This window comes from Pseudomonas sp. (genome assembly GCF_017744435.1).
Classification (GTDB): Bacteria; Pseudomonadota; Gammaproteobacteria; order Pseudomonadales; family Pseudomonadaceae; genus Aquipseudomonas.
In genome coordinates, this window is the sequence record NZ_JAGIBG010000008.1 from 111,277 (window position 1) to 168,528 (window position 57,252).

The window sequence follows — 57,252 nt, forward strand, 5'->3', positions numbered from 1 at the left end:
GCGTTTGCCTGCCAGGTGCTGTATTGCCGGGATACCCTGGGCATCGATAACGACCGGCTCAATGTCAACGGTGGCGCCATCGCGATTGGCCACCCGTTCGGCATGTCCGGGGCGCGGATGGTCGGGCATGCGCTGATCGAGGGCAAGCGCCGGGGCGTCCGTTACGTCGTGGTGAGCATGTGCATTGGCGGCGGCATGGGTGCTGCTGCGCTGTTCGAGGTGGCCTGACATGGGTTTGCCGACGCCGCAGCAGGTTCAGCAGCTCATGCAGCGCTACGTGGCGCTGGTGGATGCCGGCGATATCGAAGGCATCCTCGGGCTGTATGCCGAGGATGCCAAGGTTGAAGACCCGGTCGGCTCGACGCCATTGCGGGGGATCGAGGCCATTGCCGCGTTCTACCGCCAGGGGTTGGGGACATTGCAGGTATCAGCCGCACTGACCGGGCCAGTGCGGGCTACCTGTGACGGGCAGGGGGCCGTGCCGTTTCGCGTGGTCTTTGGCGAGCGCGCGCTGGATGTGATCGATGTGATGGCATTCGATGCGCGGGGCTTGATCCGCAGCATGAAAGCCTATTGGAGCGAGGTCAACGTCGGGCCGCCATGAGCGGGCTTGGGCAGGCCCCACAGCGATCGAAGGCTGTGGGGCCGATACCGCTCAGGCCTGCAGGTCCTTGTTTTGCGTGCGACCACTCTCATAGTAGGCCTTGAGGTTTTCGCCAATCTCCCGCACTACCTTGTCGAACGCCCGCCCCAGCAGCCACTCGGCCAGGCGCCCTCCGCGCAGGCGGTAATGCAGGCTGGTGCTGATGCGGCAGCTGTCCCCCGAGCCCTCCAGCCAATACCTGAAGCTGGCCTGGCGAAAAGGGAAGGGCGCGCCGGCATTGCCCTTGTGCAGTACCAGCACGAAGCCTGCACCGTCTTCCCAGTGCACCACGCTTTCGTCCAGCCACTGCCCACCCTTGCGCATGACCCGGCGGCTCGCGCCCATGCCTTCGCGGGCGCCAGCGTGAAACCGGCTACCGGTCAAGCCCGGTACATAGTGGGGGGCAAGGCTGAGGTCGCGAAGCTTGCCCCAGGCCTGGTCGCGGGTCAGGTTCAGGGCCACCGTATGGCTGGCGATTCGGTTCATGTCGGTTCCTTGGGTTCAGTGGGCATTCGCCGCGTCGAGAAAGGCCGGCCGTTCGCCGCCACCGTGCACGGCCAGGTCGGCACCGCTGACGTAGCGGGCCAGGGGCGAGGCGAGGTAGAGACAGGTGTCGCCGATGTCCTCCGGTTCGGCCAGGCGCCCCAACGGCACGGTCGCCGCTACCTGGGCGACAGCGTGGTCGTCGCCGTAGTGCAGGCCGGCCTGTTCCGTCAGGATCAGCCCGGCGGTCACGGCATTCACCCGTACTTTCGGCGCCCATTCCACCGCCAGTGAACGGGTCAGGTTGAGCAACCCGGCCTTGGCGGCGCCGTAGGCGGCGGTACCGGGGGACGGGCGGGTGGCGCTGACACTGCAGATGTTGATGATGCTGCCGCCCTCGGGCTGGGCCTGCATGACGCGGTTGGCCAACTGGCAGAGGTTCAGCGGGGCCAGCAGATTGAGGCGGATGATCGATTCGGAGAAGCGCGGCGAGGCACTGGCCGCGTCCGCGTAGGGCGCGCCGCCGGCGTTGTTGATCAGCACGTCGAGGCGGCCGAAGCGCTCCATGATGTGGCGCATCAATTGCTCCAGCTGTTCCACGTCGCGTACGTCGCAAGGGAAGAACAACGCCTCTCGGCCACCTTGGGCAGGCAGCCGTTCCGGTGCCTGGCGGCCGCAGATCACCACGTGGGCGCCACACGCCAGAAAGCGCCGACTGATGCCTCTGCCCACGCCCTTGCCACCACCGGTGACGAGGACGACTTTGTCATGAAAACTCAAGGGGTCGTGCATTGCGATGCCTTGTTGTCCAGGGGTTGGACCGAGTCTAGGAGGGGCTGCCGGGCAGGCCTACGTCCAAAGGGACTATTGCACCCGCTGCACCCGCTGCACCTGTGTAGTCCTCTCGGACGATGTTCTGCCAACAGGCCCTCTGAATAATCCCGGCACAACAATGAGCCGGGAGGATTCCCCATGGGCATATCAGCGCAAGGGCACAAGGTCACGCTGGCCAGTGGCCTGCGGTTGCACTACCACGACACAGGCACCGGCGACCCGGTCGTCTTTATCCACGGCAGCGGCCCTGGTGCCAGCGGGCACAGCAATTTCAAGCACAACTACCCAGCCTTCGCCGCCGCGGGTTACCGCGTCATCGTCCCGGACCTGCCCGGCTATGGGGCGTCCGACAAGCCTCTGACCGACTACACCCTGGACTTCTTTGTCGACGCCCTGTTGGGCCTGCTCGACGCCCTCGACGTACAGCGCTGCACCCTGGTCGGCAACTCCCTGGGTGGCGCCATCGCCATCGCCATCGCCTTGCGCCAACCCGAGCGGGTCGCACGGCTGGTGCTGATGGCCCCTGGCGGCCTGATGGACAAGGCTCAGTACTACCTGCAGATGGAAGGTATCCAGCGCATGGCTGCCGCGTTTGCCAGCGGTGAGTTGCGCGATGCCGCCGGGATGAAACGCCTGCTGGCCCTGCAACTGTTCGACCCCGCGCTGATCGACGACGCTACCGTTGCCGAGCGTGTGGCGGTGGTCGCCGAGCAACCGCCCTGTGTGCTTTCGACCATGGACGTGCCGAACATGGCCGAGCAGGTGGCGCAACTGGCCTGCCCGATCCTCGGCTTCTGGGGCATGAACGACAGGTTCTGCCCGGCCTCCGGTGCACAGACCCTGATGCAGGCCTGCCAGCGTATCCGCTTCGTGCTGCTGAGCGAGTGCGGCCATTGGGTGATGGTCGAGCACCGCGCGCTGTTCAATCGCGAGTGCCTGGCGTTTCTTGCGGAGGGCCGGCCATGACTGCGCAGCTTCACCAGCACTACGGTGATGAACTCTACCAGGCCCTGACCGAAGGCCAGACCCTGGCGCCTTTGACCGAACGCTGGCCGCAGATAACCATCGAGGATGCCTACCACATCTCGCTGCACAGCATGCAGCGTCGCGTGGCCGCCGGCGACCGGGTCATCGGCAAGAAGATCGGCGTCACCTCGGCCGCCGTGCAGCGCATGCTCGATGTGCATCAGCCGGACTTCGGCTTCATCACCCGCAGCATGGCCTTTGCCGACGGTGCCGATATCTCCCTTGGCGAACATCGGCTTATCCAGCCGCGCGCCGAAGGTGAGATCGCCTTCGTGCTCAAGCACGACCTGGTTGGCCCAGGGGTGACCGAGGACGATGTACTGGCGGCGACAGACTACGTCACTGCCTGCTTCGAGATTGTCGATTCACGCATTCATGACTGGCGCATCCGCATTCAGGACACGGTGGCCGACAACGCTTCCTGCGGCGTGTTCGTGCTCGGCAGCCAGTGCGTCGATCCGCGCACCCTCGACCTGCCCAACCTGCATATGCGCGTGTCGAAGAACCACCAGCCCCTGAGCGAGGGCCTGGGTTCGGCGGTGCAGGGCAACCCGTTGACTGCGGTCGCCTGGCTGGCCAATACCCTCGGCGCCTTTGGCATCCCCTTCAAGGCCGGCGAGGTGATTCTCTCGGGTTCGCTGGTGCCGCTGGAGCCGGTGCAGGCGGGCGACCACTTTTTCCTGACCATCGACGGCCTGGGCAGCGCCCAGGTGTCCTTCCGTGCCTGATCAAGGAGCAAGGCCCATGAGCCAGAAACTGAAAGCGGCCATTATCGGCCCGGGAAACATCGGCACCGACCTGCTGATGAAAATGCTTCGCTCCGAATGGATCGAACCGGTCTGGATGGTCGGCGTCGACCCGGGGTCCGAAGGCCTCAAGCGCGCCCGCGAGATGGGCGTGAAGACCACTGCCGAAGGCCTCGACGGCCTGCTGCCGCACGTGCTGGACGACGATATCCGCATCGCCTTCGATGCCACCTCGGCCTACGCCCATGCCCGCAACAGCCAGAAGCTCAACGAACTGGGCGTGGTCATGATCGACCTCACCCCCGCAGCCATCGGCCCGTTCTGCGTGCCGCCGGTCAACCTCAAGGAACATGCCGCCACGCTGGCGATGAACGTCAACATGGTCACCTGTGGCGGCCAGGCGACCATCCCCATGGTCGCTGCCGTGTCGCGCATCCAGCCGGTCGCCTATGGCGAGATCGTCGCCACGGTGTCTTCCAGCTCAGTGGGGCCGGGCACGCGGCAGAACATCGACGAATTCACCCGCACCACGGCAGGCGCCGTGGAGAGCATCGGTGGCGCGCGGCGCGGCAAGGCCATCATCGTCATCAACCCGGCCGAGCCGCCGTTGATGATGCGCGACACCATCCATTGCCTGACCGACGACACCCCCGACCAGGATGCGATACGTGCCTCGGTACTGAGCATGGTCAGCGAAGTGCAGCGCTACGTGCCCGGCTACAAGCTGGTCAACGGCCCGGTGTTCGACGGCAACAAGGTGTCGATCTTCATCGAGGTGGAAGGCCTGGGCGACTTCCTGCCCAAGTCGGCCGGCAACCTCGACATCATGACCGCCGCCGGCCTGCGCACCGCCGAGATGTTCGCCGAAGAAGCCCACAAGGGCGCCCTGCAATTGCCCGCCCGTTGAGGAGAGTGACCATGAACCTTCAAGGCAAGAATGTGCTGCTGCACGACATGAGCCTGCGTGACGGCATGCACGCCAAGCGTCACCAGATCAGCATCAAGCAGATGGTCGACGTGGCCACCGGCCTGGACGCTGCCGGCGTGCCGCTGATCGAGATCACCCACGGCGATGGCCTGGGCGGTGCGTCGCTGAACTATGGCATGCCGGCCCACAGCGACGAGGAGTACTTCACTGCGGTGATCCCACGGCTCAAGCAGGCCAAGGTGTCAGCGTTGCTGTTGCCGGGGATCGGCACCCTGGATCACCTGAAGATGGCCCATGAGCATGGGGTATCGACCATTCGCGTGGCCACCCACTGCACCGAGGCCGACGTGTCCGGCCAGCACATCGGCATGGCGGCGAAGATGGGCCTGGACACCGTGGGCTTCCTGATGATGGCGCACATGGTCAGCGCCGAAAAGCTGCTGGAGCAGGCACGCCTGATGCAGAGCTATGGTGCCAACTGCATCTACTGCACCGACTCGGCGGGTTACATGCTGCCGGACGAAGTCAGCCAGAAGATTGCCGTGCTGCGGGCGGGCCTGGAGCCGGGCGTCGAAGTGGGCTTCCATGGCCATCACAACCTGGGCATGGCCATTGCCAACTCCCTGGCGGCCATCGAGGCGGGGGCGGCGCGTATCGACGGTTCCGTCGCAGGGCTCGGTGCCGGGGCCGGCAATACGCCGCTGGAGGTGTTCGTCGCGGTGCTCGAGCGCATGGGCGTGCACAGTGGTGTGGACCTCTACCGGATCATGGACGTGGCCGAAGACCGCGTGGTACCGATGATGGACCAGCCGATTCGCCTGGACCGCGATGCCCTGACCCTGGGCTACGCAGGGGTGTATAGCTCGTTCTTGCTGTTCGCCAAGCGTGCCGAGCTGATGTACGGCGTGCCGGCCCGCGAGCTGCTGGTGGAGCTGGGCCGGCGCGGTACCGTCGGCGGGCAGGAAGACATGATCGAGGACCTGGCCTTGACCCTGTCGCGCGCGCGCGGCTGCTTGCCGACCTGAAGCGGGTATTCGCTGGCGTCAGCTACGCTGCGCCAGCACCCCCATGGCCATGAATATCGCGGCAATTGCCCGCGCTTCGTGGAGTTCGCCGCTGGCGACCAGGGCTGCCACCTGCGCCATCGGTACGGTCAGGCATTCCAGCGGTTCAGGCTCGTCTGCGCTCAGCCGGCTGCAAGGGCTGAGCTGTTCGGCCAGTACCACCCGGCAGCGGTGGCCCAGGTGGCCAGGCGCCAAGGTCAGGTCGCCCAGTTCGGTCAGCCGCGCACTGTGCAGCCCCACTTCTTCGCCAAGCTCCCGTTGCGCTGCCTGCAGGTAGCTTTCGCCAGCTTCGGCGCCGCCCTTGGGCAGGCCGAGTATGGTGCCTTCCACACCCACCGCATACTCGTGGACCATCAGCAGATGGTGCGGATCCGGCATTGCCACCAGCAACACCGAGCGGTAACCAGTACCGTTCAGGCGTTCGTAGACGCGGCGCTGGCCGTTGCTGAACTGCAGGTGCAGCGCTTCGATCTGGAAATGGCTGCTTTTGGCCAGCAGTTCGGTCTTGAGGATGGTAGGGCTCTGGCGCATGGGACGGGCCTCTGGCGGCAATAGGCGACAGGCCCACTATGGCGTGGCAAGGGGCGCCTGCCATCGTCCGGGCGGACGATGGCATTGCAGGCGGTGGGTGAGGTCAGCCCAGGGTGGCGACGCTGCGCAGGATCAGCCGGACCAGCATGGTCTGGCGGGTGACGCCGGTCTTGGAGAAGGTGGAGCGCAGGTGCGCACGCGACGTGTTGCGGCTGATGCCGAGCTCTTCGGAGGCTTCGTCGAGGGTCAGGCCATTGGCCAGGAGCATGGCCAGCTGGGTTTCCGCCGGCGTGAAGTCGAACAGCGCGCGGACGATCTCCTGGGGCGCGGTGGATTGTTGCTCCGGGTCGCTGATGAAGATCACCACGGCGGGGCATTGCTTGCCCTCGCTCCAGGCTGCCAGGGGCACCGAGCGCACGATGAGCCCTAAGTCAGCGCGACCGGACGGGCGCTTGACGCGCATGGCTTCGACCACCGTCGCCTGGTTGCCCTTCTGCGAAAGCATGGCCTGGCGCACCAGGCGGCGATACTCCTGGGTGTCGCGGGCGCTGCCGACCTGCAGGCCATCATTGACCTGCTTGATGCCGTCTTTCTCTTGCAGCAGCCGATCGGCGACCTGGTTGGTCTGCAGCACCTTGCCGGTTTCGTCGAGGATGATGGTGCCCACGGCCATCTGGTCGACGGCACCGGCATACAGGTTGCGTTCGCTCTCGATACGGTTGAGCTGCATGTGCACCTTGATCGACTGCTCCAGGTGCGGGATGAAACGTGCCAGCAAGGCCTTTTCGGCGTTGACGAAGGGCGGATCGTCGCGCCCCCGGCTGATGCGCAGGCGGCACTGGGCACCGTCGCTGGTATTGATGTCCACCCCCAGGATATGGAAGACGTCCACCGGTTCCAGGAAGTTACGGAAGAACTCCGACTGCCTGAGCTCGGCTTCCGGCAGGTAATCGCTCAAGGCGACGACTTCGTTGCTGGGGAGCCCGATGAAGGGGTCCAGGGCAAAGAAGTGCTTGTTGTAGGAGTTGGTCGCTTCGCTGGAGGTGCCATTGGTACTGACCATCAGGCCGTCGACCTGGGTGCTGGGCGGGCGCAGGATGAAGGTGACGTACTTGCTGTCGAGGAGGCGATTGAGCTGGTTGAGGAAGGTCACCCATGGGATGTTTTCCATCGGGCCCTGATAGAGCTGACCGACCAGCTCGCTGAAGTCTTCGAGGTTGAGACTCTGCATGAATGCGTACCGTTTATTATTATTAGCACTGGCGTCGGCGAGCATAAACGGTGTCCTTGCTTGCGCGCAATGTCCCGCCACAGGCCCGATCAGCGGTCACTGCTGGCCGCTGTCGGGTGCCAGGTATCCCGCTGTCAGGCGCGCTCGGCGCCACACACGTCAAACTGTTTGCGGGTGCGAGTATCGTCGCAGATCAACGCCACATCGGTGTAGAACTGCTCATACCAGCGGCGCAGCTGGTACACCGGGCCATCGCCGTCGCACAGCAGCGGGTTGTCGACACGGGTCTTGCTGTGCCAGATCGCGACATCCTCGTAGAAAGCCTCCTGGGCCTGTTTGACATAGGCCTTGGCGATGGCCTGGTTGTCTTCCTCGCTCAGGCCCGGGATCTTCTTGACCAGCACCCCGTAGCGCAGGGTGAAGCTGTCGAGGTCGATCGGCACGTGGCAGTTCAGCAGCACCGAATGAATCGGCTGATCGCCTATGGCGCCGGTCATTTCGGTGATCTGGTAGGCCGGGCCGTAGTAGGTGGCGACGGTGGTCAGCAGGCTGTCACCGGATAGCCGCGCACTGCGCGCGCGCATGACCTGGGCGGCGGTGTGCCCCTCGAAGACGTTGCTGAAGGCTTCGATCGGGGCGCCATGCACGGTGTCGAAATGTGCCATGTCGGCGACGTTGTCGATCAGCTCGCGGCAATTGGTGTCGATCTTCAGGTCGGCAATTTCCCACGTTGCCCATTGCTCGTCGTAACAGGCATCGATGCGCGGGATGGCCTGCTCGGCGATCGGCGCATTGCCTTCGGGGTCGTTCCACACGAACAGCAGGTGGTTCTGCTCCATGATCGGCCAGCGCTTGACCTTGGCCCGTGGCGGGATGCGCTTGGCGTACGGGATGTCGTCGCAGACACCGTCGGCATTCCAGCGCCAGCCGTGGAACGGGCAGCGGATGGCATTGCCTTCGACACAGCCAGTGCTCAGGTCGGCACCCATGTGCGGGCAGTAACCGTCGAGAATGTTCAGTTGGCCATCTTCGCCCTGGAAGGCCACCAGGCAGGTGCCGAACACGTCCAGGCGGTGGGCCTGGCCATCGCGATACTGGGCCGCCAGGCCAAGGCAGTGCCAACCACGTGCGTAGCGGTCCTCCAGCAGTTTGGCTTCGATACGGTGCAGTGTGCTCATGTTGTTGTTCTCCGGTTCTTGTTAGGGCCGCTGGCGGTTGCACGCCATTGCGATCACGGGCAGCTCGGCCGACGGTACGGGTGCACTCAAGCGATTCTGCCGCGCGTGTCGTGGCGGTCATCGTCTGAACGGACGATGGCCGCTGGCAGCAGGGCGGATTTACTGGCAGCCATCAGCCATGTGCAGGAGAACGTGATGGCAGGACAGGTAGCAGTGATCACCGGCGCAGCCAGCGGCATTGGCCGCGGGCTGGCCGAACATGCGGCGCAGCTTGGCCTGCGCCTGGTGCTGGCGGATGTCGACGAGCCGCGCCTCATGGCACTGGCCGCGCAGTTGCGGGGGCAGGGCGCCGAGGTGCTGGCCAGGGTTACCCAGGTGGGCGACCCCGAGCAGATGGCGCAGCTGCGCGATGCAGCCCTGGCGCGTTTTGCAGGCGTCGACCTGCTGTTCAACAACGCCGGTGTGATGCAGACCGGCTACAGCTGGGAAGTCGACGCCGCTCAATGGCAGCGAATCCTCGACATCAACCTGCGAGGCGTGATCAACGGCATCCACTGCTTCGTGCCGCTGCTGCTCGAGCAGCAGCGCCCGGCCCACGTGATCAATACCGCGTCGCTGGCAGGGCTGGTCTGCAGCCCGTTGATGGCGCCTTACACCGTCACCAAGCAAGCCGTGGTGGCGCTCAGCGAAACCCTGCACTACGAGCTGGCCCAGCTGGGTGCGCAAGTCTCGGTGTCAGTGCTCTGCCCAGGCGCCGTGGCCAGCGCCATCATGGCCTCCGACCCGGTCGGGGAGGGCCCGGCGGCATCCTTCAACGCTGCGCTCGACAGCAGCATTCGCGCCGGCATGAGCCCGCGCGAGCTGGCCGCCCAGGTGTTCCAGGCCGTCGACGAGAAGCGCTTCTGGATTCTCCCGCACAAAGCATTCAAGCCCGCTCTGGAGCGGCGCCTGCGCAGCATGCTCGATGAAACCAACCCGACGTTCGCCATGGCCGACCTGGAGGAAGACGCACATGCCACTCGATGACCAGCTTGCCAGCGTACTGCAGGGTTTCAGCGCCCAGGGTGAGCCCGATTACGCCACCCTTGATGTGCCCCAGTACCGACTGTACGCGGACAACCTGATGCCGCCTTTGGCCGGCGCCGAAATGGCCGAGGTCCGGGATATTGAAGTCGGCGGGGCCCAGGGGATGCTCGCGGCGCGCCTGTACCGGCCCGTGCTGCACGAGCGCTTGCCATTGCTGGTGTTCTTTCACGGCGGTGGCTTTGTGATCGGCAACCTGGACACCCACGACAACCTGTGCCGCACCTTGGCGCAGGAGACCGGCGCGGTCGTGGTGTCGGTGGCCTACCGCCTTGCACCGGAGGCGCCTTTCCCGGCAGCGCCGCACGATTGCCATGCCGCAACCCTGTGGCTGGTCGAGCATGCCCAGGCACTGGGCGTGGACGCTGAGCGCCTGGCACTGGCCGGTGACAGCGCCGGTGCCAACCTGGCGATTGCGGTCAGTCGCCTGGCCCGCGAACGGCGGGGGCCGGCGATTCGGCATCAGTGCCTGTTCTATCCGGTGACCGATGCGGCGTGCGCTACGGCGTCCTATGCACAATTTGCCGAAGGTTACCTGTTGTCGCGAAACATGATGCGCTGGTTCTGGGGGCAGTACCTGGAGCACCCGCAGCAGGGTGAAGACCCGCTGGCATCGCCCCTGCGCGACGAGCACCTGCAGGGTTTGCCAGCCACCACCTTGCTGACTGCCGAATACGACCCGCTTCGCGATGAAGGCGAGGCGTTTGCCGAACGCTTGCAGGCGGCAGGGGTGAGCGTGCGGCTGGAGCGTTGCAACGGCATGGTGCACGGTTTCATCAGCATGGCGCCCTTCGTCGAGGCTGCCGCACGGGCGTTGCAGGGCGCCGCTGCGGACCTGCGCCGAGCGTTGCAGTAATGCCGGCCTGCCTCGTCCATTCGGACGAGGCAGGCGGCAAGCGGCAATTCTAGTCTGGCAGTACACCATCTCCCTGCATCGAGAGCCATGGCCATGAAAACAACAAGAATATGCCTGACCCTGATTACCTGCGCCTTCGTCCTGGCCTATGTGTCGGCGTTGACGCAGCCCTTACCGGTTTCGCACGTGGCCTACTACTGCCAGCCTGGTTATGCGTCCTGCTACATGCCGGCGCTCGGTGCCATGCGCCTGTTGCCTTGAGCAAGCTAATGCGGCCGAGGGGGTAGGGTGGCTACCTAGCGTTGACCTGCGCCTGCTCCGGCCGACCTCAATTCGTCGCAATCGCGGCCGTTGGCCGCACAGGGAGAAGGGCTTCAATGAACAATGACAACACCCAGGCCTTGCGCTGGGATGCCAGCTACGACGTGGTCGTGGTCGGCTCGGGTGCCGGCGCCATGACCGCTGCGCTACGCGCCCATGACCATGGCCTGTCGGTACTGATGGTGGAAAAGGCGGCCGAATATGGCGGCACGACGGCGATCTCCGGCGGCGGCATCTGGATCCCCTGCAACGACCAGATCGAAGGCCTGGGCGGCAGCGACTCGCGCGATGAGGCGCGGGCCTACCTGCGTGCCACCGTTGGCGAAGATTACGAGCCCGCGCGCATCGACGCTTACCTGGAGCATGGCCCCAGGATGCTCGACTACCTGGCTGCCCGGGCGCAAACCCGTTTTCACGCTGTGGCGCGTTACCCCGACTATTACCCTGAGCGCGAAGGCGGCAAGCCGGGCTATCGCACCATGGAGCCGGCAAATTTCGATGCCGCCCGCCTGGGCGATGAATTCCAGCGCTTGCGCGCACCGTCGCCGGCGACCCTGATTGCTGGGCGTATCGCCATGACCCAGGTAGAGGCACACACCATCGTCACCAAGGAACCTGGCTGGCTGTGGCTGACCGCGCGCCTGGGTCTGGGCTACCTCGCCGACCTGCGCTGGCGCCGACGCACAGCGCGGGACCGCCGCTTGACACTGGGCAACGCGCTGGTGGCCAGTTTGCGTGCAGCGATGCAGGCGAGGGGGATCGAACTGTGGTTGCAGGCACCCATGCGCACGCTGTGCAGCCATAACGGCAAGGTCACGGGGCTGGTGGTCGAGCACCAGGGCAAGGTGTGCAATGTACAGGCGGTAGCGGGGGTGATCCTGGGGTGCGGGGGCTTTGAGGCCGACCAACTCATGCGCGAGCAGTACCTGCCCGGCCCGACCAGTGCCAAATGGACGGCAGCACCGCCCATCAACAGTGGCGATGGCATTCGCGCCGGCTTGGCGCTAGGTGCCGATGTGGCGTTGATGAGCCATACCTGGGGGGCGCCGACGGTGCATGTTCCCGGTGAGGAGAAGCAGCGCGCACTGTTCGTCGAACGGGCGTTTCCAGGTTGCATCATGGTCAACGGCCAAGGGCGGCGTTTTGTCAATGAAGCGGCGCCCTATCCGGACATCATCTATGCCATGTACGCCGACCAGCAGCGCAACGGTGGCAACGTGCCGGCCTGGTTCATATTCGATGCCGAGTACCGCAAACGCTACCCGTGCGGCGTGCTGTTGCCAGGTTCGGTGCAGCCGGATAGCAAGATCCCCGATGGCTGGCTGGACAAGGTGATCTACCGGGCGGACAGCCTGGCGGCGCTGGCCGCCAAGATCGGCGTGGATGCCCAGGGCCTGGAGCAGAGCGTGGGGCGCCTCAACCAGCAGGCCGCCAGCGGCGTTGACACCGACTTTTTCAAAGGTACCAGCCTGTTCGACCGCTACTACGGCGACAGCACCTGCCGCCCCAACCCCTGCCTCGGCCCGCTCGCACGGGCGCCGTATTACGCGCTGCGCATCGATGCTGGCGAGTTGGGCACCAAAGGCGGCCTGCGCACCGATGCGCAAGCGCGGGTGTTGCGCCCTGACGGGTCGCTGATCGAAGGCTTGTACGCCATCGGCAATACCAGTGCTGCGCTGATGGGCAAGACTTACCCCGGCCCAGGCTCGACCATCGGTCCGGCCATGACGTTCGGGTTCATCGCGGCCAATCATCTGGCCCGCAAGGTAGGCCAGGTGCCAGCAGAGGTTGCCGCAGAAGTCGGCTTGCACTGATGCTCGTGTGGCCCAATCGCGGGTTTGCCCCGCGATTGGGCCGTTTGCGCATCAGCCGAACGTGCTGCCGGCCAGCATGCCGCCGTCGATGATGAACTCGGAGCCTGTGCAATAGCTGGACTCGTCGCTGGCCAGGAACAGCACCAGGCTGGCCACCTCTTCAGGCTGGCCGATGCGCGGGATCGGCAGGCCGCTGTAGATTTGCGCAGGGTCGAAACCGGCCATTTCCGGGGGGCGCGACATGACGGTATCGATACCACCCGGATGTACCGAGTTGACACGAATCCCCGCGCTACCCAGCTCAAGCGCTGCAGACTTGGTCATGCCACGTACGGCGAACTTGCTCGCCGAGTAGGCCGTGCCATAGGCGACACCCTCCATGCCTGCAGTCGATGACACGTTGATGATCGAGCCACCTCCCGCCTGGCGCATGGCCGCCAACACCGACTTCATGCCCAGCCAGCAACCGACCTGGTTGACGTCGATGACCCGCCGATAGTCCTCCAGCGAGCATTGTTCAAGCGGTGCCATGCGCAGGATGGCGGCGTTGTTGACGAGTACGTCGAGCTTGCCGAAGTGCGCCTGGGTCATCTCCACACAGGCTTGCCATTGTTCGGCGCAGGTCACGTCCAGCGGATGGAAGCAGGCGGCTTCGCCCAACTCGGCGGCCAATGCGCGACCTTCCGTTTCCAGTACATCGGCAATCACCACCTTCGCCCCTTCGGCGACAAAACGCCGTGCTTCGGCTGCGCCCTGGCCGCGTGCGGCCCCGGTGATCAGCGCGACCTTGCCTGTCAATCGACTCATCGTGTAGCTCCTCGTTTGCCCATGCGGGTTGTCGGTATTCGACAGCCTTCATTCTGGTGGCCAGAGGGGCCTGTTTTCATGGTCCGTTCGGGTGAGGTCGTATGTTCCTGGCTGTATTGAATCGGTTCCCACAGGGATCGCGTCAATTCTCAGAAGATGAGCAAGGCCAGTTGCATCAGTACCCTGCATACGGACCCTAGGTGGTATGAGCGAGTGTTTCGGTCAGCCAGTCGCTGAACGCCTTGACGATGGGGCGCTCCGCCTTGGCCGGATGGCAGACCAGAAAATACGCACGGTTTGCCCGTGTGCTGATGTCGAACGGGCTCACCAGCAGGCCTCGCCTCAGTGCGTCGCTGCTGAGCAAGGTGTCGCCCAACGCGACGCCTTGGCCTGCCAGGCAGGCGGCCAATGCACAGGGGGCGTCGGAGAACAGGACGCCGGATGAAGCATCGACGTTGTTGCGGCCAGCTGCCCCCAGCCATACCCGCCAATCCGTGTAGTCGTTCATGTGCAGCAGCGTGTAGTTCGACAGGTCATCGATTTGCCGAAGACCGCCGTTGGCATAGAGCAGTTGCGGGCTCAACACCGGGAAGTAATGCAGGTCCATCAGCGGCATTACCTGCATGTTCGGCCAATCACCCGTGCCGTAGGAAATGAAGATGTCCGCTTCGCTCGAGCTGGTATCGGCCGGCGTGCGTGGCGAGATCAGGTGCAATTGAACCTGAGGATGGAGCGTCATGAACGCGTTGATGTGCTGGCACAACCAGGCGCTGGCAAAACCGGTGTTGCAACTGACGCACAGGCGCCCCGCGATCTGTTGCCCAGGCGGGCCTGCTGCAGCCAGCTGCACGCGCTCAAGGATCTGCTGCACCTCCCGGGCGTACTGCTCCCCTCGAAACGTCAGCCGGACGCCTCGGCCAATGCGTTCAGTCAGGGCGAACCCCAGCTGCTGCTCAAGCGTGCTGATGCGGTGACTGACGGCACTTCGTGTGAGGCTGAGTTCGTCAGCTGCGCTTGAGATGCTGCCGAGTCGTGCCACTGCATCCAGTGCACGAAGCGCCGTCATTGATGGGAAGTGCATAGGGCCCCGCATCGGGTGGAAATAGGCAATGGGTGAAACTAACACTACATCAATGGCGAAATTAATTCGATTGTTGCCAGTTTTCATTCACCGATAATGAGCTCACATCCGTATTGGAGCGAAATACATGACCCCGACCGAACACATGCTGCGCCAGGAGCTAGCCGCCTGCTACCGACTGATCGCGCATTTCCGCATGACCGACTTGATCTTTACCCACATCTCGGTGCGCATACCGGGGCCGGAGCATCATTTTCTGATCAATCCATACGGGCTGATGTTCGAGGAAATCACCGCCTCCAACTTGGTCAAGATCGACCTGGATGGGGCGCCAGTGGGCGATACGCCTTATGCCGTCAACCCGGCCGGTTTTGTCATCCACAGTGCCATTCACCGTGCGCGCCAGGACCTTCAATGCGTGCTGCATACCCACACGCGCGCCGGCTGTGCGGTTGCCGCCCTGGAGTGCGGCCTGCTGCCGGTGAACCAGATATCCATGGAGTTCTACGGCAAGGTCGCCTATCACCACTATGAAGGGATTGCCCTGGACCTCGATGAGCAACAACGCCTGGTTGCAGACCTGCAAGACAAGAACGTGATGATCTTGCGCAACCACGGCCTGCTGACTGGCGGGCGCAGTGTGGCCGAAGCGTTCCTCAGGATGTACTACCTGGAAAAAGCCTGTGAGATACAGCTCGCGGCCCAGCAGGCAGGCCAGCTGCTGCTGCCGAGCCATGACATTTGCGCCCATACCGAGCGACAGTTCAATGAGCCGCAGCGCGAACTGAAAGAGGGCGAGTTGACCGATCCGGGGGCGACTGACCTGGCCTGGAAGGCCTTGCTGCGCATGCTGGACCGTATAGCGCCCGACTACCGTGACTGAACCGCGATCATCCAGTAGATCATTCGGGGGCAAACGGCATTTGATACCGGAGAAAAATGTTAGCTGTTGGTTGCCAGGCACGGCTCTGACTAGACTCTGCTACATCTGTCCTTTCAAATCTGGTCCAGCGCACATCACCCTGCGGCGAGCGATCGTTGGTACTCCAGGAATTCTGTATGGAAAACTCGAAAGGCAAGACAGAGCCTGACGCCGACCTGGCCCAGATGATCCTGGGAGTGGGGCCTTGCACCAAACTGTTGCTTCTGCTGATTGGCCTGGTCCTCGTGTTCCCGTACTTGGAGGAAGGCCTGATAGCGCGCACGCTGCTGGGTATCTTGTTCTCGAGCGTACTGCTGGTGGGTGCTTTCGCGACTCCGCATACTCAGCGAGCATTCAGCCTGAAACTAGGCTTGGCACTGCTTGGCATCAGCCTTCAATGGACGGCGTTGTGGACGGCGAATCTGACGATCCTGAACCTTGCCGGGATAACGTATGCGGCGTCTCTGGGCGTCACGATCGCCGGGGTACTTCGCTATGTGCTCAAGCGGGGGCAAATTACCGCTGACAAACTGCACGGTGCGCTCGCGGGCTATATCATGATCGCGTTCGCCTGGGCATTCATTTACGCTGTGACCGAGCTATCGACGAGCGCTTCATTCGGCCCTGGCCACCTCGATTTCACACAGCCCGGCACCCTTTTCAAACTGATCTATTTCAGCTTCACGACCCTCACCACCACCGGGTTCGGTGACGTTGTGCCATTGACCAATCACGCCCGTTCACTGGTGATGGTCGAGGAATTCACGGGCGTCTTCTACGTTGGCGTTCTTATCGCCCGACTTGCCGGCCTCTATCCGTCACCTTCGATCCAGTAGCGCCAGGCTGCCAGTCCGCCAGTAAACGGTTCGGAAATGGGTGGGCGCGACGGACGGCGGCAGATAGAAAAGTGTTTTAATTTCCTGGGTTTATCAGTTTTCTGGATTACGGTGGAAGCCTGATCACAGGCTATCGGGATCGCCAAAGAACATTTGGACAGCGCTCTAGGACAGCATCTCTGGTGTAAAAAAGAAGAAATATACCCCCAAAAATACCCATCGATACCCCCAGCAGGATGTGCGATTGTCAGTGGGGAGGCCAAATACCTGGTTCACCGCGCGGACCTGAGCCTTCGCCATAATGTGGTCCGGCTGATTCCCAACTGCCGCGCCGCTTCGTCGAGATTGCCCTGGCAATTGTCCAGCGTCTCCTGCACATGGCGCAGTTGAGCGGCTTTGCCGACGCTGTTCAGGTCCGATGCCCGGAGTGTCCGGGGTCGGCCGGTCGGCGGCACACTGTCAGACAACTCGGGCAGCACCCGCGCCAGGTACTGTTCGTCCACGCCGTGCTCCCCCAGCAGCTCGCGCGCCGAGAGCATCGCCCGCTCGATCACGTTCTCCAGCTCACGCACATTGCCTGGCCACCCATAACGTGTCAGGTAAGGCAGCAGGGCGCTTGGCACCTGTGCCGCGCCGGGCGGCTGGCCCTGGACCAGCAGGCGCTGGCTGATGCCTCGGCAGATCAAGGCGATATCCTCGGGGCGCTCGCGCAAGGGGGTGGTTTGCAGGCGCAAAATGTTGAGCCGGTAGAACAGGTCGGTACGAAAATCGCCTTCCTCCATCGCGGCGCGCAGGTCCTGGTGAGTGGCGGCGATGACGCGTACATCAATGGCAATCGGCTCGGTGCCGCCCAGGCGCAGCACTTCGCGTTCTTGCAGAACACGCAACAGGCGCGTCTGCAGCGACACAGGCATGTCACCGATCTCGTCGAGGAACAACGTGCCACGGTGTGCCACTTCGAACAGGCCGGGCTTGCCGCCCTTGCGCGAGCCGCTGAAGGCGCCTTCCTCATAGCCGAACAGTTCGCTTTCCAGCAACGACTCCGGGAACGCTGCGCAGTTGATGGCGACGAAGGGGCCTTGCCAGCGCGGGCTCTCGTTATGGATGCCCTGGGCCAGCAACTCCTTGCCGGTACCGCTTTCACCGGTGATCAGCACGGTTGACTGGCTGGCGGCGAAACGCCTGGCCAGCTGCAGCATTTCGCGGTTGGCCCGGCTGTTGCCGTCGAGCTGCTCAAGCCGATAGCGGGCAGTGAAGGCGCCGGGGCGGCGGGTGGAGCGGATGCGTTGGTCCGCGCGCTGCACGGCGGTGGTGTCCTGGCAGGTCAGGACCAGGCCGGTGCGCTGGCCGTTCTCGAGGATCGGCAGCAGGTTGCTGACCACTGCATGTGAGCCGAGCCGGATCACCCGGTTTTCCTCGCCACCCTCGGCAAACGCCTGCTGCAGGTCCAGTTCCGGGCACAGCTGCTGCAGCGGACGGCCCAGCGCCGCGCTAAGCGGCAAATCCAGCAACTGAGCCAGGGCCGGATTGAGCGACTGCACGACCCCCTGGTTGTCGACCGCCGCCACGCCGGTGGGGATGTGTTGCAGCACGGCGTTCAAGTGCCGCCGCTTGGCCATCTCGATACGTTGGCTGTCGAGAATGCCCAAGGCCTCTTCGAGGGCCTTGCGCACGGTGTCTTCGCTCAGCGAAAGCACGCCGTGCAGGCCTGCCTGTTCCGCCAGTTCCACCACCGTCGAAGAACCGATGATGCTGCGACATCCCAGTCGGGCTGCCTGTTCGACCTCTTGGCGAGCTTCTTCAAGGGAGGTATAGGCGGCCTGGTGAACCTGTACCGTGAACAACGCGGCCATGGCCCGCAGGCCTTGGTCGATACGGTGGTAACTGAGCAAGGCCACTTGCGAGGCATGCTCGCGCGCCTGCCCCAGCGCACGCAGCAGGTCATCGCCACCCACGCGCATTGTCAGTACCGGGCGCGCCAGGTGTTTGCGCAGGTAGGCGGCAGTGGCCCCGGCGCAGATGAACACGTCCGCCTCGCCCCGCAACTCCAGTTCACGGGCGACTTGCAGCGCCTCGGTCACCGACGTGTCGAGCACCTCGATGTGAGTGTCGGGATAGTCAGACGCGAGCGTGGCCACCATATGGGCGAGGCGGCTGCGTTGCCGGGGGCGCTGCAGGTGGCTGATCAGCACGACAACCTGGGCGGTGGGAGAGTGCATGGTGGCGCCTTTCAAAAATGAACTGTTTCCATGTTGAACCAGGTTGTTTCATGAGTGCAATGCGAAGCGTAGCCAGAATTTCCCATGAACCGCTGTACACCTTGTTTTACGTGACCTGCAGGTGATCCTGGTGAAGTTGGCCCGGGCGTTGCTCTAGCGGACCTGTCCATTTGAAACCGAAGGCAGGGACCCTAGATTCATGAGCAGTTCCTCTACGACGTGTTCGGCAAGCGATGCGCTCGCGGCCGTGACCGACGAGCAGCGCCTCGTCGACTTCATTCGTGAACAGGCAACGGCAACCCGCGTTGTCATGCAAACCCGCAAGCGCCTGAGCGGCGGTGCCATCCAGGAAAACTGGCTGCTCGAACTGCTGATCGAGGGCGGCCCCTGGGCCGGCGCCCGGCGCTGGGTGTTGCGCAGCGACGCGCTGTCCGCGCTGCCGGCCAGCCTCGACCGGGCGCAGGAGTTCGCCGTGTTGCAGGTGGCCCACCAGGCCGGGGTGAAAGTACCGCGGCCGCTCTGGCTGTGCCGCGATACGCAGGTCTACGGGCGCGTGTTCTTCCTGATGGAGCATGTGCCGGGTGTCGCTGCCGGGCGCTTGCTCAGCGCAGGGGCAGGTGCCCAGGGTCAGGCCCGGCTGGCGGAGCAGCTCGGCGCCAACCTGGCGCGCCTGCATCAGGTCCGCCCGCCGAGCGTGGCGCTGGACTTCCTGCCCGTGCCGCAGCGCTCGCCGGCCCTGGCCAGCGTCGATGCCTATCGCCGTTACCTCGACACCCTCGACGATGCCTATCCGGCACTGGAATGGGGCCTGCGCTGGTGCGACCTGCATGCACCGCGCGACAGCCGTCTGTGCCTGCTGCATCGCGATTACCGCACGGGTAACTACCTGGCCAGCGAGCAGGGGCTGGAGGCGGTGCTGGATTGGGAGTTCACCGGTTGGGGCGACCCCTGCGAGGACCTTGGCTGGTTCACTGCCCCCTGCTGGCGCTTCACGCGCCCTGACCTGGAGGCCGGCGGTATCGGCCAGCTGGCGGACTTCCTGCGTGGCTACCACCAGGTATCGCCACTGTGGATCGAACCCGACCAACTGCACTACTGGCAGGTGCTGGCGACCCTGCGCTGGGCGGTGATCGCGCTGCAGCAGGGGCAGCGCCACCTGTCCGGCGAAGAGCCTTCCCTGGAGCTGGCACTGACTGCGCGCCTGCTGCCGGAGCTTGAACTCGACATCCTGAACATGACCGGAGCCGATGTGCCATGACCCAGCCGCACGCCCATGAGTTGCTCGAAATCGCCCGCCAGACCCTGCTGGAGCAGGTATTGCCGGCGCTGTCCGGCGAGCTTCGCTATCCGGCGTTGATGATCGCCAACGCCATGGCCATCGCCGCCCGGGAAAACCGCCTGGACGCCGCCGCCAGCCTTCAGGAGCAGGCGCACCTGGCCGCGCTGATCGATGCGCCCGCGCCGTCGTTGCAGGAAGCCCGACGACAGCTGGCGCAAGCGATTCGCCAGGGTCGCCACGACACCCCGCACAGCGCTCGTAGCCTGGTTGAGACGCTGCGCCGGGTGACGCTCGACCGGCTGGCGATCAGTAACCCCAAGGCCGTGCGCTGAGCGTGGCAAGCCCCTGTTTGAAAACCGACAAGTACGAAGAAGGAAACCCATGAATTTCGCGCTCTCAGACGAACTGCTTGAACTGCAGGCCAGAACCCGTGCATTCATTGCCGAGCAGGTCATCCCGTTGGAAAACGACCCACGCCAGGACGCTCATGGCCCCAGCGACGCCCTGCGCAGGGACCTGCAGGCCCGCGCCCAGGCAGCGGGCCTGCTGACTCCCCACGCCAGCCGTGAAATGGGTGGGCTGGGCCTGAGCCACGCGGCCAAGGCCATTGTCTTCGAAGAGGCCGGCTACTCGCCCCTGGGGCCGGTGGCGCTGAATATCCATGCCCCGGACGAAGGCAATATTCACCTGATGGACGTGGTAGCCACCGAAGCACAGAAGGACCGTTGGCTGCGGCCCCTGGTCCAGGGGCACGTGCGGTCGTGCTTCGCCATGACCGAACCGGCGCCGGGCTCGGGGTCTGATCCATCGATGCTGCGTACTACTGCCACCCGCGAGGGTGACGATTACCTGATCAACGGCCGCAAATGGTTGATCACCGGCGCCGACGGCGCCGGGTTCGCGATCATCATGGCGCGCATGGAGGATGGCTCGGCGACCATGTTCCTGACCGACATGCAGCGCGACGGGATCATCCACGAACGTCAGCTGAATACGCTGGACAGCTGCTTCACCGGCGGCCACGGGCAACTGCGCTTCGACAACCTGCGGGTGCCGGCCAGCGATGTGCTGGGCGAGATCGGCAAGGGCTTCCGCTATGCCCAGGTGCGCTTGGCGCCTGCGCGCCTGACCCACTGCATGCGCTGGCTCGGGGCCGCACGACGGGCCCATGACATCGCCTGCGACTATGCGCGCACCCGCGACGCTTTCGGCAAGCCGCTGGGCGAGCACCAGGGCGTGGGCTTCATGCTGGCCGACAACATGATGGACCTGCATGTGGTACGCCTGGCGGTCTGGCACTGCGCCTGGGTGCTCGACCAGGGCCAGCGTGCCAATGTCGATTCGAGCATGGCCAAGGTGATCAGCGCCGAGGCGCTGTGGCGGGTGGTCGATCGCTGCGTGCAGGTGCTGGGCGGGCGCGGGGTGACCGGGGAGACCGTGGTGGAGCGCATCTTCCGCGACATTCGCCCGTTTCGCATCTATGACGGCCCGAGCGAAGTGCACCGCATGAGCCTGGCGAAGAAGCTTCTCGACCAGCACCCGGGAGCCCACTGATGCAGCCGACCCTTGCCCGATTGTTCGCCCTCGATGGGCGCCGCGCCCTGGTAACCGGCGCCTCCAGCGGCCTTGGCCGACACTTCGCCACCACCCTGGCGGCGGCCGGTGCCGAGGTGGTGGTGACGGCCAGGCGCCTGGCGCCGCTGCAGAGCCTGGTGGAGTCCATCGAACTGGCCGGTGGTCGCGCCCGGGCCCTGGCCCTGGATGTGACCTGCCGCGACGATGTGTGCCGGGTGCTCGACGCCGCCGGCCCGCTGGATGTGCTGGTCAACAACGCCGGGGTGAGCGACAGCCAGCCGCTGCTGGCCTGTGACGACCAGCGCTGGGACCGGGTGCTCGACACCAACCTCAAGGGCGCCTGGACTGTGGCGCAGGAGTGCGCCCGGCGGATGGTCGCCGCGGGGTAGGGCGGCAGCCTGATCAATGTGACTTCGATCCTCGCCAGCCGCGTGGCCGGCACCGTCGGCCCTTATCTGGCGGCCAAGGCCGGGCTTGCCCACCTGACCCGCGCCATGGCCCTGGAACTGGCGCGCCATGGCATCCGGGTGAACGCCCTGGCGCCGGGCTACGTGATGACCGAGCTCAACGAGGGTTTCCTGGCCGGCGAGGCCGGGGAGAAGTTGCGCTCGCGTATTCCCAGCCGGCGCTTCAGCCAGCCGCAGGATCTGGACGGCGCCTTGCTATTGCTGGCCAGTGATGCCGGGCGGGCCATGAGCGGCACCGAGATCGTGGTCGATGGCGGGCATCTGTGCAGCAGTCTGTGACCTGAGGCGGATCCGCGCCTGGCGCAAGAACAACAATAAGCAGGAGATCTGTATGTACCTTCAATGCCTGGATAACGTGTCAATGGGGTGGCCGTCATGATTCACCCAACCTTCGAGCATGAGCTCGCACCCAACGAAGCCAACCATGTACCGCTTTCGCCTTTGTCGTTCCTCAAGCGCGCCGCCCAGGTGTATCCGCAGCGCGCCGCCGTGGTCTATGGCGAGCGGCGCTACAGCTACCAGCAGTTGCACCAGCGCAGCCGCGCCCTGGCCAGTGCGCTGGAGCGGGTCGGCGTGCAGCCGGGCGAGCGGGTGGCGATACTGGCGCCGAACATCCCCGAGATGCTCGAGGCGCACTACGGCGTACCCGGCGCGGGGGCCGTGCTGGTGTGCATCAACATTCGCCTGGAGGCGCGCAGCATCGCCTTCATCCTGCGCCACTGCGCGGCCAAGGTGCTGATCTGCGACCGCGAGTTCGCTGCGGTGGTGCAGCAGGCCCTGGCCATGCTCGACACGCCGCCACTGCTGGTGGGCATCGACGATGACGCGGCCGAACAGGGCGAGCGGGTCGACCACCTGGACTACGAGGCGTTCCTGGCCCAGGGCGACCCGGCCAGGCCGCTGAGCGCGCCGCAGAACGAGTGGCAGTCGATTGCCATCAACTACACCTCTGGCACCACCGGCGCTCCCAAGGGTGTGGTCCTGCATCACCGCGGCGCCTACCTCAACGCCTGCGCCGGGGCGCTGGTTTTTCAGCTGGGCCCGCGCAGCGTCTACCTGTGGACCTTGCCGATGTTCCACTGCAATGGCTGGAGCCACACCTGGGCAGTGACCTTGTCCGGTGGCACCCATGTGTGCCTGCGCAAGGTCCAGCCTGAAGCGATCCACGCCGCGATCGCCGTGCATGGCGTGACCCACTTGAGCGCCGCACCGGTGGTGATGTCGATGCTGATCCATGCCAAGCACGCCGGTGTGCCGAGCTGGCCGGTATCGGTGATCACCGGCGGCGCTGCGCCACCCAGCGCGGTGATCGCCGCCATGGAGGCCCGCGGCTTCAGCATCACCCACGCCTACGGCATGACCGAGAGCTACGGCCCCAGCACCCTGTGCCTGTGGCAGCCGGGCGTCGACGAACTGCCCCTGGAGGCCCGCGCCCGGTTCATGAGCCGCCAGGGCGTTGCCCACCCGATGCTCGAAGAGGCCACGGTGCTGGATCTCGACAGCGGCCGCCCGGTGCCGGCCGACGGCCTGACGCTGGGCGAACTGGTGGTGCGTGGCAACACGGTGATGAAAGGCTACCTGGACAACCCCGAGGCCACCCGCAGCGCCCTGGCCAACGGTTGGCTGCACACCGGCGACCTGGCCGTGCTGCACCCGGACGGTTACGTGGAAATCAAGGATCGGGCCAAGGACATCATCATTTCCGGTGGCGAGAACATCAGTTCGCTGGAAATCGAGGAGGTGCTCTACCAACACCCCGACGTGGTGGAGGCCGCCGTGGTGGCGCGCCCCGACTCGCGCTGGGGCGAGACGCCCCATGCCTTCGTCACCCTGCGTGGCGATGCCCAGGCCCGTATCACAGGTGACGAGCTGATCCGCTGGTGCCGTGAGCACCTGGCACACTTCAAGGCGCCGCGCCACGTTTCGCTGGTGGTGTTGCCCAAGACTGCGACGGGCAAGATCCAGAAGTTCGTCTTGCGCGAATGGGCACGGCAACAGGAGGCGGCAGCCGAAAGCTTGGGCTAGTGATGTTGGCGCGCTGGCCTGGCTGCTTCTACCGCGAACACGGGCGAAGCCGCGGGTAAACCCGCTCCCACAGGTTCACCAAAGGCCTGTAGGAGCGGCCTTGTGCCGCGAAAGGGGTGCGAAGCGCCCCCAGGTTCTCAGCTTCGCCGCATAGATTGCCGGGGCCGCTCTGCGGCCCTTTCGCGACACAAGGCCGCTCCTACAAGGGCTGCACTGCCTTCGATGTCTAGTGGCCACGGAAGATATCGCCGATGCTCCCGACCGGTTGTGCCGTGTGCGCAACCGGTCGCTTCACTACCCCAGGCTTGGGCGCAAGGGCCGTCGCCAAGCACAGGGCGAGCGCCGAGCTTGCCAGCAGAATGGCAAAAACACGCATGTAAACCTCCAGGTTCTGGTGAGGGCGTGCAGCGTCACGTCTGCACGCCTCGGCTACCGCACTGTTCTCAGCGAGCGCCCGTTGCGAACGCCTTGGTGGCGGCTGCAATGTCCTGATCGCCGTAACCCATCGACTCCGCGCGCTGAACCACCTGGCACACGGCGTCGAACATCGGGGTCCAGGCGCCGCCTGCCTGCAGGGCCTGGGCAATCTGGGCAAAGGCACCGGCATGCACATCGAGCCGTGCCTGATCGCTGGCGAAATCCTGCTGTTCCAAGCGCCGCACGGCCTCTTCAAGTGCGTCGGCGACGAAAAAGCGCGAAGCGTCGAGTATCTGCCGGGCCATCCTGGCAGCGGGCATGCCAAACGCCTGGCTCGCGCCCACGGCTTCGTAGAATGTCACCATCGCGGCAAAGGCATGGGCATGCAGCAGGGCGGCAAACGCGTAGGTTTCCTCCCAGGGCAGGAACAGGGTATGGCCAGCCAGCACTTGCAGCAGTGCGCGATGCTGCTCGAAGGCTTCACGCTCGCCGGTATGGATGCAGTAGCTTTGCGGGTGGCCGATGTTGCGCGGGTAGGCCACGATCATGCCCTTGACGTAGTGGCCGCCCGCACGGCTGACCAGCGCCTGAAGCGCCATGCTTTCTTCCTGGGATTCGGTCGTGTAGTTGACGACCGTGCGCTTGGCCAGTGCAGGGGGCACGCTGGCAGACCCCAGCACCTCAAGGACCGCCGCATTGTCCAGCAGCACCAGGATGGTGACCGGGCTTGCCGCCAGCGCGGCGTGGGCACTGTCGCAGAGGTGGGCGCCGGCAGCCACGAGCGCCTGCGCCTTGTCGGGTGAGCGATTCCACACCGCTACGCGCTTGCCTTGCTTGAGCAGCACTTGCGCCATGATCGTGCCCATGGCCCCAAGGCCCACGACGGATACGTCAAAGCCTGAACAGGCATCAATTGGGTTATGCATGATTCAACACTCCTATTGGCCAAGCGCTGCCGCGACCGCCTCGCCGAAGGCTGTCAGGCCTTGTTCGAGCTGCTCGGTCGGGGTGTTCACCGGTGGCATCAGCTTGATGATTTCGCCGTTCGGGCCGCAGCGATCGACCAGCACGCCCGCCTGCAGCACGCGCTGCTGGGCATCCTTGGCCAAGGCCACGTTGCCGCGGCCGAAATCGATGCCGGCGATCATGCCGCGCGAGCGCGCGGACGCGACGCCCGGAATCTCTGCGAAGCCGGCAACCGCACGGGTCACGGTTGCGCTGTTGTCGGCCAGCACCTTCAGGAACTGCTCGTCGCGCCAATAGCCGAGCGCGATCTGCGCGGTCAGGAAGGCCAGCTGGTTGCCGCGGAAGGTGCCGATGTGATCGCCCGGTTCCCACACATCCAGCCCGGCGCGGATCAACACGATCGCCATCGGCAGGCCAAAGCCGCCGATCGATTTCGCGCAGGTGATCAGGTCCGGCACGATACCGGAGCGCTCGAAACCGAAGAAGTCGCCCGTGCGGCCACAGCCGGCCTGGATCTCGTCACAGATGAGCACCACCCCGTGATCGGCAGTCCATTTGCGCAAGCGCTGCAACCACGCGTTGGAGGCCGGGTAGACGCCTGCCTGGATCTGCACCGACTCCACGATCACGGCAGCCGGCAATTCAGATCCGCTGCCCTGGTCGTTGGCCAGGCGCTCGAGGAAGCCAATGCTGTCGAATGCGCCGTAGGGACTGTCTTCATACGGCACGAACGCCACGTCGGTGGACAGCCCGGGGCCTCGGCGCGTGCGATTGCCGGTGACGGCCAGCGCGCCGGCCGTCATGCCGTGGTAGGCACCGTAGAAGGAAACGACCTTGGTGCGCCCCGTTGCCTTGCGCGCCAGCTTCAGTGCCGCCTCGACGGCGTCGGCACCGGTCGGGCCGGTGAACTGCACCTTGTAGTCCCAGCCGCGCGGCTTGAACAGGTCACGTTCGATCGACTCCAGGAACTGACGCTTGGTGGTGGTGTGCAGGTCGAGGGCATGGGTCACGCCATTGGCCGACAGGTAGGCGATCAAGGCATCGCGCATGCGCGGGTCGTTGTGGCCATAGTTCAGTGCGCCGGCGCCGGCGAAGAAATCCAGGTACTCGCGGCCATCCTCGCCGCGGATCTTGCTGCCCTGGGCGGTATCGAACACCAGTGGCAGGTCGCGGCAGTACATCCGCACGTTGGACTCGAGCCTCTCGAACGTCTCGATGTTGTTCATGCATAACCTCTTGAGGTGATTGGGTAATGGTGTGTCGCAGGGGCGGTCAGTGCTTGAACATCACGTGGCGGACCACGGTGTAGTCTTCCAGGGCGTACATGGACAGGTCCTTGCCGTAGCCCGACAGCTTCACGCCGCCGTGGGGCATCTCGCTCACCAGCATGAAATGGGTGTTGACCCAGGTGCAGCCGTACTGAAGCCGAGCGGCCATGCGGTGGGCTCGCCCCACATCGGCGGTCCACACCGAAGAGGCCAGGCCGTAGTCCGATTCATTGGCCCATGCCAGTACCTGGGCCTCATCCTCGAAGGGCGAGACCGTTACCACCGGGCCGAAGATTTCACGGCACACCACCTCATCGTCCTGCCGGGTGCCGGCCAGCACCGTGGGCTCGAAGAAGAACCCGGCACCTGCTGCGCGCTTGCCGCCGGTGACGACCTCGATGTGAGGCAGCTCCCTGGCCCGGTTGACGAAGCCCTCGACACGCTCAAGATGCTCAAGGGTGATCAGCGGGCCCATTTCGCTTGCGGGGTCATCCTGCAGCCCGCATCTGATGCTGGACACGGCCTCGCCGAGCTTGCGAACGAACGCCGGGTAGATCGCCTTCTGTACATAGAGACGGCAGGCGGCAGTACAGTCCTGGCCGGCGTTGTAGAAGCCGAACGCGCGGATACCCTCGACGACAGCGTCGATGTCGGCATCGTCGAAGACAATCACCGGCGCCTTGCCACCCAGCTCCATGTGCATCCGTTTCACGCTGTCGGCCGTGCCTTCGATGATCCGGCTGCCGGTACGCACGGAACCGGTCAGCGATACCATGCGCACCTGGGCGTGGCTGGTCAGCGGCTCCCCCACCGTGGCACCACGCCCATGGACGATGTTGACCACGCCAGCGGGGAAGATCTCGGCGAGCAGCTCGCCCAGTTTCAAGGTGCTCAGCGGGGTGTGCTCGGAGGGCTTCAGCACCACGGTGTTGCCGCCGGCCAGCGCTGGGCCGAGCTTCCACGCCGCCATCAGCAACGGGTAGTTCCACGGCGCGATGGAGGCGACGACACCCACCGCGTCGCGGCGGATCATCGAGGTGTGCCCCGGGATGTACTCGCCCGCCGCCGAGCCTTGCAGGCAGCGAACGGCGCCGGCGAAGAAGCGGAACACGTCCGAGACGGCGGGCAGTTCGTCCTGCAGCACGGCCGTGAAAGGTTTGCCGCAGTTATCCGCCTCCAGGCGGGCGAACACCTGCGCCTGGGCGTCGATACGGTCGGCGAGGGTGAGCAGCAGTGCTGCGCGGTCCTTGGGAGCTGTTTGCGACCAGGCTTCGAAGGCCGCATCCGCGCTTTGCACCGCGGCATGGACCTGGGCATGGCTGGCCTCGTGGGTCTGTACCAGGACGCTGCCCAGGGAGGGGTTGTATACGTCCAGGAGGTTGCCTTCGCCGGCCACGAGGGCACCATTGATCAGCAGTTTTGTTTGCATGTCGATCTCGTCGTTGAACGGCAAGGCCTGTGGCCTGCCTTGTGATTGTCGTCAGAGCGTTCGATGGGAAGAGGGGCTATGCCAGGGCGTCGGGGACCGGGTTACGGAACAGGCGGGTCCGGCAGGCGAGGTAGACCAACCCAAGGCCGAGCCAGCAACTGCCCATGATCAGGGCGTCTTTATCCAGGCTGACCAGCATCCACCCGGCCGTGACCAGGCCGATGAGCGGGAAGAGCACCCCGCGCAGCAACCCGGCACCGTCCTTGACGCGCGCATCGAAAGTCAGCCGCAACGCGCACAGGTTGACCGCGGTGAAGGCGAGAAACGCGCCGAAGTTGACCAACGACGTCGCGGTGGCGATCGTCAGGCCAAACCCGGCGGTGCCGAAGACACCGCACAGCAGGATGTTGAAGGCCGGGGTCTGGTAGCGAGGGTGCAGCGCGCCGAACAAGCGCCGGGGCAGTTGGTTGTCCCGGCCAAGGGCATAGAGCAGCCGGCCCACGCTGGCCTGGAACGACATCCCCGCAGCGAAGTGGGCGACGATGATCCCGGCCAGGACCACGGCGAAGAACAGGTCGCCACCGATCATCCGGGCAATCTCGAAGGCGGCCCCGTCCACCAGCTCGAACATGGGGGAGGGGTGCGCCAGGTACATGAAGTACGAGGAGCTGACGTAGACCGAACCGCCGATCAATGCGACCAGCAGGATGGCGCGCGGCAGTGTGCGGCCAGGGTCGCGGGTTTCCTCGCTCAGCGTGGACAGCGCGTCAAAGCCCAGGAACGAGTAAGCGGCAATGGCGGCGCCGGCCATGCTGGTGGCGAAGGGCACGTCCTGGTTGAAGAACGGCTTGGCCGACAGCAGCCCGCCAGGGCCATTGGCTGCCACGATGTAGTGCACGCACAGGCCGATGAACACGACGATGATGACCAGTTGCACCACCATCAACAGCACGTTGAAGCGGTTGGCCACCTGAATGCCGAGCACATTGAGCAGCGAGGTGGAGACGATGAAGCCAGTGATCCACACCCACTGGGGCACCTCGGGAAACGCCATGTTGAGGTAGCTGGCGCCGAGCAGCCAGATCAGCATCGGGATGAAGAAATAGTCGAGCAGGGCAGCCCAGCCCACCATGAAGCCGAGGTTGGCATTGAGCATCTTGCGGGTGTAGGTGTAGGCCGAACCTGCCACCGGGAACACCTTGACCAGTCGGCCATAGCTCAAGGCCGTGAACACCACGCCGGTCGCCGCGACCAGATACGCCATCGCCGTTGTATTGCCGCTGGCCTGGGTGATCACGCCATAGGTGCCGAAGACGATCAGCGGGGCCAGGAATGCCAGGCCAAACAGCAGCACGGAAAACGGGCCCAGGGTGCGCCTCAACGAGGCGCCGGGGGTTGACTGACTCATGACGGTGCCCTCTTACACGACGAAGTGGTAAGCGGTGGCGATGATGTCGTGGTAGGCCTCTACGGACATCGCCTTGGCATTGCTGGCGTCCGAGAAGTTCTGCTTGGACTTTTCGGCAAGGGTCAGGAAGTCGTCCTCGCGCACGCCCTTGACCTCGGCGAAGCGGGGGATGCCCAAGTCCTTGCTCATCTGGAACAGATGGCCGACGGCGGCCTCGGCGGCGTCGACCGGCGCAAGCGTGGGGTCGACCCCCAACGCGTAGGCCACCTGGGCATGGCGGACGATATTGGCATCACGGTTGTGGCCGAACACGAAGGGCAGGAAGATCGCGTTGCCCACACCGTGGGGCGTGTCGTACATGCCGCCGATGGCCTCGGAAATGCAGTGCACGCTGCCGACGTCGGCGTTGCCGAAGGCCATGCCGGCGATCAGGCTGGCCACCAGCATCTGTTCCCGCGCCGCCTGGTTGTCGGGCTCCTGCACGGCGGCCTTGAGGTGCTGGCTGATCAGGCGGATGGCATGCAGCGCCAGGCCGTCGCTGATCGGGTTTGCCACGCGGCAGGTGTAGGCTTCGATGGCGTGGGTCAGGGCATCCATGCCGGTTGCGGCGGCAATCGACGCGGGCAGCGTGTCGAGGATATGTGAGTCAAGCAATGCCAGTACTGGCCCGACCCGGTAATCATGCACGCTCATCTTGTAATGTCGGGCGGTATCGGTGATCACCGAGAAGCAGGTCACTTCGCTGCCGGTGCCTGCCGTGGTCGGGATGGTGACGATAGGCGGGATGGCACGGGTGAGCGTGAACGACCCTTCGTAGTCCTCGATACGCCCCTCGTGGGTGAGCAGCAGGCTGATGGCCTTGGCCGCATCCATTGCGCTGCCACCCCCCACCGCCAGCAGGCCATCAATACCCATGCCCCGATAGCGCTGCGCGGCGTGGTTGATGTCCTCGCTGCGCGGGTTTGCCTTGATGTCCGACACTTCCTCGAAGGTGATGCCGGCCTTGTCCAGGCTGGTGTAGACGCTGTCCAGCAGGCCTGCGGCCTTGACTCCGGCATCGGTCACGATCAGCACGCGTGCCAGGCCGAGTTCCCGCAGATGTTCACCGGTGCGTTCGCGCAGGCCGGGTTCCATCACGATTTTGCTGGGGAGTAAGAACTTGAATTCCATACATACCTCTTGCTCAATTGTTGTCATTGTTGAAAGGGCAGTGGAGGAGCACCCGCGCCGGGTTGTGATCGACAACTCAGGCGTTCGAGGTGGGCCTGGCGGTAACGCGCAGGCCGGAATGTTGTTGTTTTGGGGTGTTGCTTGAACCTGTTGCGAAAAGCCTCCAGCGGAATAAAAAGAGGGGCGACCAAGCAACGCGCCCCTAAAAAGGAAATCGGTGCTAACGCATGTGCCCCGTCAGCAGGGAAAGCAGCGTGCCTGACAGGCACGTTGGCAAGTCGTGCCCCATCCCGGGCAGCAGCACCAGGTTGGCGCCGCGAATCGCCGACGCCGTGGCGAACCCGCCAGTGGTGGCGACCATGAGGTCTTTGTCCCCGTGAATCACCAGCGTGCGGCAGCGAACGCGCTGCAACTCCTCGGTACGGTCACCGGAGTTGATGATCGCGCCGATCTGCCTGGCGGTGCCGAGGTTGCTGGCCTCACCGCCACCGCGCGGCCAGGCCTGCATGGCGTAGTCACGCAAGGCCGATTCGTTCCAGGCCAGCCGCGAACCGATCAGGCCCATGATGTCCACGTAGTCGCGAACGCTTTCGTGCTGATTGCGCGGTGGGCGGCGCAGGAGCTGGAAAAGGGCTTTGAGCGCCGGCTGGCCGACGCGCAGCGAACCTGTCGTGGAGAAGATCGAAGTCAGGGTGCTGACGCGCTCGGGGTAACGCGCCGCGAGGGTCTGGGCGATCATGCCGCCCATCGACATCCCCACGACATGCACCGTTTTTAGCGCCAGGCCATCCATCAGCCCGATCACGTCGTTGGCCATGTCACCCAGGTCATAGCCGGGCGTGCGCTTGCGCAGGAACTGCTGCAGGGGCGTGGGGGGCGCCACATCCGTGAAGAACGAGCGGCCCGAGTCACGGTTGTCCAGCGTGATGACCCGCATGCCTTGCTCGACCAGGCCGTCGATGAGCGGTTGCGGCCAGTAGGTCAGTTGCAGCCCCAGGCCGACGATGAGCAGGACCGCTGGGGCGGTTTCCTGGCCATGGCTGCGATAGCACAGCCTGCGGTCGCCCGGCAGCTCGAAGAAACGATCGGTGCTCATCGGCGGCTACCTTGCTGCTGCAGTTGGACACCGGCATGCAAAGGCGTGCTGGTCACCGTGGTGAAGTTCAGGCACTTGTCTGCCACGGTGCCGCGGCGCAGCACTTTGACATCGCGGAAGTAGTCCATCGACATCACCCAAGGCTCGCAGGGGCCCTGGCGCGGCATGCTGTCCAGGGCGCGTTGCACGTAGCCCGCGCCAAAGTCCAGCAGCGGGCGAGTCTCGATCCCGGCCGGCGGCTCAGGCTCGCAGACGTTGTAGCCTTCGCGTTGCATGAACCCGAGCAAGCGGCAGAAGTGGTCGCATAGCAGGCAGACCTTCAAGGTCCAGGAAGAGTTGGTGTAGCCCACGGCAAAGGCGAAATTGGGTACACCGGAAAGCATCATGCCTTTGTAGGCCAGGGTCTCGCTCAACACCACCGGCTTGCCGTCCTTGTACAGGCTGATGCCACCGAACAGCTGCACGTTCAGCCCCGTGGCGGTGACGATGATGTCGGCCTTGAGCATCTTGCCTGACTTGAGCAATACACCGTGCTCGGTGAACCGCTCGATATGATCGGTGACGATGTCGGCCTTGCCCGCGCTGATGGCTTTGAACAGATCGCCTTCGGGCACCGAACACAGGCGCTGATCCCAAGGGTTGTAGGGCGGGTTGAAATGCTCGTCGACCGGGTAGTCTTTCGGCAACTCCTTGCGGGTCAGCCACAGCAGCAGTTTTTTCGAAAGCTTGGGGAAGCGCTGGCAGAAGCCCCAGAAGGCCAGGGTGATCTTGGCGTTCTTCCAGCGCGTCAGGGAATAGGCGGTTTGCGCGGGCAGGACCTTGCGCAGGAACGCTGCAACCCCATCGTTGGCGGGCTGATTGATGATGTAGGACGGTGTGCGCTGCAGCATGGTGATGCTGGCGACCTTGTCGGCCATGGCCGGAATCAGGGTTACCGCGGTGGCGCCACTGCCGATGACGACGACGCGCTTGCCGGCGTAGTCGAGGTCTTGCGGCCAGTGTTGCGGGTGGATGATCTGGCCCTTGAACTGTTCGCTGCCTTCGAAGCGGGGACTGAAGCCCTGGTCATAGCGATAGTAACCACCTGCACTGAACAGCCAGCGGCATTCGACCGTGCGGATCTGCGCCGTATGGCCATCCTCGATACGCACCGCCCACAAGCCCTTGTCGCTTTGCCAGTTGGCCGAGATGACTTTCTGCTGATACTGGATGAAGGGGGCCAGCTCATGCTCGTCGATGGCTTCGCCCAGGTATTCGAGAATATCTGCGGCGTCCGCCAGGGACTTGGCCTTGGTCCAGGGCTTGAAGTCGAAACCGAAGGTGTATAGGTCCGAGTCGGAGCGGATGCCGGGGTATCGGAACAGGTCCCAGGTACCCCCCATCCGCTCGCGGGACTCGAGAATGGCAAAGGTCTTGTTCGGTTGATTGCGTCGCAGGTAGGCCGCCGCGCCGATGCCAGACACACCGGCTCCCATGATCAGAACATCGAGCGGCTCAACCGGAAGAGCAGCGTGAGAGGACATGTCGCCTCCTATTGTTGTGTTATAGAGACTGATCTTTTGACTTGATCATTTGACCCAGAATAGAGTCGAAGAATGGCTGGAACAAGGTGCAAAATGCACCACGTCACTGCTTTTTCAGGATGATTTGCACCTGTTACATCGCCGGCCGACGATCAGACTGGGCCAGTCTGGTAGATATCGTCATCGGGACGTTCGAAGGGGCGCTGCGGCTTTCAGAGCCGGAGGGGAGGGTATCGCCGTGCAGCAACGCAACACGGCGAGTCCTTTGGGAGCCTCAGTAACTGGCCACCAGCAACTTGACTGCCTGGCAGGCGGTCTCGGTCTCGGCCTCCAGGCGTGCACGGTCGCCGTGGGCGGACCAGGCGAGCATCAGGCCGTCGAACAGATTGATCAGCAAGCGGCTGATAGTGGTCAGTGCTGCCTGGTCCAGCGCGCTGTCGGTGACCTTGACGATGGCCTGTTGGGCCGCTTCGAGGGAAACGGCATAGATCTTGGTTGCCATCTCCGGGTTGTTGCGCAGATTCCAGCAAAACAGTTCGAACTGCGTGGTGGCCATTTCCGGGTGGGCGGTGAACCAGTTGACCAGTTGGCGCAACATTTCCCCCACCGACTCCGCCGCCGTGGCGCCTGTCGGCACGTGTTGCAGCGATTGTTGCGGCATGTTGATCAAGGACTCGTAGACCGCATAGAACAGCTCGTCCTTGGTGTGGAAGACATAGTGCAACGATGCCAGCGGCGAATCTGCCGCCGCAGCGATGCGCCGGGTCGTGGCGTTGGCCACCCCATGTTCCGCGATCACCTTCACGGTGGCCTCGATAAAGTCCTGCCTGCGCTCTTCAGCACCAATCCGAGCCATTGAGCGTTCTCCCTTTTCGGTATTGCCGCCGGCCCCTTGGCCCGGCGTTGACGGTGACGAATGCTAGCGCAAGGTCAAGCCTCAATCCATGAGTCGATGCAATCCCGCTTCGTGTGGGCACGGCAGGGTACGGAAAAGTGCAAATCAAATGACTTGATCAAGTGACCATGTTCGGTAATGATGCGTTCACCACCCAAGTCGCCCGACCTCGGTGGACACAACAATGACAAAACCAGACAGGTAGAAAGCAGATGGATACACGAGCGCTCTCCACAGTCAGCAGTGATGCTTCGATCGAGCAGGTGGTGGACATCATCCGGCGTGACGGCGGGGTCATCATTGCCGACTTTGTCTCCCCGGCAACGCTGAAGTCCCTCACTGAAGAGCTGGACAGCTACCTGAAGGTCACGCCTTGCGGTGTCGATCCTTACTTCGCAGGCACCCAGACCCGCCGTGTGGCCCGCATCATCGGGCGCAGCGACACCGCCGTGGAGGTGGCACTGCACCCGCTGTTCCTTGGTGCGGCCAGGCAGATCCTGCAGACGCCCACCCACGTCTGGGTGGGCAGCGACCGCATCGAGATGGCGCCTGATATTCAACTGAGCATTACCCAGGCGATCCAGATTGGCCCGGGCCAAGGCCTCCAGCCCTTGCACCGAGACGATGCCACTTCGCTCTGGCGGCACCCTCAGTATGGGCGTGAGGCCAGGCTGCAGATGATGCTGGCGATTTCAGATTTCACCGAAGACAACGGCGCGACGCGCGTCATCCCCGGCAGCCATCAGTGGGATGACGAGCGAATGCCGACCCAGGAAGAAACCGTCGCCGCGCAAATGAAGGCTGGCTCCGCGCTGCTCTGGATCGGGTCGGTGTATCACGGCGGCGGCGCCAACATGACGGCATCCCCTCGTACTGGCCTGACAATGGCCTACGACCTGGCCTTCCTGCGCCTTGAAGAGAATCACTTCCTGTCCATTCCCGTCGAACGTGTTCGCCAGCTCCCAGGTGAAATGCAACGCCTGCTGGGCTGGAGTGCCAGTTCCACGTTGCTGGGCTGGGTGGAAATCGATGGCCAGATGCGCGACCCGCAAGAGCTCCTGGGCATGCCGGCTTTCTCCGAGCCGGGTAAAGGCTTCTGACAATTCTGGGAGTGACGCGGATGAATGCCTTGAACAATGCGGCCGATGGCGACGCAGCACCGTTGAAGTTTCGCAGTCTGGGGGGATGGGTGGAGCGACCGGCTGATCTGCAGCCGACCCTCCAAGGTCACGCGCAGGCCGATGTGATCGTGATCGGTGCCGGCTTTGCCGGGCTGTCGACCGCGCTGGAGCTCAAGGCGCTCGGGGCGAATGTGATCGTGCTGGAACAGGAGTTCGCCGGCTTCGGTGCCAGTGGCCGCAATGCCGGCTACCTGCTGGGCAGCATGGGTATCGAGTACGACATGTTCGTCAAGCGCGTGGGTGCGGAGCAGGCGACGCAGTTCGTCAGGTTCTATGACGAAGCGGTGCCCTACGTGGAAGGTCGATTCAAAAGCTTGGGTATCGACTGTGACTACAACCCCTCGGGCGTGCTCCGGGCAGGTGTTCATTCCAGCCAGGAGAAGCGCTTGCGGGAAAACATGGCGCTGGGGCAGAAGCTGGGGGCGACGAGCCGCTTCGTCGACGGTGCCGAAATGCGTGCGCGAGGCATCCCCCCAGCGTTTCTGTTCGCCGCCGAGCAGTGTGGTGGCACCTTGAACCCTGGGAAGTACATCGGCGGCCTGCGGCGCGCGGCCATCGAGGCGGGGGTGAAACTCTACGAACGCACGCCGTTGCTGAGCTTCAGCGAAGGGCCGGTCATTACCTGCAAGACTGCCCATGGCAGTGCGACCGCCCCGGTGATGGTGCTGGCAACCAACGCCTATACCCCGCAGCTGGGGGTGTTGCGCAACAAGGTCGCGGCGATTCGGGTATCGGCAATCGAAACCCAACCGCTGTCGACGCAGCAGTTGGCTGCCCTCGGCTGGCAAGGGCGGGAAGGGATCATCACGCCGCACTACACCATGGAGAGCCACCGCCTGACGGCGCACGGCACGATGGTGTTGACCGTCAAGAAGCTAGGTTATGCCTACGGTTCGAAGACGCCCAATATCCCGGACCATGACGCCTACACCGCATTGGCACAGGTACTGCGCGAGCGCTATCCGATGTTGCAAAACCTGGGCGTCAAGCACTGCTGGAGTGGTTACGTCAGTGGTGCCTACGACTTCCTGCCGGTGATCGGCGCCATGGGCGCGAAACAGAACATTCACTACACCACCGGCTGCTCGGGCCACGGGTTGGGCACTCAATCGTTGATCGGCAAGCTCTTTGCCGAGCAAATCAATGGCCAGGCGCCTGAGCTGCTGGCGGCGCTGCAACACAAGACGCCGTCCATGCTGCCTGAACCCCTGCAATGGTGCGCCATACACTCGGCCTTTGCGGCGGCCAAGTTGCTGGATGACTGGACCGATAGAAAAGTGCGTAAAGACAAGGCCAATAACGGCTGATTGCAATTGATGTGCTTGTTCTATGCCCGTCATTGCAGAGCGACGGCGCGACCCTTTTGACAGAGGCTGTTATCGTGGAACTCATAGATTTGTTTGCGTTGATCTCCTGTGTGCTGCTGGTGATGAGTGGCTTGGGTTATGGTGTTGCATTTATCAGGCGTAAGAATTATCTGTTGGGCGTGGAGTTCTTGATTGTAGGTATTTCTGCAACTAACTTCACGACGTTCATCGCCACGGGATGGCAAGCCAATTATAATGTGGCCATTTTTCTGGACGCGTTCTCCCGCGGGGTGGGCGTGCCGGTTATTGCAACGCTCGGGTTGATGGCGGTGACGCACAATTACAAGCCATCGCCGGCGAAGGACGTGATCTTGTTTCTGGCCGCTTTTGCCGCGACGGCCATTTATTACCTGTCGACAGGTTTCAAAGAGTGGCTGCCCTATTTCTATATGTTGATGTGGTCGCTCTACACGTTGTTCCTGGTCTACTTTATCTGGCGGCTGGTACGTGCCGGCGAGTCTGGGCATGCGCTGGCAAGCCTTCTGGGAGCAGCGGCGGGGCTGACGATCGCGCTGCGGTATGACTTCTTCCCGATCCCGGGGGATGACACGAAGATGATCTTCATGACCTGTGCCTTCCTGACCTGGTCCTATTCGATTGTGCAGTTGTTTTATGCCTATGGAGCGCTTCAGCGTTCAACGAAAGTGCCCTCGCATGCCATGCTTTACCCCAGTTAATTAGCGGGGCAGGTAAACAGCTGTTCAATGGCTGATTGAATGCATTGTTTAATATCTGCTGCTACTCCATGGCGGGCGAAGGCCTGTCTTTTTACCGCCCTCAGGGGCGGTTTTTTTATGGATGAATTATTCGTGTTAATAATAGGGGTGGATAAGCGAACGATATAGGAAGGTGCAGTGCTATATGTGGCGAAACGTTCATGTGGTGCACAAGTAATAAGCATCTTTTAGTAACACTTGTTTCCTTACTTCCCAGTAAAGTGCAGGCGCCAGGATGGTATTGATCGATAAATAAATCTAACCCGCTGAATTCTCTAATGTAATCCGCCAGTGAAGCATTCTGGCATGTGGCTTGCGTGTTGATCAAACGACATGGTCAATTGATCATGTCGTTTGATCAGGATGTCGCAGGCGCCGATCTTTCCACCCGAAGGGTCGAGCAGCCGGTCCAAGCCCTTTGTTTGAGGATCCTCCAATGAAAGATGTCACTGCACGGTCGGAAAGTGTCGTATCCGCCCGCCGTATTTTCAGGCAGCTGCTGGTTACCCTTGCGGCCTCGACCGCGATCTGTTCGGTACAGGCTGCGCCCCAGGGGGCCGAGGCGCTGGGCTCGAAGTTGACGCCGCTGGGTGGCGAGAGCGCCGCCAGTACAAGTGGTGAAATTCCGGCCTGGGCCACACCAGGGCCACAGGGGGCGGGCTGGAGCTACGGCCAGGTGCGCGGGGAGTATTGGAAGTTCAAGGGCGACAAGCCCCTGTACAGCATCGACTCGAGCAATGTGGCACAACACGTGAGCAAGCTTTCTCCGGCCCAGCTGGAGCTGTTCAAGAAGGTTCCGGGCTATCGCATGGATGTCTTCCCGACCCGCCGTACGTGTGATGCGCCGAATTTCGTGGCTGAGAACACCCGGCAGAACGTTGGCTTCGCCAAGCTCGACGCCAGCGGCGTTGCTCTCGCGGAAGCCCATGTGCCGGGTATCCCGTTCCCCCTGCCCACTACCGGGGCTGAGGTGATGTGGAACATGAAAATGCGCTACCGCGGCGTCGGCGTCGAAATCCCGAAAAGCATCTCAGGCATTTCGCCGCGCAAGGGCGGGGAGTGGTTGCGCCAATCCACCGACACATTCTTCTATACGCCCTGGGGCAAGAAAGGCAGCGCACTGTTCTCGTCCGTTGGCCGCCTGGAAAACGCCACCTTCTTCAATTACCTGGAGCCTGCCGCGCTGGCCGGCCAGTCGGCGGTGCAGACGGCCGTGGCCGGTGAGCAGGCCACGACCTTCTACTACTTCCCCGGCCAGCGACGCGTGCGGCGCATGCCGTCGTATTCCTACGACGCGCCGCAGATCGGGCTGGATAACCAGTACACAGTCGATGAGGCGAACGTGTTCTTCGGCACCATGGACCGCTTCGACTGGAAGCTGGTCGGCAAGCAGGAACTGCTGGTGCCGTACAACGCCTTCGGAGCCTATGACACCGCAGCCAAGGTGGAGACGTTCGCCGGCAATGATTCGCTCGCGCCGCAGTCGCGTCGCTACGAACTGCACCGCGTCTGGGTGGTCGAGGCAAACGTGCGCCAAGGCATGCGCCACCAGGCCCCCAAGCGCATGTTCTACATCGACGAGGACAGCTGGAACCCTCTGCTGGCCGTCGACTACGACAAGCAAGGGCAGATCTGGAAGGTGCGCGAAGGCTTCTCGATCCCCGTGTACGAGACGGGCACCTGCGATGTGCAGGCGCAGGTCCAGTACAACCTGGTCGATGGCCGTTACCTGTTCGACATGACCTCGATCGGCGCGGGCAAGAACGATATTCGCTGGCTCACCGAGGACGGTAGCAGCCCGCGCCTCAAACGCGATTTCTTCACCTCCGACAACCTGAGAGCCATCAGCGAGCGCTAAGAACGTCTTCAGATCGAGAGCCAGCATGAAAACAATAATCAGCAAAGCATCAGGCCTTGTCATCGTGTGCGCGACCCCGCTGGCAATGGGGTTCACCTTTGAAAGCGAAACCGTCAATGGCTCGTTCGACTCCACCATTACCGCAGGCATGGGCCTGCGTACGGAGTCGCGGGGCTGCAACCTGATCAACCAGGGGCCGACCGGGCACAATGTGCCTTCCGGCTGCCTGGCGCAGAGCTCCGGCGTGGCGGATCAGGGCGACCTGAACTACGACCGGGGCGATATGTTCACCAACTATCTCAAGGGTACCCACGAGCTGTTGCTGAAGATGCCCGAGGACGTCACCTTCATGGCGCGTGGCACCTGGATCCGCGATTTTGCTGCTACCGATACCACCGGCACGCTGTCGTTCAATACCCCGGAGAGTGTCGGTAGCAACGGGCTCAGTGATGATGCGCGTGATGACCTTGCCTTCAAGGCCCGGCTGCTGGACCTGTGGGTGAGCAAAGGCTTCGACCTGGGCGGGCAGCGGGTCCGGGCCCGACTGGGTAATCAGGTCATCAACTGGGGCGAAAGCCTGTTCGTGGCTGGGGGTATCAACAATACCAACGCCTACGATTACCAAGCCTTGGCCCGCCCAGGCGTGCAGCTCAAGGAGGCCGTGCTGCCGGCGCCCATGCTCAGTGTCGCCTCGGGCCTGGGCTCAGGGGTCAATGTCGAGGCGTATTACCAGTTCCGCTGGAACAAGAGCGAGTTGCCGCCGGTGGGCAGCTACTGGTCCACCACCAACGCGCTCGGAGAGGGCAGGGGAGATTACGGGTTCTCTGAAAAAAAGGCCCGCGACAGCGGCCAGTGGGGCATCTCGTTGCGCTGGCAACCCGAGGACAGCGACGTCAACTATGGCTTCTATGTGATGCGCTATCACGACAAGTTGCCGTCGTTGCGCGTGGATATTCTTGACCCGGACACCTTCGCCGCAGCCCCCACCTGGCGCTACCAGGAAGACCGGATGATGTATGGCGTCAGCGCCAACATGCCGATCGGTGACTGGGCGGTGGGTACGGAGCTGTCGTACCGCCCCAAGGACTCGGTCATGCTCAACCCAGGTCTGGACCTGTGTGCGAGCAATGGCGGCAAATGCTGGAAGGACGAGAAAAAGCTCCAGTGGCACTTGACCGGCCTGTACAGCTTCACGCCGTCCAACTCGCCGCTGCTGCTCGACTTCACCGGCGCCAGCACGGGCACCTTGCTGACCGAGCTGGTGGTCATCAGGTACCCCGGGCTGCATGACGAGGTCAATGGCGAGCCACTGGCTGCGGGGCTCAATGCCTGGCAACTGGATCCAGCAACAGCGCCCAAGGCACATGGCGACAAGACCTCATCGGGTATCAACCTGGACTTCAGCGTGACCTACGACGGCACGCTGTTGCCGGGCTGGCAAGTCACTCCGGGCATCTTCTATGCGCGGTCGCTGGCAGGGCGCACGCCGAACCTCTCGGCTACCTTCACCGAAGATGCGAGCAGCATGAACCTGTACCTGAACTTCGTGCGCAACCCGGCCAGTTGGCAGATCTCTCTCAACTACGCCAAGTTCATGGGCGGCGATACGCCTTACGACCAGCTGTACCGTGACCGCGATTATGTCGGTGTCGCGATCTCCCGTACCTTGTGAGGCCTGCCGTGAACGGTTCCGTAAAACTCACTGAAATTCAGGCGCGTGGCGTGCTGCCGCGGGTCGAGCGCGTCCTGTTCGGGCATCGTCGGCTGGTGTTGGCGAGCCTGGCGGTATTCACGCTGATCATGGCGTGGTTCGCCGTGCAACTGCGCATGGATGCCGGCTTTGAAAAGCAGCTGCCGGTCGGCCATGAATACATCGAAACATTCGAGGCGTACCGCAATGACCTGATGGGCGCCAACCGCCTGACCATCGTGGTCAGGTCGCGCACAGGGGATATCTGGAGCGCCCCAGGCCTGAAGCGGCTGTATGACGTGACCCAGGCGATCAGTTTCCTGCCAGGGGTTTCCCGCAGCAGTGTGCGCTCGTTATGGACGCCCAATGCCTTCGTCAACGAGATCACCGAAGAAGGTTTTCGCGCCGATCCACTGGTGCCGGGAACGGTTACTCCCGAGCACTTGAACGACCAGGTCATCGCGACGATCGCCAACTCCACCGCGCAGGGGGGCTTCATTGGCACGCTGGTGTCCCGTGACCAGAGCAGTGCGATGATCACGGCGGAGCTCAACGAGTATGAGGCAGACGGGACGCACCTGGACTATGTCGCGTTCAACCATCGGCTAGAGAAAGAGATCCGCCAGCAGTTCGAGGATGGCGACTTCGAAGTCCAGATCATCGGCTTCGCCAAGCAGATCGGCGACATCGCCGATGGCGCTTCAGCCGTACTGGAGTTCTGCTTGCTGGCACTGTTGCTGACGGCCGCTGCGGTCTATTGGTATTGCCACTCGCTGCGTTTCACGTTGCTGGCGCTGGCGTGTTCGCTGGCCTCGCTGGTCTGGCAGTTCGGCAGCCTGCGCCTGCTGGGCTACGGCCTTGATCCACTGGCGGTGCTGGTGCCCTTCCTGGTCTTCGCCATCGGGGTGTCCCATGGCGTGCAGCAGATCAACTTCATCGTCCGCGAGATCGCGCTCGGCAAGAGCGCCGAAGCGGCAGCACGTTCAAGCTTCACCGGCTTGCTGATTCCGGGCACGTTGGCGCTGGTGACCGCACTGGTATCGTTCGTGACGCTGCTGCTGATCCCCATTCCGATGGTGCGGGAACTGGCCATCACGGCCTCACTGGGCGTGGCCTACAAGATCATCACCAACCTGCTGATGCTGCCATTGCTGGCCTCGTTGCTGCGGGTCGACGACCAGTATGCGGCGGCCCAGGAGATTTCCCGGCAGCGTCGTACCCGCTGGCTACGGGGCCTGTCGCGGCTCGCCGAGTGGCGCAACGCACAGTGGGTGCTTGGCGTGGCTCTGGTGGTCTTCCTTGTGGCGATCTGGCAAAGCCATGACCGGGTCGTCGGCTCGTTGCAGGCGGGCGCCCCGGAGTTGCGTGAGGACTCGCGCTTCAATCGTGACGCCGTTTCCATCGCCAGCCACTATGACATCGGCCTGGACTGGCTCAGCGTGGTTTTCGAAGCCAACCCGGCGGCCGCCGGTGAAGACGGGGCGGTGGCCTGCGAAGATGTGGCGGCGGGGCAGTATCAGGATCGCTTCGTCTGGGCCATGCAGGGCGTGCCCGGTGTGCTGTCGGTGGCCTCGTTCTCCAGCAACATGCGTCAGTTCAACGAAGGGTACAACGAGGGCAATCCCAAGATGGCCGCAGTGCCCATCGACCCGATGAACTACGCCGCGCTGGCCACCGAGGTGGCGCGCACACCCGGGCTGATGCGTACCGACTGCAGCATGTCCGCCGTGCACCTGTATCTGGCCGACCACAAGGCGACGACCATCAACAGGGTGGTGGAGGCCGCCAAGGTGTTCCGCAGCGAATATCCGCTGCCTGGCCTGTCGATCCGCCTCGCCTCGGGCAATGCCGGTGTCCTGGCCGCCATCAACGAGGAAGTGGAGAAGAGCGAAACCCCCATGCTGCTTTACGTCTACGCCGCGATTGCGCTGCTGGTCTTCGCTGTCTACCGCGACCTGCGAGCGGTGCTGGTGTGCTGCCTGCCTCTGACCATCGGCACCTTCATCGGCTACTGGTTCATGAAGGAACTGCAGATCGGCCTGACCATCGCCACCTTGCCGGTGATGGTGTTGGCCGTGGGCATTGGTGTCGACTACGCCTTCTACATCTACAACCGCCTGCAATGGCACCAGGCGCATGGGCAGTCGATCACCAAGGCGGTCGAGCACGCATTGCTCGAGGTGGGCGTCGCCACGATCTTCACCGCGATCACCCTGGCCGTGGGCGTGGCCACCTGGGCGTTCTCGGACCTCAAGTTCCAGGCCGACATGGGCAAGCTGCTGGCCTTCATGTTCATCGTCAACATGGTCATGGCCATGACCGTGCTGCCGGCCTTCGCCGTCTGGCTGGAACGGGTATTTCCGCGCAAGCGCCCCGTGCGCTTGATCGGCGCGTTGCTGCACTGAGGAGAGAGCCATGGGATTCAAGTATTCATTGATGGCGACCTTGTTCGCCGCTGCATTGCCGCTGATGCCCCTTCAAGCCGAGCCCTTGCAGGCCGTGCCGGCCGCCCAGGCAGACAATGCCTCGCAAGCCACCATGCTGGATGCCGTTTGGGCCGCAGAGCGCGTGGTGGCCGTTGGCGACCACGGTGTCGTGTTGTTGTCCGACGATCACGGCAAGCACTTTCGCCAGGCGCGTTCGGTACCGCTGTCCACCCAGCTGACGGGTGTGTCTTTCGTTGATGGCAGGCACGGCTGGGCGGTCGGCCATTGGGGGGCGATCCTGGCCACCACCGATGGCGGTGAGTCCTGGCAGATCCAGCGCTTGTCCAGCGCAGAAGATCGGCCGTTGTTTGCCGTGCACTTCTTCAATGCCCGGCAGGGCGTTGCGGTGGGGCTCTGGTCATTGCTGCTGACCACCGAGGATGGTGGCCAGACCTGGACAGAGCAGCACCTGCAGGCACCGCCGGGCGCCAGGAAGGCCGACCTCAACCTGATGGGGCTGTTTGCCGACAGGCATGGCACGCTCTATGCCACGGCCGAGCATGGGCAGGTGCTGCATTCCGAGGACCAGGGCAAAAGCTGGCGCTACCTGGATACCGGCTACGAAGGTACGCTCTGGTCCGGCGCGGTGCTGGCCGATGGGAGTCTGCTAGTGGGAGGCCAGCGGGGCACCCTGTTGCACGGCGCTGCGGCCGGTAAGGACTTTCGCCGAGTACCGACCCAAAGCAAAGGCTCTGTTACCTCGGTGGCGGTATCGGGCGCGCGGGTGCTGGTGGTCGGGCTGGACGGGATGAGGGTGCTCAGTAACGATGGCGGGCAAAGCTTCCAGGAAAATCAGGTAGCCGATGGGCTGTCGCTGACTGCGGCGCTGTTCGATACCGAAGGGGCTCCTGTGCTGTTTTCACGGCGCGGGGTAGTGCTCGACCCGGACTAGAATGCTGTGAAGCTCCACAAGCAATTTGTCCTCTAGCCAGGTGTCGCCGAGCGAAGCCTGGTTTTGTGACAAACCGCTCCATTCACGATTCGTTTCTTGAGTAGCTCGCACGCCTTATGATCAGCACTCCGCCGCTCTGGCCACGCCCCTCGGAAACCGTTCGCGAGCTGATGCGCAAAGGCGCCGAGTGGGCTCAGACGCTGCCCCCGGAATGGGTCGAGCGCCTGAATCAATCACTGTTTGCCTCCCCGGAAAATGCACGGCTGCTGGAGGACCCGGTCATCCTGGCTGCGTGCCGGCGCGCCAACCGGGCGGAGTTGCTGCACTGGGCGAATGCCAACCTGCAGCGTCCCGGCGAGCCGGTGGAGCCCTATGTGTCCGCCGACATGGTGGACACGGCTCGGGAGCTTGCCCGCAGAGGCTTGTCGGAGCTGCTGATGAATGTCGCCAGGTCGACGCAGAACACGGCCTGGGAGTTGTGGATGAAGATGGCGTTCAGCCTGACCCAGGATCCTGTGGTGCTGGAGGAGCTTCTGGACGTCTCGTCGCGCTCGATCTCGGAGTTTATCGACGGCAACATGCGGGTGATCACCCAGATCATCTTGCAGGAAAAGGATGCGGCCGCTCATGACGACCACATCGACAAGCGCAGCCTGGTCAGTCGGCTGCTCGACGGCAGGGACATGGACAGTGAGCAGTTCGGCAGGCGGCTGAACTACAGCCTTGCCCAGAAGCACCAAGCTTTTGTCGTATGGAGCGAAACGCCGGATGTGGAAATCCGTTTGCTGGAAGTCATGGCGCGCGGCCTGGCTCAGCTCAGCGGCTCGACAGCCCCGCTTGTCGTTTTCGCGGGCCCTGCAACCTTGTGGGGCTGGTGCAGTGCGGCAAGGCCGCTCGACCTCAACATGCTGCAAAACTTTGGCGGACAGTACCCAGGCATTCGCGCGGCAATCGGCTCGCCGGCGGCGGGGCTGAACGGGTTTCGGCGTTCTCACCTGGAAGCGGTGGCAACCCAGGGCCTGATGGGACGACTGTCTGGGTCGCCTGCCGTGGCCACGATCGATCAGGTCAGAATGGTTTCGCTGATGGCCCAGGATGCCCGTGCGGCCAGGCAATTCGTCGTGAGTACTCTAGGGCGCTTGGCCACGGAGCCACAGGTGCTTCAGCTTTCGTTACACGCTTTTCTTGCCCATGGTTGCAATATCACTCACACCGCTGAGGCGCTGGGCACCCATCGCAATACCCTGTTGCGAAGACTGGAGCGTGCTCAAGACTTGTTGCCTCTCCCGTTTGCCGACCACCGCATTCAGATTGCTGCAGCACTTGAGCTGGTGATATGGAGCACGCCGCTTGATAGCGGTTAAAACAGATGGCTTTGCACTGTAGGCTCAAAGGCTGTCAGGGTCGCCGAAGAACATCTGTATCCTCGACCTCAGCCAGCGCTCCGCCGGGTCATTGTCCTGCGCCCCGCGCCACGCCATGTGCAGCTCGAACGTGCGCACTTCCATTGGCAGGTCTTCAGCGCGCAGCCCACCGGCTGCAGTCAAGGCATCGGCCGTGTAGTCCGGCACCGTGGCGACGATATCGGTGCCCGCCAGCAAGCTCCCCAAACCGTTGAACTGTGGCACGGCCAGCACCACATGGCGCTTGCGGCCGATCTCTTCCAGCGCCTCGTCGATGAAGCCCGACAGGTCACCGGCAAACGACACCAGCGCATGCGGCCGCGCGCAGAAGTCGTCGAGGGTGATGCTGCCTGGCACGCTGTCGGCGCGCAGCAGCTTGGGCTTGCTGCGCCGCAGCACCTTGCGCTTGGCGTTGGCCGGCAGTTCGCTGGTGTAGCTGACGCCAACGGAAATCTCACCCGAGGCCAACAGGGTCGGCATCAGCAGGTAGTTGACCCTGCGCACCACCAGGACGATGCCCGGGGCTTCGGCGCGGATGCGCTTGAGCAGCTGCGGCAGCAGGGCGAATTCGGCGTCGTCCGACAGGCCGATGCGGAACACTGCGTTGCTGGTCGCCGGGTCGAACTCGGCGGCGCGGCTGACCGCGGTGGAGATCGAATCCAGTGCAGGCGACAGCAGGGCAAAGATTTCATGGGCGCGTGCCGACGGCTCCATGCTGCGGCCGGTACGCACGAACAGCGGGTCGTCGAACAGGTTGCGCAGGCGCGACAGGGCCGCGCTGATCGCCGGCTGGCCGAGGAACAGCTTCTCGGCGGCACGGGTCACGCTACGCTCATGCATGAGGGTTTCGAACACGATCAACAGGTTGAGGTCTACGCGACGCAGGTCGTTTCGATTCATCGGTGCGCTTCGCCTGAAGTGGAGCAGGGGTGAATCTTAAGGCCAAAGGCTGTTACCCTGCACGGATTTCCGGGGGCCAATGCACAGGAAAGTCAGGTGCCCAATCGATGACAGGCATGTCGACTATTAATAGCCACTGATGGTCTAACGGCATAAGCCCGGATAAAGTCCGTGGTAATACGAGATTCACACAGGCGAGGTATGCGATGTCCCGCATGATCCGTTTCCACAAGTTCGGCGCTGCCGATGTGCTCCGTTGCGAGGAGCAGGCCGAACCGTCACCTGCCGTTGGCGAGGTACAGATCCGCGTCGAGGCGATCGGCGTGAGCTGGTATGACGTGCTCTGGCGGCAGAACCTGGCGCCGTCCCAGGCCCGTCTGCCCGCAGGGATCGGCCACGAGATGGCCGGTGTGGTGACGGCGGTCGGCGACGGCGTCGATGACATCGCGGTGGGTGACCGGGTCGCCAGTTTCCCGGCCACCAGTGCCAACGATCACCCGGTATATGGCGATGTCATCGTCCTGCCGCGCACTGCCATCACCCGCTACCCGGACCTTCTCACGCCGATCGAGGCCAGCGTGCATTACACGCCGCTGCTGATCGCCTATTTCGCCTACGTCGACCTGGCCCGTGCCAAGGCCGGGCAGACTGCGCTGGTTACCGACGCCAGCCATTGTGCCGGGCCAGCCTTCGTGCAACTGGGCAAGGCGCTCGGCCTCAAGGTGTTCGCCGCCACCAAGGAGCCCGAGCAGCGTGAATACCTGCTGGGCCTGGGCGCCGACAAGGTGATTGTCACCGAGGAGCAGGACCTGCTCATGCAGGTTGGCAAGTACACCGATGGCCGCGGCGTGGACATGGTCCTCGATGGCATGGGCGGGCCGCAGATGTCGCTGCTCGGCGATGTGCTGGCGCCGCGTGGCAGCCTGGTGCTGTACGGCCTGCAGGGGGGCAACCAGACGCCGTTCCCGGCCTGCGCCGCGTTCCAGAAGAACATTCAGTTCTACGTGCACTGCATCGGCAACTTCACCGGCAAGCCGGAACTGGGCATCAGCCAGGACCAGGTGGCGCTGCAACGGGCCTTGCGCGACATCAACCAGTTCACCGCCGATCAGTTGCTGACGCCGCAGATCATCAAGGTGTATCCGTTCTCCGAGGTGGTCGAGGCCCATCGCTATATGGACGAATGCCCCTGTGGTGGGCGGGTGGTGCTGGACATGGCATCGAGCTGACAGCATGTTTGGCAACGAAAAACCGGGCTGATGCCCGGTTTTTTGCATATTGGCCGCCTATATTGGTTAGGCTGAAGTTGGGGGGCTTTGTAATTGAATGTTGCCAATAAGTAAAAGGGGCATCTCTTCAAGAGTCCTTTTTCTATAAGGCAATTACTGTTGTCTGCACATTCTGTGAATGCTGATTTCTGAATGGTTTTTTAGTCGGGATCTGTATCTTTTAATCCTTTTCCAACGCTCGATAATGGCGCAATGATACTTGGCGCAAGGAGCGTGCGGTGGAGAAGAGTCCCTATTTTTCAATGGCATGGCGACAGGTTTTCGCAACTTCAAAGTTTCCCGTTTTGCTGTAGGAAATTTCTTAATTTAAATCCGCTGCACTCATTCATAGGTGGCCCGTTTGTGCGGCGAATGAAGTTGTGAGGTGACGCCGTGAGTATTGTTCACGACCAGGCTATGCACTTTATCTACCAACAGGTGCTGGAGCGCCTGTTGAGCCATATGTCCAAGGAACAACGTGTTTCGCTGCAACTGTTTATCCAGCGTTTGCTGGTGGCCGCCGGTGGGCCGGAATACATCGGTACTTTCAGGTTGCTGGTGGTGCAGGGGGCCGATCGCCGCAGTGCCCGGCTGTTGGCGATCTTGCGTGCAGCCCAGCTGAGCATCGCCTTGCGGGCTCCAGTAACGTTCAAGCTTCGGGTGCTGGTGAGTTGTTTGCCGGCAGCCAGCGGCGCGCAACTGGAGCAGCACGAACGCCACTTCAACGCCTTGTTCATGCATGACGACCCGCGAGTGCAACTGGAAATGGTCGATGGCGCTGCCGTGGTGCCTTTCTGCCGTCAGGCCGACGCCACAACCCGGGGTTGGCCGTTGGCACGTGAAGCCTTGCTCCTGTTCGGCCACCTCGTCGACGCACACCCGGACGCACTGCTGGGCAGTCGCACACACCTGGAACTGGCCGATGCACTTCGTCTGGCACTGGCTACATACCCGAGCGCCGATGCGCTGGTCACCGCCATGCCTGCCGGCCAGCGCCGGCGCTTTGCCGCCTGGGCCCGGCGGAGCCTGCGCCAGGCAGGTTTGGCTGGCCCGGACGCGCTGCATCAATGTGTTGAAAACATGGCCAACTGCCTGGGTCAGTTGCATGTCGCCGCCGGCTTCCCGGGGGGGGCGCTTGCCACGCCGTGCAGCGCGCAGGCGAGAACATTACCGCTGCGGGTCATCGTGATCGACGATCTGCTTGCGCAACTGCTCGGTGAGGGCGAACTGGACAAGGTGCTGGGAGGGCGTTCTGAGCCGGTGCGGCACGCCACACCGATGTCGGCGTTTGTCGACCCGCTGGCGCTGGTGCAGTTGCATGAACTGGCAGTTCGCTGCAAGGCGCCTGTCGCACCCAGGCAGGCATTGCGTCTTCTGCAATCCCGGCATGCCGACATGCTGGTCGCATTGCCTTACCTGCATCGCGCCCTGCAAGGCAAAAGCTGCCCTGACGCGGTCAAGGACTGGATAGTGAATACCAGCGGCCTGACGCTTGCGCAACTGCGCATGGTTTACAAGGGGCGGCTTGGGCCTGGAATGGAGCACTTGCTGGCCAACCTGGCGCGACGGGATGTGCAACTGCGCTTGCTGAAGCGTAAGGCCGCCCCGCGCACGTCGGCACGCAGGCATCACCCTGATGGGGCGTGAGTTCGCCTATCAGGTGGTGTACCGCTACCTGGTTGCGTTGATCGACGAGGCGGAGCGGGGCGGGCAGCCACGCTTGCCCTCGTTGAGGGCCTTGTCCAGGCGCCTGCGGGTTTCTTTGGCCACGGTGCAGGCCGCCTACAACCTGCTCGAACATGAAGGGCGTGTGCGGTCGGTGCCAAAGTCCGGCTACTTCGCTCAGGCCGCTATCCAGGCAGGCCGAGCCGATGCGGCTCATGCGCTGCCGGCGCAGCCGCTGCTGGAGCGCGCACTGTGCGCCCATGAGCGGCGCCTGGGGCGGCTGCGTGGGCGGCCATCGCGCCTGCTGGGCGGGCCACGCCTGCGTGATGCCCTGGCAGAGCGCTACACCCGGTCTTCCCGTCAGTTCTGGCGGCCGGACGATGTGCACCTGGGCCCGGATGTGCAGGCCGTGCTGGAAACCCTGCTGCTGGCGCTGGCGCTGCAAGGCGCCACTGTGCTGGTCGCTTCGCCGTGCTGCTGGCGGATCCTGCGCACGTTGCAACGCTGCGGCGTGCGGGTCATCGAGGTACCGCTGGATAGCTGCGGCAGCCTGGATGTCGCCAGTCTGGCAAGGTTGCTGGGATGTGAGCCGGTGCGCATGGTGATCGTGCCGTCGTGCCTGGGTATGCCTGTAGGGCGCCTGATGCCCCAGCGGGTTCAGCAGCAGCTCGGTGATCTGCTGGCACTGCATCCGGTCTGGTTGCTGGAGAACGATCTGGACAGCGAGTTGTGCTTTGCCATGCCAACCAGGCGCTTGCGCGATTGCATTGACCCGCGCTGGCTGCTGGTGCTGGGCTCGCTGGAGTCCACAGTGGGGGCCGAGGCACCTTATGCCTACGTGCTGGGGGGCCACCCGGCCTTGCCGGAAGCGTTTGCCCAGCGCGCCTTCCAGTTGGCGCCGATGCGGCAGCAGGCGCTGGCGCAGATGATCGCGACCGGCGAAATCGATGAGCAACTGGGCCGCATACGCCTGGCGCTGCAGGGGCGCACGGAACAACTGGGTCAGCACTTGCGTACGGTCCTGGGCCGGCAGGTGGACTTCGACATGCCAGATGGCGGGTGCGCCTTGTGGGTGCGTCTGCCACTGTCGCTGGCGGGCACACACGCCATGGCGGCAACAGCGGGCTCGGCATTGCAGGTGCTGGCAGGTGAACAATTCAGTTTGCATGGGCGTTACCGGCAACACCTGGCGCTGACGTGGCTGGGCGAGCAGCCCAAGGCGCTGGTCGAGGCGTTGGAAAGCCTGGCAGGGGCCCTGGCGTTCGGCACCATTCGTCGGTAGGTCGGCGGAATGAACCCTGGTGCTTGCCTGGGTACGCGGTCTGTATGTATAAACAGTACTCACTCTTGCTGCCCGACCCCGTCCTGTGATCGCCCATTCCGTCGATGACCCACTGTATTACCTGCACAACTTTCGCCAGGTGCTGCTGTGGGTCGAGTCTCGTTACGCCGACCTGCTCGATGAGCAGGAGCTGGCCTTTCTCCATGCCTTTGCCGAGTTGGCGCAGCCGTCCCAGGCGCTGATGGTGCGCATGGTGATGCGCAAGGGTGATTTGTTTCGCTGTGACCGCCTGGACTATGCCGAAATCGGTGACAGCCTGGCTGCCCTGCAACCGCTGTTGGCATTGGGTTGGGTGCGCGAGCCCGAGGCCCTGAGCCTTGAGCAGCTGTTCGCGCTGTTGCGTAAGGATGAACTCGCCCTCGGCTTTGCTGGGCAGTTGAGCCGTCCACGGGCGGCCAAGGGCGACCTGTTGGCACAACTGCGGCCCCTGGCGCTGGCCCCCAGGCCCTTGCTCGAGTGGTTCGCCCAGGCCCCGGTGGCTATCGTGCAGTGGTGCCTGCAGCCGCTTTGTGATCGCATGCGCCTGTTGTTTTTCGGCAACCTGTACCAGGACTGGTCGGACTTCGTGCTGGCTGACCTGGGCCTGCTGCGTTTCGAACAGGTACCGTTCAGCCCCGACTCACGTGCCCTGCAGCAGCGCAGCGAGGTCGACCAGGCCATGGCGCTGCACCAGTGTGCCGAGCGTCTGGAACAGGGTGAGGACCCCGCATCGATCCTGGCGACACTGGCCGGCCTGAGTATCGACAACCCATGGCTGGCACGGCGCCATGGGCGGCTGCTGTTCGCCGTGGGCCAACAGTGCGAGCGCCTGGGTGACTGGGACCAGGCCCTGGCGGTGTATGCCCGTAGCAGCCATGCACAAGCGCGTATCCGCCAGGTTCGCGTGTTCGAGCGCAGCGAGCGTTGGCAGCAGGCCCATGCATTGGCCCAGGCGCTGGCTGCCGAGCCGGCCAACGCCCTGGAAGTGCAAGCCCTGGAGCGCATGTTGCCGCGGCTGGCGCGCAAGCTCGGCGGGCCCGCACAGCCCCGCCGACGCGCGGCCCCCCTGGAGCTCATCGAACTGGTGTTGCCGCGCGAACAGGCAGCGCTGGGTGTCGAGGAGGCGGTGCGCCTACACCTGGCGCAAGCAGGAGGGCAGGTGCATTACGTGGAAAACACCCTGTTCAACAGCCTGTTCGGGCTGCTGTGCTGGGAAGCGATCTTCGCCCCGGTTCCAGGTGCCTTCTTCAACCCGTTCCAGGCGGCGCCCCAGGACTTGCATGACAGCGATTTCCAGCAACGGCGTGAGGCACAGTTCGCGGCCTGCCTGGGCCGTCTGGACGATGGCTCCCATCGCCAGGCCATCCTCGACTGTTACGCGGCCAAGCAAGGTTTGCAATCGCCGTTCGTGTTCTGGCCCATGCTCAGCGAAGCGTTGCTCGATCAGGCACTGGCGTGCCTGCCCGCCGCGCACTTGAAACAGTGCTTCCTGCGCCTGCTGCAGGATATCCGCAACAACCGCGCCGGCATGCCGGACTTGATCCAGTTCTGGCCGGAGCAGCAGCGCTATCGGATGGTCGAGGTCAAGGGCCCGGGTGACCGCCTGCAGGACAATCAGCTGCGCTGGCTGGAATTTTGCGCCGAGCATGGCTTGCCGGTGGCGGTCTGCCATGTGCGCTGGAGCGAGTCAGCGTGAGCTATCGCGTGGCGGTGCGGGCGTTGTGCGAGTTCAGCGCCAAGGTCGGTGACCTGGACTTGCGCTTCACCCCGTCACCCACGGCGCAGGAAGGTATCGAAGGGCACCGTCGCGTGGTCGCCCGGCGCGCTGTGGGCTATGAGGCCGAAGTCGCCCTCGAGGGTGAGTATCAGGGCTTGCAGGTGCGCGGACGCGCTGATGGTTATGACCCGGCCGCCAACCGCCTGGAGGAAATCAAGACCTACCGCGGTGACCTGGCACGGCAGCCGGCCAATCACCGCCAACTGCATTGGGCCCAGGCCAAGGTCTACGCCTGGCTGCTGTGCCAGGCGCGGCAGTTGCCGGCCATCGAGGTGGCGTTGGTCTATCTGGATGTCGACAACGACTGCCAGACGTTGATCAGCGAGCACTATCGCGCCAATGAATTGCAGGGATTCTTTGAAACCCAGTGCCAACGGTTTCTCGCCTGGGCTCAGGCCCAGCAACAGCGCCTTGCCGAGCGCGACCAGGGCTTGCAGGCCCTGGGCTTTCCCTACCCGCAGTTTCGTCAGGGCCAACGGCAACTGGCCGAAACCTTGTACAAGGCGGTCAGCACCGGGCGCTGCCTGATGGCTCAGGCCAGCACCGGCATCGGCAAGACCCTCGGCACCTTGTTCCCGCTGCTCAAGGCCATGGTCCCGCAGCAGCTGGACAAGGTGTTTTTCCTCACGGCCAAGACGCCGGGCCGGGCGCTGGCATTGGACGCTCTGGGCCAGATCAGCGCGGGCACGCCGCAGCCGGCCTTGCGTACCCTAGAGCTGATTGCCCGGGACAAGGCCTGTGAATACCCGGACAAAGCCTGCCATGGCGAGTCCTGCCCGTTGGCTCAGGGCTTCTACGACCGCCTGCCCGCCGCGCGCGAGGCTGCGGCCCTGCGGCCCATGCTCGATCGCGCTGGTCTGCGCGAGGTGGCCTTGGCGCACCAGGTCTGCCCGTACTACCTCGGCCAGGAAATGGCCCGCTGGGTGGACGTGCTGGTGGCCGACTACAACTACTATTTCGACGCTCACGCCATGCTGTTCAGCCTGAGCCAGCTCAACCAGTGGCGGGTCGCGGTGCTGGTGGACGAGGCGCACAACCTGGTCGAGCGTGGCCGCGGCATGTACAGCGCCAGCCTCGACCAGGGCCAACTGCTCGCCTTGCGCCAGAGCAAGCCGCAGGGGCTCGGTAGCGCCCTTGACCGGTTGAACCGGCAGTGGAACGCGCTGTACAAGGAGCAGCACGCGCCGTATCAGGCCAGCGATCAGCTGCCGGAGGCCTTCCTGAGTGCCCTGCAGCGGTGCATCGGGCTGATCCAGGAGCGCATGAACGAAACGCCCGCCGAGGTCGATGCCCAGGTGCTGCAGTTCTTCTACCAGGCGCTGCAGTTCAGCCGCGTAGCCGAGCTTTTCGACGAGCATTTCCTGTTTGACGTCAGCCTGCGCGAGGGCCCGCGTAAAAAGCGCCTGGCCAGCCTGTGCCTGCGTAATGTCACCCCCGCCCGGTTGCTTGCCCCGCGCATGCAGGCGGCGCGCAGTGTGACGCTGTTTTCTGCCACCTTGAGCCCACGGCATTTCTATTCCGACCTGCTCGGCATGCCGGCCGATACCGCCTGGCTGGAGGTGGCGGCACCGTTCCGTGCCGAGCAGCTCGAGGTGCGTATCGCCAGCCAGGTCTCGACTCGCTATCGCCAACGCCAGGCTTCACTGGCGCCGATCACCGAGCTGATCGCCGATCAGTACCAGCGCCGGCCCGGCAACTACCTGGCGTTCTTCAGCAGCTTCGAGTACCTGCAGCAGGTGGCCAGCCTGCTCGGCGAGCGTCATCCCGGCATCCCGCTCTGGGCCCAGGCGCCGGGCATGGACGAAGGCGCACGCCAGGCCTTTCTCGATCGCTTCGTGGCGGACGGGCAGGGGGTGGGCTTTGCCGTGCTCGGCGGGGCGTTCGGCGAAGGGGTCGACTTGCCTGGGACGCGGCTGATCGGGGCGTTCGTCGCCACCCTCGGCCTGCCCCAGGTCAACCCGGTCAACGAACAGTTCAAGCAGCGCCTGGGCCGGCAGTTTGGCGCCGGCTTCGACTACGCCTACCTGTACCCTGGCGTGCGCAAGGTCATCCAGGCCGCCGGGCGGGTCATTCGTGGCGATCAGGACCGCGGTGTACTGGTTCTGATCGATGAACGTTTCGCCGAGCAACGGGTACAGCAGATGTTTCCCGCATGGTGGCAGGTGGCTGTTAAATAATCCTGGGTGGCCCCATCGCACGGCATTGCAACTCCCAGTACACTGCGTGTTCCAACACCAACATCTGTTGAACTCGAGGTTTTTGCATGACGCTCAGTCCTTTGGCAGGCAAGCCGGCTCCGGCCAGCGTGCTGGTCGATATCCCCCGCCTGCTCACCGCCTACTACACCGGCCGTCCCGACGCTGCCGTGGCGGCCCAGCGCGTGGCCTTCGGCACCTCGGGGCACCGGGGCAGCTCGTTCGACCTGAGCTTCAACGAGCACCATGTGCTGGCGATCACCCAGGCCATCTGCCTGTACCGCCAGGAAAAAGGCATCGACGGCCCGCTGTTCATCGGCGCCGACACCCACGCGCTGTCTGCGCCGGCCGCAGCCAGTGCGCTGGAGGTGCTGGCCGCCAATGGCGTGCAGGTGATGCTGTCCAAGGACGACGAATACACCCCGACGCCGGCGGTGTCCCATGCCATCCTCTGCTACAACCGTGGCCGCAGCCAGGGCCTGGCCGATGGCATCGTCATCACCCCGTCGCACAACCCGCCACAGAGCGGTGGTTTCAAATACAACCCACCCAACGGCGGCCCGGCTGACAGCGATGTGACCAAGTGGATCGAGGCCAAGGCCAACGAACTGCTGGCTGCGAACCTTGCCGGGGTCAAGCGCATGGAGCATGCCCAGGCGCTGCAAGCCGCCACCACCCAGCGCCATGACTACGTGACCCACTACGTGGCCGACCTGGAAAACGTCATCGACTTCGACGTCATTCGTGGCGCCAACCTGCGCCTGGGCGTCGATCCGCTGGGCGGGGCAGGGGTGCGCTACTGGTCGGCGATTGCCGAGCGCTACCAGCTGAACCTGGAAGTGGTGAACACCGAGGTCGACCCGACCTTCCGCTTCATGTGCGTTGACTGGGATGGCCAGATCCGCATGGACCCATCCTCGCCTTACGCCATGCAAGGCCTGATCGGCCTGCGTGATCGCTTCGACGTGGCCTTCGCCTGTGACCCGGACCATGACCGCCACGGCATCGTCACCGCCGATGGCCTGCTGCAACCGAACAACTACCTGGCCGTGGCCATCGACTACCTGTACCGCAACCGTCCGCAATGGCGCAGCGACGCCGCAGTGGGCAAGACCGTGGTTTCCAGCGGCCTGATCGACCGCGTCACCGAGCGCCTGGGCCGTGAACTGTACGAAGTGCCGGTGGGCTTCAAGTTCTTTGCCCAGGGCCTGTTCGACGGTACGCTCGGTTTCGGTGGTGAAGAGAGTGCCGGCGCCTCGTTCCTGCGCAAAGACGGCACGGTATGGGCCACCGACAAGGATGGCCTGATCCCGGCGCTGCTGGCGGCCGAGATGACCGCCCGTACCGGGCGCAACCCGAGCCAGGCCTACAACGACCTGACTGCGGCGCTGGGCAAGCCGTTCGCCACCCGTGTCGAGGCCAAGGCCGATGCCCGGCAGAAGGCCGCACTGAGCAAGCTGGCGCCGGAGCAGGTGAAGTCCACCGAGCTGGCCGGTGAGCCGATCGTGCAGATCCTCAGCAAGGCGCCAGGCAATGGCCAGGCGATTGGTGGCTTGAAGGTGATGACGGCCAATGGCTGGTTTGCCGCGCGGCCTTCGGGGACGGAAGACATCTACAAGATCTACGCCGAGAGCTTTGTCGACGAGGCGCACCTCAAGCGCCTGGTGGAAGAGGCGCAGGTGCTGGTGGATGCGGCGATTGCCTGATTGATCCCTGGGGCCGCGTTGCGGCCCATTCGCGACACAAGGCCGCTCCTACAGGAGATCGCATATCCCCTGTAGGAGCGGCCTTGTGTCGCGAATGGGCTGCAAAGCAGCCCCCGTTCACTCATGCAACATCGACCAGGACGATCTCGCTGTCCTCGATCGCGGTCACCCGCAGCACTTCCTCTTCCTCGATCGCCACTCCATCGCGGCCCTTGGCACGCAGTCCATTGACCTCCACCAGCCCCTTGGCCGGCACCAGGTAACCCCGGCGCCCGGCATCGAAGCGGTATTCGGCGGTTTCGCCAGCCCGCAGCGTCGCGGCCACCAGCCGTGCATCGGTACGGATCTGCAGGCTGTCCTCATCACCGGCACGGCCGCTGGCCAGGGTCACGAAGCCTTCGCCGCGCTCACCTTTCGGGAACGGGCGGGTCCCCCACGACGGTGCATCGCCAACCTTCTCCGGTACGATCCAGATCTGGAAGATGCGGGTATCGACCTCTTCCAGGTTGTACTCGCTGTGCACGATGCCGCTACCGGCACTCATCACCTGCACGTCGCCAGCCTCGGTACGGCCCTTGTTGCCCAGGCTGTCCTGGTGGGTAATGGCACCTTCACGCACATAGGTGATGATCTCCATGTCGCGGTGCGGGTGCGGCGGGAAACCGCTGCCCGCGGCGATCAGGTCGTCGTTCCAGACCCGCAGGTT

The 57,252-nt window shown here is 63.8% G+C and carries 48 protein-coding genes and 1 pseudogene (2 of these 49 cut by a window edge); 31 read left to right on the forward strand and 18 right to left on the reverse strand.

Translation table 11 applies throughout. The features are described from left to right. Positions 1–228: the 3' end of an acetyl-CoA C-acyltransferase gene (locus J7573_RS08040; RefSeq protein WP_294332202.1), read on the forward strand. The gene continues 975 nt to the left of window position 1, outside the view; the window shows 228 of its 1,203 coding nt (coding positions 976–1,203); its start codon lies off the left edge, out of view; its stop codon occupies positions 226–228. Position 229: 1 nt separating this feature from the next. After that, on the forward strand, positions 230–604 hold the full coding sequence (locus J7573_RS08045) for a nuclear transport factor 2 family protein (RefSeq protein ID WP_294332206.1): 375 nt from the start codon (positions 230–232) through the stop codon (positions 602–604). A 51-nt stretch (positions 605–655) separates the two neighbouring features. Here J7573_RS08045 and J7573_RS08050 read toward each other — a convergent pair whose 3' ends face one another. Next, positions 656–1,129, reverse strand: a complete 474-nt coding sequence (locus J7573_RS08050; RefSeq protein WP_294332209.1) for an SRPBCC family protein — start codon at positions 1,127–1,129, stop codon at positions 656–658. A 15-nt stretch (positions 1,130–1,144) separates the two neighbouring features. Beyond that, positions 1,145–1,918 (reverse strand): SDR family oxidoreductase, encoded by a 774-nt coding sequence (locus J7573_RS08055; protein WP_294332211.1) that lies wholly within the window; start codon positions 1,916–1,918, stop codon positions 1,145–1,147. Between the two features lie 180 nt (positions 1,919–2,098). On the opposite strand from J7573_RS08055, the gene J7573_RS08060 reads away from it, so the two are divergent. The 4 genes from J7573_RS08060 to dmpG are packed head-to-tail and all read left to right on the forward strand — an operon-like array spanning position 2,099 to position 5,685. Beyond that, positions 2,099–2,926, forward strand: a complete 828-nt coding sequence (locus J7573_RS08060; protein WP_294332214.1) for an alpha/beta fold hydrolase — start codon at positions 2,099–2,101, stop codon at positions 2,924–2,926. Beyond that, positions 2,923–3,714 (forward strand): fumarylacetoacetate hydrolase family protein, encoded by a 792-nt coding sequence (locus J7573_RS08065; protein ID WP_294332217.1) that lies wholly within the window; start codon positions 2,923–2,925, stop codon positions 3,712–3,714. Before J7573_RS08060 ends, J7573_RS08065 begins: the two co-directional genes overlap by 4 nt. A 16-nt stretch (positions 3,715–3,730) precedes the next feature. Continuing rightward, positions 3,731–4,639, forward strand: a complete 909-nt coding sequence (locus J7573_RS08070) for an acetaldehyde dehydrogenase (acetylating) (RefSeq protein WP_294332219.1) — start codon at positions 3,731–3,733, stop codon at positions 4,637–4,639. Positions 4,640–4,650: 11 nt separating this feature from the next. Next, on the forward strand, positions 4,651–5,685 hold the full coding sequence (dmpG, locus tag J7573_RS08075) for a 4-hydroxy-2-oxovalerate aldolase (RefSeq protein ID WP_294332221.1): 1,035 nt from the start codon (positions 4,651–4,653) through the stop codon (positions 5,683–5,685). An 18-nt stretch (positions 5,686–5,703) separates the two neighbouring features. Here the strand turns inward: dmpG and nudE are convergent, their stop codons facing one another. The 3 genes from nudE to J7573_RS08090 form a co-directional block, all read right to left on the reverse strand. Continuing rightward, positions 5,704–6,255 (reverse strand): ADP compounds hydrolase NudE, encoded by a 552-nt coding sequence (nudE, locus tag J7573_RS08080; RefSeq protein WP_294332224.1) that lies wholly within the window; start codon positions 6,253–6,255, stop codon positions 5,704–5,706. A 103-nt stretch (positions 6,256–6,358) separates the two neighbouring features. Then, the gene (locus J7573_RS08085; RefSeq protein ID WP_294332227.1) at positions 6,359–7,486 is read right to left on the reverse strand and encodes a LuxR C-terminal-related transcriptional regulator; all 1,128 of its coding nucleotides are present in this window, start codon (positions 7,484–7,486) and stop codon (positions 6,359–6,361) included. A 134-nt stretch (positions 7,487–7,620) separates the two neighbouring features. Beyond that, a complete protein-coding gene (locus tag J7573_RS08090; protein ID WP_294332230.1) occupies positions 7,621–8,664 on the reverse strand; it encodes a Rieske 2Fe-2S domain-containing protein in 1,044 nt (347 codons plus the stop codon). A 195-nt stretch (positions 8,665–8,859) separates the two neighbouring features. Here J7573_RS08090 and J7573_RS08095 point away from each other — a divergent pair, with 195 nt between their 5' ends. From J7573_RS08095 to J7573_RS08110, 4 genes are all read left to right on the forward strand, one after another. Further along, positions 8,860–9,690, forward strand: coding sequence for an SDR family NAD(P)-dependent oxidoreductase (locus J7573_RS08095; RefSeq protein ID WP_294332234.1), 831 nt, complete (start codon positions 8,860–8,862; stop codon positions 9,688–9,690). Further along, positions 9,677–10,603 carry an alpha/beta hydrolase gene (locus tag J7573_RS08100; protein WP_294332236.1) on the forward strand — a complete coding sequence of 309 codons (927 nt, stop codon included), beginning with the start codon at positions 9,677–9,679 and terminating at the stop codon, positions 10,601–10,603. The genes J7573_RS08095 and J7573_RS08100 overlap by 14 nt, the downstream gene beginning before the upstream one ends. A 93-nt stretch (positions 10,604–10,696) precedes the next feature. Continuing rightward, positions 10,697–10,864 carry a hypothetical protein gene (locus J7573_RS08105; protein ID WP_294332240.1) on the forward strand — a complete coding sequence of 56 codons (168 nt, stop codon included), beginning with the start codon at positions 10,697–10,699 and terminating at the stop codon, positions 10,862–10,864. A 116-nt stretch (positions 10,865–10,980) separates the two neighbouring features. Beyond that, positions 10,981–12,738 (forward strand): FAD-binding protein, encoded by a 1,758-nt coding sequence (locus tag J7573_RS08110; RefSeq protein ID WP_294332242.1) that lies wholly within the window; start codon positions 10,981–10,983, stop codon positions 12,736–12,738. A gap of 51 nt (positions 12,739–12,789) precedes the next feature. Here the strand turns inward: J7573_RS08110 and J7573_RS08115 are convergent, their stop codons facing one another. Both J7573_RS08115 and J7573_RS08120 read right to left on the reverse strand, forming a co-directional pair. Further along, positions 12,790–13,545 (reverse strand): glucose 1-dehydrogenase, encoded by a 756-nt coding sequence (locus J7573_RS08115; RefSeq protein ID WP_294332245.1) that lies wholly within the window; start codon positions 13,543–13,545, stop codon positions 12,790–12,792. Positions 13,546–13,741: 196 nt separating this feature from the next. Further along, the gene (locus tag J7573_RS08120; protein ID WP_294332247.1) at positions 13,742–14,713 is read right to left on the reverse strand and encodes a LysR substrate-binding domain-containing protein; all 972 of its coding nucleotides are present in this window, start codon (positions 14,711–14,713) and stop codon (positions 13,742–13,744) included. Positions 14,714–14,753: 40 nt separating this feature from the next. On the opposite strand from J7573_RS08120, the gene J7573_RS08125 reads away from it, so the two are divergent. Together J7573_RS08125 and J7573_RS08130 are read left to right on the forward strand one after the other, a co-directional pair. Next, positions 14,754–15,509 (forward strand): class II aldolase/adducin family protein, encoded by a 756-nt coding sequence (locus J7573_RS08125; RefSeq protein ID WP_294332250.1) that lies wholly within the window; start codon positions 14,754–14,756, stop codon positions 15,507–15,509. Between the two features lie 176 nt (positions 15,510–15,685). Continuing rightward, the gene (locus J7573_RS08130) at positions 15,686–16,384 is read left to right on the forward strand and encodes an ion channel (protein WP_294332253.1); all 699 of its coding nucleotides are present in this window, start codon (positions 15,686–15,688) and stop codon (positions 16,382–16,384) included. A 272-nt stretch (positions 16,385–16,656) separates the two neighbouring features. Here the strand turns inward: J7573_RS08130 and prpR are convergent, their stop codons facing one another. Then, positions 16,657–18,603 carry a propionate catabolism operon regulatory protein PrpR gene (gene prpR / locus J7573_RS08135; protein WP_294332256.1) on the reverse strand — a complete coding sequence of 649 codons (1,947 nt, stop codon included), beginning with the start codon at positions 18,601–18,603 and terminating at the stop codon, positions 16,657–16,659. A gap of 199 nt (positions 18,604–18,802) precedes the next feature. Here prpR and J7573_RS08140 point away from each other — a divergent pair, with 199 nt between their 5' ends. The 5 genes and pseudogenes from J7573_RS08140 to J7573_RS08160 all read left to right on the forward strand — a co-directional run bounded on the left by J7573_RS08140 (position 18,803) and on the right by J7573_RS08160 (position 23,949). After that, on the forward strand, positions 18,803–19,861 hold the full coding sequence (locus tag J7573_RS08140) for a phosphotransferase family protein (protein ID WP_294332259.1): 1,059 nt from the start codon (positions 18,803–18,805) through the stop codon (positions 19,859–19,861). Then, positions 19,858–20,214 (forward strand): DUF6285 domain-containing protein, encoded by a 357-nt coding sequence (locus J7573_RS08145; protein ID WP_294332262.1) that lies wholly within the window; start codon positions 19,858–19,860, stop codon positions 20,212–20,214. Before J7573_RS08140 ends, J7573_RS08145 begins: the two co-directional genes overlap by 4 nt. Before the next feature lie 49 nt (positions 20,215–20,263). After that, positions 20,264–21,436: an acyl-CoA dehydrogenase family protein gene (locus tag J7573_RS08150; protein ID WP_294332264.1), complete on the forward strand. Its 1,173-nt coding sequence runs from the start codon at positions 20,264–20,266 to the stop codon at positions 21,434–21,436. Next, positions 21,436–22,203, forward strand: a pseudogene (locus tag J7573_RS08155) (SDR family NAD(P)-dependent oxidoreductase). The gene J7573_RS08150 and the pseudogene J7573_RS08155 overlap by 1 nt, the downstream one beginning before the upstream one ends. Before the next feature lie 96 nt (positions 22,204–22,299). Then, on the forward strand, positions 22,300–23,949 hold the full coding sequence (locus tag J7573_RS08160) for an acyl-CoA synthetase (protein WP_294332267.1): 1,650 nt from the start codon (positions 22,300–22,302) through the stop codon (positions 23,947–23,949). A gap of 443 nt (positions 23,950–24,392) precedes the next feature. Here the strand turns inward: J7573_RS08160 and J7573_RS08165 are convergent, their stop codons facing one another. The 8 genes from J7573_RS08165 to J7573_RS08200 all read right to left on the reverse strand — a co-directional run bounded on the left by J7573_RS08165 (position 24,393) and on the right by J7573_RS08200 (position 34,082). After that, positions 24,393–25,292 (reverse strand): NAD(P)-binding domain-containing protein, encoded by a 900-nt coding sequence (locus tag J7573_RS08165; RefSeq protein ID WP_294332270.1) that lies wholly within the window; start codon positions 25,290–25,292, stop codon positions 24,393–24,395. Positions 25,293–25,304: 12 nt separating this feature from the next. Further along, complete coding sequence (locus J7573_RS08170) at positions 25,305–26,558, reverse strand: diaminobutyrate--2-oxoglutarate transaminase (protein ID WP_294332272.1); 1,254 nt, start codon at positions 26,556–26,558, stop codon at positions 25,305–25,307. A gap of 46 nt (positions 26,559–26,604) precedes the next feature. Continuing rightward, positions 26,605–28,029, reverse strand: coding sequence for a gamma-aminobutyraldehyde dehydrogenase (locus J7573_RS08175; protein ID WP_294332275.1), 1,425 nt, complete (start codon positions 28,027–28,029; stop codon positions 26,605–26,607). A gap of 76 nt (positions 28,030–28,105) precedes the next feature. Then, a complete protein-coding gene (locus tag J7573_RS08180) occupies positions 28,106–29,437 on the reverse strand; it encodes an APC family permease (protein ID WP_294332278.1) in 1,332 nt (443 codons plus the stop codon). 12 nt (positions 29,438–29,449) lie between these two features. Beyond that, positions 29,450–30,607: an iron-containing alcohol dehydrogenase gene (locus tag J7573_RS08185; protein ID WP_294332280.1), complete on the reverse strand. Its 1,158-nt coding sequence runs from the start codon at positions 30,605–30,607 to the stop codon at positions 29,450–29,452. A gap of 220 nt (positions 30,608–30,827) precedes the next feature. Beyond that, on the reverse strand, positions 30,828–31,703 hold the full coding sequence (locus J7573_RS08190; protein WP_294332283.1) for an alpha/beta hydrolase: 876 nt from the start codon (positions 31,701–31,703) through the stop codon (positions 30,828–30,830). After that, complete coding sequence (locus J7573_RS08195; RefSeq protein ID WP_294332285.1) at positions 31,700–33,226, reverse strand: NAD(P)/FAD-dependent oxidoreductase; 1,527 nt, start codon at positions 33,224–33,226, stop codon at positions 31,700–31,702. Before J7573_RS08195 ends, J7573_RS08190 begins: the two co-directional genes overlap by 4 nt. A gap of 274 nt (positions 33,227–33,500) precedes the next feature. Continuing rightward, positions 33,501–34,082 (reverse strand): TetR/AcrR family transcriptional regulator, encoded by a 582-nt coding sequence (locus J7573_RS08200; RefSeq protein WP_294332286.1) that lies wholly within the window; start codon positions 34,080–34,082, stop codon positions 33,501–33,503. Positions 34,083–34,333: 251 nt separating this feature from the next. Here J7573_RS08200 and J7573_RS08205 point away from each other — a divergent pair, with 251 nt between their 5' ends. The 8 genes from J7573_RS08205 (at position 34,334) to J7573_RS08240 (ending at position 45,675) form a co-directional block, all read left to right on the forward strand. Continuing rightward, a complete protein-coding gene (locus J7573_RS08205; protein ID WP_294332287.1) occupies positions 34,334–35,221 on the forward strand; it encodes a phytanoyl-CoA dioxygenase family protein in 888 nt (295 codons plus the stop codon). A 20-nt stretch (positions 35,222–35,241) separates the two neighbouring features. Then, positions 35,242–36,609, forward strand: coding sequence for an FAD-binding oxidoreductase (locus tag J7573_RS08210; protein WP_294332290.1), 1,368 nt, complete (start codon positions 35,242–35,244; stop codon positions 36,607–36,609). Between the two features lie 89 nt (positions 36,610–36,698). Beyond that, positions 36,699–37,346, forward strand: coding sequence for a hypothetical protein (locus tag J7573_RS08215; protein ID WP_363263444.1), 648 nt, complete (start codon positions 36,699–36,701; stop codon positions 37,344–37,346). A 475-nt stretch (positions 37,347–37,821) separates the two neighbouring features. Continuing rightward, positions 37,822–39,243, forward strand: a complete 1,422-nt coding sequence (locus J7573_RS08220) for a DUF1329 domain-containing protein (RefSeq protein ID WP_294332297.1) — start codon at positions 37,822–37,824, stop codon at positions 39,241–39,243. A gap of 25 nt (positions 39,244–39,268) precedes the next feature. Further along, a complete protein-coding gene (locus J7573_RS08225) occupies positions 39,269–40,915 on the forward strand; it encodes a DUF1302 domain-containing protein (RefSeq protein ID WP_363263410.1) in 1,647 nt (548 codons plus the stop codon). Between the two features lie 8 nt (positions 40,916–40,923). Further along, entirely contained in the window at positions 40,924–43,338 is a 2,415-nt protein-coding gene (locus tag J7573_RS08230) for an efflux RND transporter permease subunit (RefSeq protein ID WP_294332300.1), read from the forward strand. A gap of 10 nt (positions 43,339–43,348) precedes the next feature. Beyond that, entirely contained in the window at positions 43,349–44,311 is a 963-nt protein-coding gene (locus J7573_RS08235) for a YCF48-related protein (protein ID WP_294332304.1), read from the forward strand. A gap of 116 nt (positions 44,312–44,427) precedes the next feature. Next, complete coding sequence (locus J7573_RS08240; protein WP_294332308.1) at positions 44,428–45,675, forward strand: helix-turn-helix domain-containing protein; 1,248 nt, start codon at positions 44,428–44,430, stop codon at positions 45,673–45,675. A 24-nt stretch (positions 45,676–45,699) separates the two neighbouring features. Here the strand turns inward: J7573_RS08240 and J7573_RS08245 are convergent, their stop codons facing one another. Further along, a complete protein-coding gene (locus tag J7573_RS08245; RefSeq protein ID WP_027918746.1) occupies positions 45,700–46,614 on the reverse strand; it encodes a LysR family transcriptional regulator in 915 nt (304 codons plus the stop codon). A 206-nt stretch (positions 46,615–46,820) separates the two neighbouring features. Here J7573_RS08245 and J7573_RS08250 point away from each other — a divergent pair, with 206 nt between their 5' ends. From J7573_RS08250 to pgm, 6 genes are all read left to right on the forward strand, one after another. Then, the gene (locus tag J7573_RS08250) at positions 46,821–47,843 is read left to right on the forward strand and encodes a zinc-dependent alcohol dehydrogenase family protein (RefSeq protein ID WP_294332315.1); all 1,023 of its coding nucleotides are present in this window, start codon (positions 46,821–46,823) and stop codon (positions 47,841–47,843) included. A 432-nt stretch (positions 47,844–48,275) separates the two neighbouring features. Continuing rightward, positions 48,276–49,529: a hypothetical protein gene (locus J7573_RS08255; protein WP_294332318.1), complete on the forward strand. Its 1,254-nt coding sequence runs from the start codon at positions 48,276–48,278 to the stop codon at positions 49,527–49,529. Then, positions 49,519–50,829 (forward strand): GntR family transcriptional regulator, encoded by a 1,311-nt coding sequence (locus tag J7573_RS08260; RefSeq protein ID WP_294332320.1) that lies wholly within the window; start codon positions 49,519–49,521, stop codon positions 50,827–50,829. The genes J7573_RS08255 and J7573_RS08260 overlap by 11 nt, the downstream gene beginning before the upstream one ends. 85 nt (positions 50,830–50,914) lie before the next feature. Beyond that, positions 50,915–52,564 carry a VRR-NUC domain-containing protein gene (locus J7573_RS08265; RefSeq protein WP_294332322.1) on the forward strand — a complete coding sequence of 550 codons (1,650 nt, stop codon included), beginning with the start codon at positions 50,915–50,917 and terminating at the stop codon, positions 52,562–52,564. Beyond that, positions 52,561–54,822, forward strand: a complete 2,262-nt coding sequence (locus J7573_RS08270; protein WP_294332325.1) for an ATP-dependent DNA helicase — start codon at positions 52,561–52,563, stop codon at positions 54,820–54,822. The genes J7573_RS08265 and J7573_RS08270 overlap by 4 nt, the downstream gene beginning before the upstream one ends. A gap of 86 nt (positions 54,823–54,908) precedes the next feature. Beyond that, positions 54,909–56,546 (forward strand): phosphoglucomutase (alpha-D-glucose-1,6-bisphosphate-dependent), encoded by a 1,638-nt coding sequence (pgm, locus tag J7573_RS08275; protein WP_294332328.1) that lies wholly within the window; start codon positions 54,909–54,911, stop codon positions 56,544–56,546. Between the two features lie 121 nt (positions 56,547–56,667). On the opposite strand, the gene J7573_RS08280 is transcribed toward pgm, so the two are convergent. Then, positions 56,668–57,252, reverse strand: partial view of a pirin family protein gene (locus J7573_RS08280; protein ID WP_294332330.1) — the 3' portion only. 114 nt of this gene lie beyond the right edge of the window; only the last 585 of its 699 coding nucleotides appear in the window; the start codon falls outside the window, past its right edge — the gene reads right to left on this strand; its stop codon occupies positions 56,668–56,670.

Excerpts from the sequence above, each read along its gene's own strand:
- J7573_RS08045 (WP_294332206.1), top strand. The coding sequence starts at position 230 with ATGGGTTTGCCGACGCCGCAGCAGGTTCAGCAGCTCATGCAGCGCTAC.
- J7573_RS08050 (WP_294332209.1), bottom strand. The coding sequence starts at position 1,129 with ATGAACCGAATCGCCAGCCATACGGTGGCCCTGAACCTGACCCGCGAC.
- J7573_RS08055 (WP_294332211.1), bottom strand. The coding sequence starts at position 1,918 with ATGCACGACCCCTTGAGTTTTCATGACAAAGTCGTCCTCGTCACCGGT.
- J7573_RS08060 (WP_294332214.1), top strand. The coding sequence starts at position 2,099 with ATGGGCATATCAGCGCAAGGGCACAAGGTCACGCTGGCCAGTGGCCTG.
- J7573_RS08065 (WP_294332217.1), top strand. The coding sequence starts at position 2,923 with ATGACTGCGCAGCTTCACCAGCACTACGGTGATGAACTCTACCAGGCC.
- J7573_RS08070 (WP_294332219.1), top strand. The coding sequence starts at position 3,731 with ATGAGCCAGAAACTGAAAGCGGCCATTATCGGCCCGGGAAACATCGGC.
- dmpG (WP_294332221.1), top strand. The coding sequence starts at position 4,651 with ATGAACCTTCAAGGCAAGAATGTGCTGCTGCACGACATGAGCCTGCGT.
- nudE (WP_294332224.1), bottom strand. The coding sequence starts at position 6,255 with ATGCGCCAGAGCCCTACCATCCTCAAGACCGAACTGCTGGCCAAAAGC.
- J7573_RS08085 (WP_294332227.1), bottom strand. The coding sequence starts at position 7,486 with ATGCAGAGTCTCAACCTCGAAGACTTCAGCGAGCTGGTCGGTCAGCTC.
- J7573_RS08090 (WP_294332230.1), bottom strand. The coding sequence starts at position 8,664 with ATGAGCACACTGCACCGTATCGAAGCCAAACTGCTGGAGGACCGCTAC.
- J7573_RS08095 (WP_294332234.1), top strand. The coding sequence starts at position 8,860 with ATGGCAGGACAGGTAGCAGTGATCACCGGCGCAGCCAGCGGCATTGGC.
- J7573_RS08100 (WP_294332236.1), top strand. The coding sequence starts at position 9,677 with ATGCCACTCGATGACCAGCTTGCCAGCGTACTGCAGGGTTTCAGCGCC.
- J7573_RS08105 (WP_294332240.1), top strand. The coding sequence starts at position 10,697 with ATGAAAACAACAAGAATATGCCTGACCCTGATTACCTGCGCCTTCGTC.
- J7573_RS08110 (WP_294332242.1), top strand. The coding sequence starts at position 10,981 with ATGAACAATGACAACACCCAGGCCTTGCGCTGGGATGCCAGCTACGAC.
- J7573_RS08115 (WP_294332245.1), bottom strand. The coding sequence starts at position 13,545 with ATGAGTCGATTGACAGGCAAGGTCGCGCTGATCACCGGGGCCGCACGC.
- J7573_RS08120 (WP_294332247.1), bottom strand. The coding sequence starts at position 14,713 with ATGAAAACTGGCAACAATCGAATTAATTTCGCCATTGATGTAGTGTTA.
- J7573_RS08125 (WP_294332250.1), top strand. The coding sequence starts at position 14,754 with ATGACCCCGACCGAACACATGCTGCGCCAGGAGCTAGCCGCCTGCTAC.
- J7573_RS08130 (WP_294332253.1), top strand. The coding sequence starts at position 15,686 with ATGGAAAACTCGAAAGGCAAGACAGAGCCTGACGCCGACCTGGCCCAG.
- prpR (WP_294332256.1), bottom strand. The coding sequence starts at position 18,603 with ATGCACTCTCCCACCGCCCAGGTTGTCGTGCTGATCAGCCACCTGCAG.
- J7573_RS08140 (WP_294332259.1), top strand. The coding sequence starts at position 18,803 with ATGAGCAGTTCCTCTACGACGTGTTCGGCAAGCGATGCGCTCGCGGCC.
- J7573_RS08145 (WP_294332262.1), top strand. The coding sequence starts at position 19,858 with ATGACCCAGCCGCACGCCCATGAGTTGCTCGAAATCGCCCGCCAGACC.
- J7573_RS08150 (WP_294332264.1), top strand. The coding sequence starts at position 20,264 with ATGAATTTCGCGCTCTCAGACGAACTGCTTGAACTGCAGGCCAGAACC.
- J7573_RS08160 (WP_294332267.1), top strand. The coding sequence starts at position 22,300 with ATGATTCACCCAACCTTCGAGCATGAGCTCGCACCCAACGAAGCCAAC.
- J7573_RS08165 (WP_294332270.1), bottom strand. The coding sequence starts at position 25,292 with ATGCATAACCCAATTGATGCCTGTTCAGGCTTTGACGTATCCGTCGTG.
- J7573_RS08170 (WP_294332272.1), bottom strand. The coding sequence starts at position 26,558 with ATGAACAACATCGAGACGTTCGAGAGGCTCGAGTCCAACGTGCGGATG.
- J7573_RS08175 (WP_294332275.1), bottom strand. The coding sequence starts at position 28,029 with ATGCAAACAAAACTGCTGATCAATGGTGCCCTCGTGGCCGGCGAAGGC.
- J7573_RS08180 (WP_294332278.1), bottom strand. The coding sequence starts at position 29,437 with ATGAGTCAGTCAACCCCCGGCGCCTCGTTGAGGCGCACCCTGGGCCCG.
- J7573_RS08185 (WP_294332280.1), bottom strand. The coding sequence starts at position 30,607 with ATGGAATTCAAGTTCTTACTCCCCAGCAAAATCGTGATGGAACCCGGC.
- J7573_RS08190 (WP_294332283.1), bottom strand. The coding sequence starts at position 31,703 with ATGAGCACCGATCGTTTCTTCGAGCTGCCGGGCGACCGCAGGCTGTGC.
- J7573_RS08195 (WP_294332285.1), bottom strand. The coding sequence starts at position 33,226 with ATGTCCTCTCACGCTGCTCTTCCGGTTGAGCCGCTCGATGTTCTGATC.
- J7573_RS08200 (WP_294332286.1), bottom strand. The coding sequence starts at position 34,082 with ATGGCTCGGATTGGTGCTGAAGAGCGCAGGCAGGACTTTATCGAGGCC.
- J7573_RS08205 (WP_294332287.1), top strand. The coding sequence starts at position 34,334 with ATGGATACACGAGCGCTCTCCACAGTCAGCAGTGATGCTTCGATCGAG.
- J7573_RS08210 (WP_294332290.1), top strand. The coding sequence starts at position 35,242 with ATGAATGCCTTGAACAATGCGGCCGATGGCGACGCAGCACCGTTGAAG.
- J7573_RS08220 (WP_294332297.1), top strand. The coding sequence starts at position 37,822 with ATGAAAGATGTCACTGCACGGTCGGAAAGTGTCGTATCCGCCCGCCGT.
- J7573_RS08225 (WP_363263410.1), top strand. The coding sequence starts at position 39,269 with ATGAAAACAATAATCAGCAAAGCATCAGGCCTTGTCATCGTGTGCGCG.
- J7573_RS08235 (WP_294332304.1), top strand. The coding sequence starts at position 43,349 with ATGGGATTCAAGTATTCATTGATGGCGACCTTGTTCGCCGCTGCATTG.
- J7573_RS08240 (WP_294332308.1), top strand. The coding sequence starts at position 44,428 with ATGATCAGCACTCCGCCGCTCTGGCCACGCCCCTCGGAAACCGTTCGC.
- J7573_RS08245 (WP_027918746.1), bottom strand. The coding sequence starts at position 46,614 with ATGAATCGAAACGACCTGCGTCGCGTAGACCTCAACCTGTTGATCGTG.
- J7573_RS08250 (WP_294332315.1), top strand. The coding sequence starts at position 46,821 with ATGTCCCGCATGATCCGTTTCCACAAGTTCGGCGCTGCCGATGTGCTC.
- J7573_RS08260 (WP_294332320.1), top strand. The coding sequence starts at position 49,519 with ATGGGGCGTGAGTTCGCCTATCAGGTGGTGTACCGCTACCTGGTTGCG.
- pgm (WP_294332328.1), top strand. The coding sequence starts at position 54,909 with ATGACGCTCAGTCCTTTGGCAGGCAAGCCGGCTCCGGCCAGCGTGCTG.